Source organism: Planococcus salinarum, assembly GCF_007004625.1.
Lineage (GTDB): Bacteria > Bacillota > Bacilli > Bacillales_A > Planococcaceae > Planococcus > Planococcus salinarum.
Window position 1 is genome coordinate 97688 of record NZ_ML660049.1, and the last position, 57671, is coordinate 155358.

Genomic DNA, 57671 nt, shown 5'->3' on the forward strand with positions numbered 1-57671 from the left:
TGGATGCCGCCGGCACTCATTCTGACATTAACTATCCTGTCCATAAACTTTATCGGGGAAGGTTTGAAAGACGCATTGAACCCTAAATCGCTTAGATAGAAAAAAGTTCCGCACAAATTTTGTGCGGAACTTTTTTATGTTTGCTGAGAAAGAAACATGTAAAACGCTAGCTTCGGGACATGAAAGGGCGTTGCGCCGCTGCGCTGCTTCGTCGCTTCGTCGCAAAGACTTGCCCTCGCAGGCTTCGGTCAACTCTTCATTGTCGCTTTTCGATGTCCAGACTCCAGCGGCCCAGCTCTTCGGGTCATAAGCCGGCTCAGCTGCGTGGCCAAAACCGCCACTTCGCTGATCCGTCTTATGCCTGTCAGAGCTTAACGGACGCGGTCGCTTTTCTAGCTTTTCTGCCAAGGCCCATGCCGTTTTCCATTTTTTTGAGTGTTTTGTTTGCAATGCGGGCAGCTTTTTCCGCGCCTTCATCCAGTATTCGGTCCAGCTCATCCGAATCGACCAGTTTGGCGTACCGTTCCTGGATAGGAGCGAGATGGTCTGTCACAGCTTTTGCCACAGAGGCTTTAAAGTCACCATAACCGGCGCCGTCGTACTTGGCAGTAAGTTCCTCGATTGAAGCACCAGTCAGCGCAGCTTCGATTGTCAGCAGGTTGGAAACGCCGGGCTTATTGATTGGATCATAAAGGACGATGCCTTCTGAATCCGTCACGGCACTTTTGATTTTCTTCTCGATGGTCTTTAAATCGTCAAGAAGGGTGATGATGGCCTTTTTATTGGCATCCGACTTGCTCATCTTCTTGGTGGGATCCTGCAGTGACATAATGCGTGCGCCATGTTTCGGAATCCGTATTTCCGGAATAGTGAGAACATCGTTATATTTTTTGTTGAAGCGTTCTGCAAGGTCCCGTGTCAACTCGATGTGCTGCTTCTGGTCATCGCCCACAGGGACAATATTCGTCTGATACAGCAGGATATCCGCCGCCATCAAAGGAGGGTAAGTCAGAAGCCCGGCAGAGACCGACACGTTTTTCAAAGATTTGTCTTTGTATTGGGTCATCCGCTCAAGTTCGCCGATAGTCGCGATGCATTGCAGCATCCAGCCGGCCTGGGCGTGCGCAGGAACTTCCGATTGGATAAAGAGCGTTACTTTTTCGGGGTTGATTCCGACAGCCAGATAGAGGGCTGCCAATGCTTTAATATTTTTACGCAGCTCGAGCCTGTCCTGTGGCATCGTGATGGCGTGCTGGTCTACGATACAAAAAATGCAATCGTACTCTTCCTGGAGCTCTGTGAATTGTTTGAAGGCTCCGATATAATTGCCCAGTGTTACGGTTCCTGTCGGCTGAACGCCTGAAAAAATTCGGTTCATCTGCAAATTCCTCCTTAAAATAAGAAAAGAATAAGTGCCCATGTAAATTCGAATGGACTAACTTTAGCTTTCCTTTTCGTTCAATTAAAAAAAACACAGCAAGCATCCCTGCAAAGGGACGAAGCTGTGTTTCCGTGGTACCACCCTAGTTGCCGTTTCCGGCCACTCTTCTTCATAACGTGAAGATCACGGAGCGGCCTACTGTTGAAGTTCACCCGCTCAGCTCGAAAGTCCATTCAATGCATGCCTCCATCTGTTCTCACCGGCCACAGACTCTCTATTATAGAAGGAAATGCATTTACTCCTCTTTCTCGACGCCATATATATTGTTTTTATTATAGTACAACAAAGAAAGACTTTGCAATATTATAATTCGTATATCAGCAAGGAAATGACCATTAAAAGAATGGTTATTATGCCAATGATCAGCAGGGGAGCACCAGAAAATGGAATGACCTCGGATGGCAACCGCATCTCGTCATCTTCCAACGTGCTTTTCCGGCGATAAAATTTCCGCATGCTCATCGAAAATATATCGAAAGCGCCGGTCTGAACTACAAAGATCCAGGCGCCGAAGAAAACAAGAATGCCTCCGTAAACAAATGATGTATCAATGTAGGCCAAAAGTGATAAGTCTTCTGGACGAATAAAGATGGTCAGAAAAATAAGGACCTGAACGAGTAAAATCCACACGATTATTTTTTTCAATATTGCACGCTCCTCTAGATGATTGTAAAAGGAAACGGGAAAAAAATCAAAAAAAAATAAAAATATTATCTTGAAATTACTCTATTGAAAACGCTTACAAATCCCACAATCGCGCGATATATCCTGTAATAATTGTCACACTGTTATTATAATCCACTTTAAAATATGAAAAAAACTCTGTACAAGGTAAAAAGAATATGTATAATTAACATTGTACCAATTTTTCAGAAAATTTAAGGGGGTCACCTAAGTGAAGAACAGCAAGCTATTTTGGCTACTTGGCCTAGTTCTTGTTCTTAGCATCTTCCTAGCTGCATGTGGCGGCGGAGACGATACTACGGACGGAACTGAAGAAGAAACACCAGAAGAAACACCAGAAGAAACTCCTGAAGACGGAGAATCTGAAGAAGCTGCATCAGGCGAGCCTGACGCAGACCAAGTTTTAAACCTAGTTGAAGGTGCAGAGATTCCAGGAATGGATTCAGCTACTGCTGAAGATGCTGTCGCATTCAATCTTTTGAATAACGTTAATGAAGGTTTATTCCGTTTAAACCAGGACAACGTTGCTGAACCTGCACTAGCTGAAAGCGAGCCTGAAGTTTCTGAAGACGGCTTGACTTATACATTCACGTTACGTGATGCTAACTGGTCGGATGGTACACCGATTACAGCACAGGATTTCGAATTTGCATGGAAACGCGCGCTGGACCCTGAAGTAGGATCTCCTTATGGTCCATACATGATGGCTGGCACGATCAAAGGCGCTACTGAAGTATCAGAAGGCGCTGACCCATCAGAACTTGGTGTTGTTGCAGAAGACGACAAAACTCTAGTGGTTACACTTGAGCGTCCAACTCCTTACTTCATGTCTTTGATGGCTTTCGGAACTTTCTATCCACAGAACGAAGAATTCGTTACTGAAGCTGGCGGCGATTACGCTTCCAACTCTGATAACTTGCTTTACAACGGTCCATTCATGCTTACAAACTGGGATGGCACTGGCTTGACTTGGACAATGGAGAAAAACCCTGAGTACTGGGATGCTGACACAGTTCAACTTGATACTATCAACGTTGACGTTGTTAAAGAAACATCTACAGCTCTAAACCTTTACCAATCTGGCGAGAAAGACCGCGCTGGACTTTCTGGTGAGTTCGCAATGCAATATGCTGACGATCCTGAAGTTGTAAGAGAACTTGAACCAGTATTGTTCTACTTGAAATTCAACCAAGAACGCAACGGTGAAGAAACACCACTTGCAAACGAAAACATCCGTAAAGCGATTTCTATGGCTTTCAACAAACAAGACCTTGTTGAAGTAGTATTGGCTAACGGTTCACTACCTGCAAACTACCTTGTACCAACTGAGTTCACTTTCAATGAAGACACAGAAGATTTCCGTGATATCAACGGCGACTTGACTGGCTTCGATGCTGAACAAGCACAAGAATTCTGGGCTACTGGTCTGGAAGAAATTGGCGAAACTGAAGTAACACTTGAACTACTTGGCGGCGACAGCGAATTGGCTGGTAAAATGGACGCTTACTTGAAAGAGCAAATGGAAACTAACCTTGAAGGTTTGACTGTAAACCTGAAAGCTGTACCATTTGGTGTTCGTCTTGAACTTGACGAAGCACAGGACTATGACATGCAAAACTCTGGTTGGGGCCCTGATTACCAGGATCCAATGACTTTCATTGATTTGTTCGTAACAGGAGCTTCACACAACTTGATGTCTTATTCTAACGAAGAATTCGACAGCTTGGTTGAACAGGCTAAAGGCGAATTGGCTCAAGATCCTGCAGCTCGCTGGGAAGCTATGGCTGAAGCTGAAAGAATCCTGATTGAAGACGATGCAGCTATCGCACCGATTTATCAGCGTGCTACAATGACTCTTCAAAAACCATATGTATATGATATTGTCGCTCACCCATTCGGTGGAGATTTCAGTTACAAATGGGCTTACATTTCAGGCAAAGAATAATTTAATCTGAAGCCACGGTTTTAAAACCAAATAGATGGAGAGTATATCGCTACTTTAGCTTGATATACTCTCTTTTCTAATGTAGGAAAGTTCACCGAAAATTAACTCTTTTCTGCTAAAATTGAAAAAAATAAGTTTTTGTTTTCATAATGAAACGGAACTTATATAATAGAGGTATTCTATTTTGGAGGTGCAACATGGCAAGATATATTGGCAAACGTATAATTTACATGGTGATTACATTGGCGTTGATTGCCACATTCACTTTTTTCTTGATGAAGATACTACCAGGTTCCCCTATCGCTTCCGCAGATAAATTATCTCCAGAACAAAGGGCAGTCGTAGAAGCAAGGTACGGTCTGGACCGTCCCCTTCCAGTTCAATATTTCGAATATATGTTCGGCCTAGTACAAGGTGACCTAGGAATTTCGATTAACCAGTTTAAAGGTGCGGAAGTGACAGATGTTATCCTTAGCCGGATGGGTCCGTCAGCACAAATCGGTTTCCAGGGCATGCTTTTAGGTACTGCAATAGGTATTCTGCTGGGAATGATTGCGGCTTTAAGGCAAAACACATGGGTTGATTATTCCAGCACAATTGTTGCGATTATCGGGATTTCAATACCGTCCTTCGTATTTGCATCCATGCTCCAATATTCACTCGGGTTGAAACTTGGGTGGTTCCCGGTTGCACTGTGGAAAGACGGCTTCATGTCCAGTGTCCTTCCCTCCATCGCATTGGCAATGTTCCCGTTGGCTACTGCAGCCCGCTTTATCAGAACAGAAATGATCGAAGTTTTAGGCTCCGATTATATTACACTTGCCAAAGCAAAAGGTGCGAGCGGCTCTGAAATCGCTTTCAAACACGCTTTCAGAAATGCATTGATTCCATTGATCACGGTTCTTGGGCCAATGGCTGTCGCAATTTTGACTGGATCATTGGTGGTTGAGCAAATTTTCGCGATTCCAGGAATTGGTGAACAATTTGTTAAGTCGATCATGGTAAGTGATTTCTCTATTATCATGGGTACTACAATCTTCTTCTCAGTATTTTTGATCCTAGTAATTCTAATTGTGGATATAATGTACGGGATAATTGATCCTCGTATCCGTCTTTCAGGAGGTAAGAGTTAATGACTCAAAACTATGAAAATCTGCCTCAAGGATCTTTTGACAGAATACCAAGAGATACCGAACAGGCAGAACGTATTTCAAAGCCGAGTGTCAGCTTTTGGCAGGACGCTTGGCGCAGACTCAAAAAGAACAAAGGCGCAATTTTCAGTCTGATCCTTTTCGGACTGATTGTTATTATGGCATTGCTCGGACCGGTTATCAGCCCGTATGAACCCAACGACCAGACGATTACACACGCCAATCTTCCACCGAAAATCCCTGTAATTGAGAACTTGGGAATTTTCAACGGAGTTGGTACATTGGGTGGTAAAGAGATCGATTTGTATGAAATGAAAAATGTCGAACAAAATTACTGGTTCGGCACCGACGGCCTGGGCCGCGATATGTTCTCGCGTGTCTGGAAAGGTACACAAGTATCACTGTTCATCGCTTTTGCAGCAGCTGCAATTGATATGCTGATCGGTGTAATCTACGGAGGTATTTCAGGATACTTCGGCGGACGCGTTGATGATGTCATGCAGCGTATTGTGGAAATTTTGACAGGTATACCAAACCTGGTAGTTGTTATTCTTTTCATCATGATCATGGATCCGGGGATTCTGGCCATAATCATCGCACTGACCATAACCGGTTGGACCGGTATGTCACGGGTTGTCCGTGGACAGGTACTTAAATATAAATCTCAGGAATTCGTTTTGGCTGCCCGTACACTTGGAGCATCCGACGGCCGAATCATCTGGAAGCATTTAATGCCAAACGTATTGGGTGTAATCATCATCAATACGATGTTCACTATTCCCGGTGCTATATTCTTTGAAGCTTTCCTAAGCTTTATCGGACTGGGGCTGCAGGCACCAGATGCTTCTCTTGGTACACTCATTAATGATGGTTATAAATTGATTCAGTATCAGCCGCATATCTTGGCGATTCCGGCATTTGTATTGAGTTTGATCATGATTGCGTTCAACTTGATCGGTGATGGACTGCGCGATGCCCTCGATCCTAAGATGAAAGATTAAGGAGGAAAGCCGAAGATGGAGAAAATTCTACAAGTAAAAGACCTCGAACTTTCCTTTAATACTTTTGGCGGGGAAGTAAAAGCTATACGAGGTGTCAATTTTGATTTATATAAAGGTGAGACACTGGCAATTGTTGGAGAATCGGGTTCAGGTAAATCCGTTACGACAAAATCCATCATGCGCTTATTGCCCGAAAGCTCCGCAGAATTCAAAAGCGGGGAAATTCTGTTTGATGGAAGAGACCTGACAAAGCTGTCTGATAAAGAAATGCAGAAAATCCGCGGAAAAGACATTTCGATGATTTTCCAGGATCCAATGACATCGTTGAATCCAACGATGCCAATCGGCCGTCAAATCACAGAACCTTTGCTCAAACACCAAAAAATCAGCAAGTCTGAAGCCCGTAAAGTGGCCATCGATTTATTGCGTCTGGTGGGTATGCCGAAACCGGAATTGCGGATGAAACAATATCCTCACCAATTCTCGGGAGGCCAGCGCCAGCGCATTGTTATCGCGATTTCCCTTGCGTGCAACCCGCAGATCCTGATTGCAGATGAGCCAACAACGGCTTTGGATGTTACAATCCAGGCACAGATTTTGGAATTGATGAAAGACCTTCAGAAAAAAATCGATACTTCGATCATTTTCATCACGCATGACCTCGGGGTTGTTGCCAATGTCGCTGACCGCGTTGCGGTTATGTACGGCGGCAAGATTGTTGAAATTGGCACTGTCGATGAAATTTTCTACAACCCGCAGCACCCGTATACGTGGGGCTTGTTAAGTTCAATGCCTTCATTGGATTCGGAAGATGCGAAATTATATGCTATTCCAGGAACACCGCCGGACCTTCTTGAACCTCCTAAAGGGGATGCATTCGCTCTTCGCAGTGAATACGCAATGAAGATTGATATGGAAATGGATCCGCCGTTCTTTGAAATCAGTGACACGCATAAAGCAGCTACTTGGTTGCTTCATCCGGACGCGCCGCAGGTTGAGCCGCCGGTAAGTGTTATTGAGAGAATGAAAAAGTTCCCGGGAAGCCGTTATTATGAAGGGAGCGCAAATTGATGGCTGAGAAATTACTTGAAATCAAAAATTTAAAGCAGCATTTCAATGTCGGCAAAGCGAATGAAGTAAAAGCTGTCGACGGTATCTCTTTTGACATTTACAAAGGAGAAACATTGGGCCTTGTAGGAGAGTCGGGATGTGGTAAATCCACTACCGGCCGTTCTATCATCCGTTTATATGACGCCACTGACGGTGAAGTGTTATATGAAGGTGAAAGTGTTCATGGCAAAAAATCGAAACCCGAACTGAAAAAATTCAACCGCAAAATGCAGATGATTTTTCAGGATCCCTATGCTTCATTGAACCAACGAATGAAAGTCATGGACATCATTGCGGAAGGAATTGATATTCACGGGCTTGCGAAAAATGCCAAAGAACGTGAGAAAATGGTATTCGACCTGCTGGAAACAGTCGGCTTGAACAAAGAACACGCCAACCGCTACCCGCATGAATTTTCAGGCGGTCAGCGCCAGCGTTTGGGGATTGCCCGTGCACTTGCTGTAGACCCGGATTTCATCATTGCCGATGAACCGATTTCCGCATTGGATGTTTCCATCCAGGCACAGGTAGTCAACTTGCTTAAAGAACTGCAGGAAGAAAAAGGACTGACTTATTTATTCATCGCTCATGACCTTTCGATGGTTAAATATATTTCAGATCGTATCGCGGTTATGTATTTCGGGAAAATGGTGGAACTTGCGCCTTCTGAAGCTCTTTACAATAACCCGATGCATCCATATACACAATCACTGCTTTCGGCAATTCCGCTTCCGGATCCGAATTACGAGCGCAACCGCGTGCGTAAATCATATGATCCAACTTCGCATAACTATGCGGAAGGGGAAGATGTCCGCATGAGAGAAGTTACACCGGGACATTTCGTGGATTGTTCAGAACGTGAATATGAAGCGTTGAAAGCCGGCTCTTTAAAGGTTTAAAAATAATAGCAATGCCACTTTGTGGTATTGCTATTTTTTTGTTTCAATTTGTCAAAATGATGATAAAATGGAATAAGAAACATAACTGAGAGGATGTATGGATGAAGATGAAGAAACTTAAATTAGCAGCGGCAACTGCTTTATTTTTCAGTGGAATGGCAGCAATTCCGGCGATGGCGGCAGAAGACAAAGTAGAGGATTTTACTACACGTACATATAATGCGGTTGAAATAGATTCAGAGGTTCTGGCGAGCTCTACCTTATTCAGATATGACTCAGGCTTAACATTCGAATACCCCGATGCTGTTCGCGGCATTTTCGTCACGGGACATTCAGCTGGCGGAGCCCGTTTCGATAGCCTGATCGACCTGCTCGGTACGACAGATTTGAATGCTATGGTAATTGACGTGAAAGAAGATTTCGGTTACCTGACATATGTCCCGGAAGAAGGTTCAACGTTGGCTGAATACGAAATCGGTCAACCCTATATTAAAGATCCACGAGCAATGCTTGAAAGGCTGGAACAGGAAGAAATCTATCCGATTGCGCGCGTAGTGGTCTTCAAAGACTCTGCACTGGCAGAACGGAAGCCGGAATGGTCATTCATGGAAGGCAATGCAGTATGGAAGAATCGTCGCGGTGAATCCTTCGTTAACCCGTACATGAAAGAAGTATGGGACTATAACGTGGAAATTGCGATTGAAGCTGCAAAGCTTGGCTTTAAAGAGATACAATTCGACTATGTCCGCTTCCCGGAAGGGTTTGAAAATCGGGCAGATACTTTGGAGTATTCCAAAGGTGAGTATGGGGGCGATGAATACGATGGCGTGCAGAGCCGGGTTGCCGCAGTCACAGATTTTGTTGCGTACGCACGCGAGCAGCTGAAGCCGTATGACGTTGAAGTTTCGGTCGATATATTTGGATATTCTGCTACGTTACCGGAAGCACCGGGGATCGGGCAAAACTTCTCGAAAATTTCGGAAAACGTTGATGTCATTTCATCCATGATTTATCCAAGCCACTGGACATCGTATTTCGGCATCGCAAAACCGGATTTGGAGCCTTATAATTTGGTAGCCGAATATGCAAAAGTGGAGAATGCGAAGTTGGGCGAACTTGAGGATCCACCTGTATCAAGACCGTGGCTGCAGGACTTTACAGCGTCGTATCTTGGAGCAGGCAACTACCTGAGATATGGCAAAGCGGAAGTGGAAGCGCAGATAAAGGCTTTGAACGATAACGGGATTGACGAGTATCTGTTATGGAATGCAGGCAATACCTATTCCCCGGGCGTGGATTATACACCTTTAGATTAATATGCGAGAAAGAGCCTGATGAAGATCAGGCTCTTTTTTATGAAACCTTTTCTATTCTGAATCGTACTATATAGTGTAAGAAGTATTTTCAAAAAGAAAATTCTAATTGAGAATAAAAAAAGTTTCACATTGGGTTTAAATGCTAAAAAAAACGGGTAAATTTATTATATATAACTTAAAGAAGCGCTTAAATATAGCGATTGTGTGACAAAAAATATGCATTTTCTATATTTATATGCGATTTCTATATTCATTTCAATGCAGTTATTGTATAATGAATGTACAGCTTCTAAATTGTATTCATTCTAATTTAGTTTAGATAGAAATGGAATTCCCGAATCCGAAAGGAAGTGTTCAATTATGATGGTAACGCTATTTACTTCCCCAAGCTGTACATCTTGCCGTAAAGCAAAAGCGTGGTTGGAAGAGCATGATATTCCATATACAGAACGCAATATTTTTTCAGAACCTCTTACTATTAGTGAAATCAAGGAAATCCTGCGCATGACAGAGGATGGAACGGATGAAATCATTTCTACCCGGTCTAAAATTTTCCAGAAGTTGAATGTTGATGTCGAAAGCCTTCCGCTTCAGCGACTGTATGAGTTGATCCAGGAACATCCCGGGCTGTTGCGCCGGCCGATCATCATGGATGAAAAAAGACTTCAAGTCGGTTATAACGAAGATGAGATCCGCCGGTTCCTACCTCGTAAAGTGAGAGCGTATCAGTTGCTTGAAGCTCAACGAATGGTGAACTGAAAATAAGCTAAAAGCTGTCCGGCCTTTATGTCAATTCATAAATGGATCTTTGGGCAGCTTTTCTGTATTTATTGCAGCTTATGTCTTGCATTTTGACTGGAGTTGCAATAAACTCTATACTAATTATCTTGCAGCTGCGTACAGGCATTAACTTTCTCATAATGTTCCAAACGCGATATAATGAAAGAAGCAACACCGCACGGCTTGTGAGGAAGATCCTCTTGGTCCAATTCGAAAGGAGAGGTGTAAAATGGAAATCGAACGCATTAATGATAACACAGTCAAATTTTACATTTCCTATCTCGACGTCGAAGAACGTGGGTTTAGCCGTGACGAAATATGGTTCAACAGAGATAAGAGCGAAGAGTTATTCTGGGAAATGATGGATGAAGTCAATGAAGAAGCGGACTTCGTGATGGAAGGTCCCTTATGGATTCAGGTCCAGGCTATGGACAAAGGGCTTGAAGTTACAGTCACCCGCGCACAACTGACAAAAGACGGACAAAAACTTGATATGCCCGATGATATAGAAGAACGCAGAAGAATGTTTTCAAATGAGGATGCAGCTTCTGCTGACACTGAATTTGATGAGTTCGAACCTGTATTTAACGAACCGGATAAAAAAAATCTGGAATATAGTTTTGTCTTCTCTGAAATCGAAGAATTGCTTCCGTTGTCACGCCGGTTGCAATATGTACCGCTTGAAACGGCTCTATACCATTTCGAAGGAAAGTATTTCCTTCATGTCAGTTTTGACGAAATCCTGCATTCAGATGACGATATCAAAGACCATGTGAGTGTATTCACAGAATATCTTCAAATTTCTCCTGTTACGATCCATCGTCTGGAAGAATACGGCAACGAAATTTTCAAAGAAGATGCATTATCAAATGTACTTCATTATTTTGGATAATGCTTAGTTAGATAAGTTTGGTGGTAGAAGCCTGAGTAGAAGGAAGCGATGCTTCCATCTGCACAGGCTTTTTTTTTGACTTTTGAGCGCGTTGTTCAAAAGTCTGATAATTCTGTATTGTTTAAGGGAGGGAGTATTATATAATAGAAGGAAAGGAGTGTGGTAGACATATTAACCGCAAAGAATGAAGACGGACTATTAATCTATTTGACGGGGAGCTACAGCCGCCAGGAGATACTCGCGATGCGAGGGAGCCATAAATTCACTTGTCCTGACTGTGGCCAATCCCTGCTTTTGAAAGTCGGCGATATCAAAGTTCCCCATTTCGCCCATAAATCCCATTCTGACTGTGCTTCCTCCGGGGAGGCGGAATCTTCTTTGCATTTGCAGGGGAAGATTCTGCTGCATGAATTCTTCACAAGTAAAAACTTCCCTGTGGAACTCGAAAAGTATTTGCCGGAAATACGGCAGCGTGCCGACTTGCTCGTGGGCGGGCAAACAGCCATTGAGTTCCAATGCAGCCCCATTTCAGCAAAAGATGTAGTGAGAAGGTCGGCTGCATACGCTGGAATGGGAGTGAAACCTACATGGATTTTCGGTAGCAGGGAAGAACCGGTTAACAGTATACAAGTCATTCGTCTGATGGAATTTCAGAAGGAAATGCTGATTCACCAGAAATGGACAAAATATTTGCTGCTGCTTAATCCGGAAGCCCGCCAATTCAGTTATTATTCGAATTTATTTCATATCAGCGGCAATCGCTGGGTCGGAAAGGTCAGGGGATTGGCAGCAGCGAAACAGACGTTTCCATTTGCAGCTCCGAAGAATCTTAATCGCAGAGAGTTTGAAGCGGTTTGTATAATATTTGCACAAGCAAGGTCCAGATTTATTCGTTCCCAAATGTTTGCAAAAAAAAGATACCAAAACCCTTTCTGGCTACTGTGCTATAAACTCGGTCTGGATGTGAAGAATCTTCCTGCTTCTATCGGTGTGCCGCTGCTCGGTTCCGAATGTATAGCTGAGCATGCTGTCGTCTGGCAACTGGAAGTGATTCAGGGAGTCAAAGAAGGGATGCGCATGTCAGACTTGCTGTCTTCAGGCAGGATAAAGATGAAAAAAAGGAGTAATGCAGAGGAGGCTGCAGCAGTATTGGAAGACTATGCGTGCTTCATCAATGCAATTGAAACCCCAAATGCTTCCACTGACAAGCAAACGGAGTTATTGTATGATATCTATTGCAAAAGCGTACGAAAATTGAGAAAATAAGAAGAAGTTCGACTCCCGAAAGAGTGGGACAAAGGAGGAAATGAATTTGGCGAATAAATTATTGAAACGCGATGAGGTTCCTGTTGAATTGACCTGGAAACTCGAAGATATATTTCCGACGGATGATGCGTGGGAAAGTGAATTCAAGGAAGTAGCGACTTTGTCCGAAAAAGCCGGATCGTATGAAGGGAAATTGAAAGAAGGAGCAAACGCCCTTTTGGAAGTTTTGATTTATAAAGACGAATTGTCGGAGCGCTTGAGAAGGTTGTATACATATGCCCATATGCGCTACGATCAGGACACAACCAATTCGAAGTACCAGGCAATGGACAGTCGGATCAAGGCTCTGCATGCCAAAATTTCTGCTGGTTTATCATTTTTGGTTCCAGAAATATTGGAGCTGGATGAAGAAGTTCTGAATGGTTATGTCGAAAGCCATGAAGGATTGAAAATTTACAAGCATGCCCTGGACGAATTGAATACCATGCGGCCGCATGTCCTGCCGGCTGAGCAGGAGTCACTGCTTGCCCAGTTATCGGAAGTTGTAAGCGCATCTTCCGAAACTTTTGGCATGTTGAATAATGCGGATCTGGAATTTCCTGAGATCAAAGATGAAGATGGAGAAACCGTTCAAATCACGCACGGCAATTACATCCGCTTTCTGGAAAGCAAAGACCGCCAGGTGCGGGAGGATGCTTTCAAAGCCGTTTATGCGACTTACGGGAAATTTCTCAATACCTTTGCTTCGACATTAGCCGGTACCGTAAAACAGGACAACGTCAATGCGCGCGTGCGCAAATATGATTCAGCAAGGCATGCTGCCCTGTCGGATGATCATATTCCGGAAAACGTTTATGACAATCTTGTTGAAACAGTTAACAACAACCTGCATTTACTGCATCGTTATGCGGCACTCCGCAAAGAAGTGCTGGGAATCGATAAAGTTCATATGTGGGATATGCACACGCCGCTTGTCAAAGAAGTGAAGATGGAAATTCCGTATGACAAAGCGACAGGGATCATGCTGAAAGGATTGTCCGCGCTTGGTGAGGAATACACCGGGATCGTGGAACAGGGCATTCAGAGCCGTTGGGTGGACGTTCAGGAGAACAAAGGTAAACGGAGCGGCGCATATTCTTCAGGCGCCTATGGTACAAATCCATATATCCTGATGAACTGGCAGGATAATGTCGATAACCTTTTCACACTGGCACATGAATTCGGTCACAGCGTCCACAGCTATTACACACGAGCTTCCCAGCCTTATGTATACGGGGATTATTCGATTTTCGTCGCTGAAGTGGCTTCTACTACAAACGAAGCCTTGCTGAACGAGTATATGGTGAATTCTACGGAAGATGACCAGGAACGCATCTACCTGTTGAATCACTGGCTTGACGGTTTCCGTGGTACGGTATTCCGCCAGACAATGTTTGCGGAGTTTGAACATGCAATCCATAAAATGGACCAGGAAGGCGAAGCATTGACGGCTGAACGCCTGACCGAAGTCTATTACCAGCTGAACAAAAAATACTTTGGTGAAGATGTCGCGGTGGATGAGGAGATTGGAATGGAATGGGCGAGGATCCCCCATTTCTACTATAATTACTATGTGTTCCAATACGCAACCGGCTTCAGTGCTGCGACAGCATTGAGCAAAGGTATTCTGGAGGAAGGGCAGCCGGCAGTCGATCGTTTCGTCAATGAATTCCTGAAAGCGGGCAGTTCAGACTATCCGATTGAAGTCCTGAAAAAAGCGGGCGTCGATATGACTTCCCCTGCTCCAGTTGAAGAAGCCTGCAAAGTATTCGAACAGAAATTGGCCGAACTGGAAAAATTATTGCTCAAAAAATAATTCATACACGGAAAGACTCTTAAATTAAGAGTCTTTCTTTTTATTTCGTTATTCTAATATATCTTTAGTTCATGATTACATGCTTGCTAATATGACGAATTTGTGAATTCGCTTGTGAAATATTGCATAAAAAATTATTCCGTGATAAAGTTAGGTTGTGAAATAAATCACATACAAACATACACCCCTTTGTTTGAGCGTGAACATTTCTCCCATCCCCTTTGTGTAATGAAAAAACGCCTGCCGAATGTGGCAGGCGTTTTTTCTTTTGTATAAAATAAGCACGGCGCCGGTTGGCGCCGTGCTTATTTTACTTTCCACAAGGTTTCCTCGGGAAGGCAGATGCGTTCAACTTTCTGCTGCAGCATCTGTTTTTTCATTTCGCGTTCTGCAGTTTCCTGCGAGATATTGTAAATGGATGCAATTTCCTTTGTCGCAATGGTAGTGAATTTCGTGAACAGTTCTTCGAGCGGTGGAGGGGCTTGTCTATTTAAAGTATCAATGCCCAGCATTTCCTGAAGAATGGTCAGATAGGTATCATATGAATGCAGTCCGGAAATTTTAACGCCCTCGTCTTCGATGCACTCATTGAAGAAGACGATACTGGGCACTTCCGTTATTTCCATTTCCCTCGTAATTTGCAAATCGCATTGGAATGCTTTTGCCGTATGGACGGAATGGAAATCCTTTTTGAATTCTTCCTGGTCCAGGTTGGCTTCTTCCGCGATTTCCAATAAAATTTTATAAGAAGAAACATCTTTTGTCTGCAGGAAAAGCTGCTCCTGCAGTTTGTGCAGAAATTGACTTCCTGCACGCTTGCCCTGCAATTCCGCTGCTTTGACCGCAACTGAAGCCAAAACCGGGTGGGCCAGGTTGTCGGTGGCAATTGTGGATGTTTTTTTCTGGCTGTTTAAGTTGAATAACTTCGTGCTGAGCACGACACGCATGGAAAAATAATGGCCATATTCGATCTGAAGCTTTCTCATGACGGATTGGAGTTCCCAGCATTCCGTATTGAGGGGATCCAGGAAAACATACAATTCCATGGGCTTCACCGGGTTCGGGGTATCATAAATTTGTTTTGCCAGGTCCAAGGTGCTCAAAGCATTTCCTCCTCACTGTCCGGTGCATTGACCATGTGATGAGCAGTCATTACAAGCCGCTGATAGAAGGTTTCACGGAATTTTCCACTCAAACCGATTTCATCCATTGCTTCGCTCATGCATTCCAGCCAGGCCTGCGCCCGCTCGGGTGTAATCGGAAAGGGGTTATGTCTTGCTTTAAGTCTGGGATGTCCGTGTTCTTCTGAATATATATTGGGCCCGCCGAGGTATTGGGTCATAAACTGCTTCTGTTTTCTGGCGGTCTCTGATAAGTCGTCAGGAAAAATAGGCTTAAGCTTTGGATGCATAGCGACGCGGGCATAAAATGCGTCCACTAAGAGGGACAGGCGTTCCGCACCAATTTCTTCATACGGAATAATAGGTTTTCCAGGCATCAATATGTCTCCTTTGCTGTAGCTGTAAATTCATTCTAACAACGGTAAGGAAATATCTCAAATAAAGCGAACGTTGAAATGGGATATTATGGTTGTGTAAAGTTTTTATTAGATAATTTTTTTGGTTTCTTAACGGTTTTTTGCTGAATCCATGAATCGGGCAATTTTCTTATCGGTATTGCGCACAGGGATTTCGTGCTCGTTCAGGAACGCTTGAAACCGTTGTTTCCCTTCTTCAAAATCAGTTACTTCATATTCGATTTCGAAGTCTTCTTTGCCGAGATATTCTGAATGGTCAAGTACAAGAAGACCGGATTGATAAGGGAATTCGATCCGGTGTGTAGCCAGACTGCCCAAGGGCTCAAGCAGATCAGCTTTCATCCCTAACTCCTGCAGGGCTTCCTCCACTTCCGGAGCCGGGAAGCTGCGGTTTTTCAAGATTTCTTCCGCCTGGTGCGCCTCGAGTGCATCGGTGATTTCATAGTAGCCATTTTCAGCCGGTGTTTTCAATGTACATTCAAACATTTCCCCTTTTTGGCGGATCCGAAGTGCAGAGCGCTGATTCCGCAGCCGGAAATCTGCTGTATCAAAATAATGATTGATCTGTGTATGGGCGTCTTCGGGTCTGTAGCCGAAAACGGATAATAACTTCATATACTCTTCTTGTGTCAATAAATTTTTAAATTCAATTTCAAGCTCTTTCGTCATCCCAAGCACCTCGCTTCATTTTATTATGTGATAATTTCAGTCAAACTGCAACGAATGACAGCGCTGTGTTAAAATATGACTATAATAATGAAGTTGGAAGCAAACAGCGGCTGCCTGTGTGACGAATTTGTAGAGAATCATAATCCTGGCTCGGCTGAGTGCACCGGAGCGGTATGGTACAACTGATTCATTTTGCTGATTTTATATGAGCAAATGATAAAAGAGAGCATCGAGACGGAAGCGGAGGGACCGGTTATGGGACAATGGGATCGATTTTTGGCGCCTTATAAACAGGCTGTGGATGAACTGAAAATCAAATTCAAAGGGATGCGCAGACAGTACGAAACTGATAATATCAACTCACCGATTGAATTTGTTACGGGCAGGGTTAAACCGATTGCGAGCATCTACGACAAAACACTCGAAAAAGGAATACTGTTTGAGCCCTCCGAAGAACTTGCAACGGAATTACAGGATATAGCCGGGGTCCGGATGATGTGCCAGTTTGTAGGTGATATTGAAACAGTGGTAGCGCTGCTCCGGAAACGCAAAGATCTGCGCATTGTGGAAGAAAAGGATTATATTTCACGGGAAAAGCAGAGCGGCTATCGTTCCTATCATGTGATTGTTGAATATCCTGTGCAGACCATCAGCGGTGAACAGCTCATATTGGCTGAAATACAAATTCGTACTTTGGCGATGAACTTTTGGGCCTCCATCGAACATTCACTCAATTATAAATACAAAGGCGTCTTTCCGGAGGAGATAAAAATTCGGCTGCAACGGGCAGCGGAGGCGGCATTCCAGTTGGATGAAGAAATGTCGCAGATCCGTGATGAAATCCAGGAGGCACAGGCTTATTTCACCGAATTTAAGGATGGACCAGGCACTCATTTTCCGAGAAATGAAGATGGAGGGAGAAAAGAGAGATGAAATTTTTTATAATTTCCAGAAGCGATGATTTATCGAATGATTTAATGGACAAAGCGCGTGCATACCTGGAAGACTTCGGGATGGAATGGGATGAGGAGCAGCCGGATATCGTCCTGTCAATCGGGGGCGACGGTACGATGCTGCACGCATTCCACAAATACAGCGGCCAATTGGCGTCTGTGGCTTTTGTCGGGATACATACCGGGCATCTGGGTTTTTACGCTGACTGGAAGCCGATTGAAATCGAAAAGCTGGTCCTGTCGATTGCGAAAAAGCAATACGAAGTCATTGAGTATCCATTGCTCGAAACAAGCATCCATTACCGCAATAAAGAAGAACCGGCGGTGTATTTGGCCATGAATGAATCGACCGTAAAATCACCGGATGTCACACTCGTTATGGACGTATTTCTGAATGAAAGCCATTTCGAACGGTTTCGCGGCGACGGCCTCTGCATGTCCACACCGTCGGGAAGCACAGCCTATAACAAAGCTCTTGGCGGTGCAATCATCCATCCTTCACTCGAAGCGATGCAATTGACCGAAATGGCGTCGATCAATAATCGGGTTTTCCGGACAGTCGGATCACCACTGGTCCTTCCATCCCACCATCTCTGTGCACTGCGGCCGGTGAAAGCGCCGGATTTCATGGTGACAGTCGACCATCTTCAATTGCTTCATAAAGATGTGAGGTCGATTGAATACCGGGTTGCTGAAGAAAAGGTCCGATTCGCGCGTTTCCGCCCTTTCCCGTTTTGGAGAAGAGTTCACGATTCATTTATCGACAGCGAGGAATACAGATGAAACCGTTCCAACTGAACTATATTGCCGATGCCAACGGACTGTTGCGTGAAGCCTTGCAGGCATGGGGCATCTCCAAGAGAACACTTGCTTCGGTAAAGTACGGCGGCGGTCAAATACTGGTCAACGGCAATGAAGTGACGGTCAGGCATCCACTTGTAATCGGGGATGCAGTGACCGTTGTTTTTCCGTTGGAGGAATTGGGAAAAGGCCTGCAGGCGGAAGCCGGGGAGTTGGAGATTGTGTATGAAGACGAAGCATTGCTGATTGTCGATAAACCGCCAATGCAAAACACCATCCCTTCCCGCGAACATCCATCCGGCAGTCTCGCCAATTTTGTGGCAGCCCATTTTGAACAACAGCGGATACCGGCCACTCTGCATATCGTGACACGGCTGGACCGGGATACGAGTGGACTGGTCTGCATCGCCAAAAATCGGCACATCCACCACCTCCTTTCCGTTCAGCAGCAGGAAAAGAAAATGTCGAGGCGCTATGAAGCGTTTCTCCATGGCCAACTGCAACAGGGGGAATTTACAATTACAGCGCCAATCGGGAGGAAGAATTTCAGCATCATTGAAAGAGAAGTCCGCGATGATGGCCAGTTTGCGGAAACGGAAGTCAGTTTATTGAAGGTATATTCTGAGTTCTGCCATGCCATGTTAACGTTGAATACTGGGCGTACGCACCAGATTCGGGTCCATCTTGCACATATCGGACATCCTCTTGTCGGAGATGATTTATATGGTGGAACGCGAGAAATGATCGGCCGCCAGGCACTTCACTGCCGTCGCCTTGAACTGCTCCATCCGGTATCCGGAAAAGCGCTCGCCTTCGAATCCCGGATTCGAGCTGATATGGCAGCGCTGATCAGGTGAATCGGTGGAAACGCTCTGGCTGGTAGGGTTGTTTTGACGGGATGGAAACCAATTCTTTCTCAGGAAAGCGGAATGCGGTCAAAGCCCCTCCGAATACGCAGCCGGTATCAATATTCACAGTCCGGTTTATGAGGTAGGGCGTCTCGGTGGGCGTGTGTCCATAGACCACCCAGGGGGCGCCGTGATAGGATTTCGCCCAATCCCTTCGCACTGGCCGCCCATCTGCATGGAAGTTTCCTGTAATATCTCCGTAGAGCGTAAACACAGCAATCTTGCGAGAGATGGATGCGCCGATCATGTCCTGTTTCAACCCCGCATGCGCTACGATCAAATCATCGCGCAGTACCAGGTAATAGGGCAGTTCTTCGTAAAATCGGATGTACCGCCTGCGGAATTCCTGCTGTTCTTTTTTGGGCAGGGCCTGCCACTCTGCGACTGTAATTTCCAGTCCATGCAGAAGCTGCACGGAATTGCCTTTCATGAACCGATAAAGTTTATCGCAATGGTTGCCGGGGGAATAGAACAGGACGCCCCGGTCCTGGCGGGCAAACAATAGATTCAGGACCGCCAGTGAAGCGGGCCCTCTGTCCATGGCATCGCCGACAAATGCCGGCTGCCTGCCATCAGGATGGATGTGGATGCCGTTGTCAAAACGGTAACCGAGTTTTTCGAGTAATTCCATCAGCTCATCATAACAGCCGTGGATATCACCGATTATGTCATATTTCATCGAAAGCACCTCTTTGGTAATATTGTTACTATACATACTATAAGTGTAACGTATAGACTACTAAAGCGGAGTACCGCAAATTCGAAAGGGGGGAGCCATTATGCTGGAAGAAAAAACAACATTGCGCGATGAAGAATTGAACGAAGAAATACTGCTGCAACTGATGGAGCGGGGGGAAGTCGAAGAATTCAGGGAATACTTCCTGTCGCACCATCCTTATGACCAGGCCGGGTTTTACGAAAAAGCAGAAACCGAAACCCGCCAGCGACTCTATGAATATCTCTCTCCCAAAGAAATGGCGGATATTTTCGAAGCAATCGATCTTGACGATGATGAATACGAAGATTTCTTTAAAGAGATGAATGCCATGTACGCTGCGGATCTCCTGTCCTTTATGTACCGGGATGACGCGGTTGACGTATTGAACAACCTTACAAAAGACCAGGTAGCAAGCTATCTGACCATTATGCCGAAAGAGTCGGCCAGGGAAATCAAGGATCTTCTCCATTATGAAGAGTATACAGCGGGTTCGATCATGACGACAGAATTCGTGGCGATTCCGAAAAACTCCACGGTCCGTTCCGCTATGAATATCCTCAGGAATGCCGCCCCGGATGCAGAGACCATCTATTATGTCTTTGTCATCGATGAAGAAAAACGGCTTGCAGGCATTGTTACACTGCGCGATCTGATCATTGCCGAAGAAGATACGTTGATCGAAACGATCATGAACGACCGGGTGGTCAGCGTGTCAGTTGGGGAAGATCAGGAAGAAGTGGCACGCATGATCAAAGATTACGATTTCCTTGCCATACCGGTTGTCGATTTTCAGGATCACTTACTGGGCATCATCACAGTCGATGATATCATCGATGTCCTGGATGAAGAAGCTTCGGATGATTATTCCAAACTGGCTGCTGTGTCAGACATGGACAATTTCGATAAAGGCCCTTTCAGTGCAGCCAAAAAAAGATTGCCGTGGCTGATTTTGCTGACCTTCCTCGGTATGCTTACTGCGAATTTGATGGGAATGTTCGAATCCACATTGGATCAGGTTGCGTTGCTCGCAGTTTTCATCCCATTGATTGCCGGAATGGCAGGGAACAGCGGGACCCAGGCTTTGGCAGTTGCAGTTCGCGGTATCGCGACAGGGGACATCGAAGAGCAAAGCAAGATGAAACTTCTGTACCGGGAAGCTGGAACGGGGCTGATAACAGGTCTCGTGTGTGGCTTTGTGGTTGTCGGGCTGGTTTATTTCTGGAAAGGTGAATTGCTGATCGGGATTCTGGTCGGAACGGCCGTCGCGGGCTCCATTTTTGTTTCGACACTTGCGGGATCATTCATACCATTACTGATTCATCGTCTGAAAATTGACCCAGCGGTTGCATCAGGTCCCTTTATCACGACATTGAATGATATTATTTCCATTTTAATCTATTTGGGACTGGCAACTACATTCCTGAGCAGCCTCTAGAGGAGTGCAAATTGCACTTTTCTTTTTTATGATGTAATATTAGTACCAGGTAATAATCAGATTTTCAGGAGGAATGACAATGTCGATATCAATGAAAGGCAAGACATTCGTAGTTATGGGAGTGGCCAATAAACGCAGCATCGCCTGGGGGATTGCACGGGCGTTGGACCAGTCGGGGGCAAACCTGATTTTTACATACGCAGGGGAACGTTTTGAGAAATCAGTGCGCGACCTTGTGGCAACACTCGATGGAAACCATGAAACGATTCTGCCGTGTGACGTAACAAGTGATGAAGATGTGGAAAAATGTTTTGCAGCCATCAAGGAGCAAGTCGGCAAAATCGACGGCCTGGCCCATTGCATCGCATTTGCCAAGACGGAAGAACTTGCCGGGGATTTTTCGGAGACTTCACGTGAAGGCTATTTATTGGCACAAAATATCAGTTCCTACTCATTGACGGTCATTTCAAAACACGCCAAACCCTTGATGTCGGAAGGCGGAAGCATTGTCGCTTTGACGTATATCGGCGGGGAGCGGGTAATGCCGAATTACAATGTCATGGGTGTTGCAAAAGCCGCACTTGAAATGTCGGTCCGTTATCTTGCAGCGGATCTCGGCAAATATGGCATCCGTGTCAACTCAATCTCTTCAGGGCCAATCCGGACGCTGTCTTCCAAAGGAGTCAGCGACTTCAATTCGATTCTTCGTGAAATCGAAGAGAAAGCACCGCTTCACCGCAACACGACACCGGAAGAAGTCGGTGACACAGCGGTCTTCCTGTTCAGCGACATGTCCCGCGGAATCACCGGCGAAACGATTCATGTAGACAGCGGCTACCACGTACTTTAAAAGTAGTATAAGTGAACTTAAGAACTATAGTAACCGATATTCCGCAAAACAGCTTCGCTTGCCTGGGGGCTCGCGCTGAGCTAACTCGGACTCGTTTCACTTCGCCCGAGTGGATCTCAGCACTTCGCTTGGTCCCCTGGGCGTCTTCGCTGTTTTGCTCCATATCTCAAAATGTTTTATGTTAAAAGAATTTTTCTATTTATAAATTGAACCGGAATGAAGCGTCAGACGGTGAAGGGCAAAGATGTGCTCCTGCATCGCTTCGCTGCTTCGTCGCAAAGAATTGTCCTCGCAAGCTTCGGCCAATGTCTTTCCTGCGGGAACTAGAGCGAGTCCTGAGACCCGGAGGGAGTAACGCGACTGAGGGGGCTTAGGCCGCCCCGCGGAAAGCGTCCGTCTATAGCGTAATGATTATAGAAGGTAACTTAAACTCGATAATTAAAAAATCCAGCCCTCCGAGAGGGCTGGATTTTTTATGCGTGAAGATTCTTTTCCATTGTTCGGTGCGGGATGCCTGCATCGAGGAATTCAGGAGAAGTCACAGTGTAATTCAGTTTTTCATAAAATGGGATAGCGTATGATTGGGAGTTCAACTTCAGGCTCGCCATTCCTGCGGAACGTGCATATGACTCCATCGCTTCCATCATCAGAGCACCGACGTGCTGTCCGCGAAATTCGGGCAGAACTGAAACGCGCTCGACTTTGCCGATGCCGCTTTCGATTTCACGGATGCGTCCGGCAGCGATGGGCTGTTGCAGATGGTACCCCACGAAATGAGTGGCTGTGCTGTCGTATTCGTCCATTTCAATGTGAACAGGCACATGCTGCTCGTCTACAAAAACTTTTCTCCGAATGTCAAAGGCCTGTTCTTTTTCGAGTTCGCTTTCAGCTATTTTGACTTTCTGCAATTATTGTTCATCTCCAGTCAGACGGAATGTATCGTAAACTGTCCATGAACCATCTTCAAGCTTATAAAGAAGGTGGATCCGGTCAATCGTTTCTTCATGATCGATACCCGCCATTTTCAATTGGCCGAAAATATCCGAATGTTCGGAGTCAGACAACTTTTGGGCAATCGTGATATGCGGAACGAAGGAATAATCCGGCATGCCGCCAAAGAAATCGGAATGGAGATCTTCATGCAAGGAAAGAATTTCTTCTGTCGGTTCCACTTTGAAATAAAGGGTATTGGTGACAGGTGAAAATGAACTTACGCGTGTTGCGTGAAGTTTAAAAGGCTTTTGGCGTTTCGCGATTTTCGCCATTTCTTCCACGATATCTTTTATCTCTGCGCCGTTCGCTTCGAATTCATCCTTTAATGTTATATGAGGAGTAATCAGCTCATAATGAGGATCATAACGTTTGCGGTAGGAATTGGCGATGTCCTGTAATTTTTTTGACGGAAATGCTGCAACACCATATTTCATAAATATGCCTCCTCGTAAAATATAAATCTTTTCTTATTACAGTATAACAAAAGAAAGCTTCAAATTGCGAATACGATTTAAACGCCAAAGTTTTGGATTAATGCCCGTTTCAAATCAGGCTGCCAATACGTCCAGGTATGGTCACCGTCGAATTCCTCGTAAAACATGGGGAAGGATTTTTCTTTCAGCAATTGGTGGAGCTCGCGATTGGGCTGCAAGAAATCAGCCGTCTTTCCCGATGTCAATTTCACGTCAGTTTCCCCGGACCCAATTACATGATAAACAGTGAAGGCGTTCGCCGAATTGAATTTGGAAACGGCCTCCATCATTTCCGGCCCCACTTTGGGAGACTGCAGGATCACGCGCCCAAAAATATTCGGATATTTCAACGCAGCCATCATGCTGACCGTTGCGGCGAGTGAATCTCCGATTAGCGTGCGTCCCATCCCCACCTGGTAAGTAGGATACTTTTCATCCAGGAAAGGAACAAGCTCATGTGCAAGAAATCTTAAATAGGCTGCGTGCTGTTGACCTGAAGGTTCGTACTTGTTATTTCTGTCGTCCACACTTTTATAGGGTACGCCAACAAAAATGATATTTTCAATTTCACGGTTTTCCAATAATTCGTCCACTACGCGCGGCACTCTGCCCAATTGGATATAATCTTTTCCGTCTGACGCAATGACTAAACTGTATTTGTATAAAGGTGAATAATTATAAGGCAGATAAACAAGCAATTGCATGTCTTCCTGCAATTCCTCGCTGTAGATAGTTATGTCTTCCACGTTTCCTCTGTTCATGTTGAAGCCTCCTCGGTGGGTTTTGTACAAAAATTGTATCATATTCGAACCGCAAGGTATAATGGGGGAACACGTTATGATTACAGAGAGAGGGGTTTTTGATATGGCAGGAAAGAAAGATGGAAAGTTCCAGGTGCATTCGGATGAAGTGACGAAAGCTGCGCATAATGCGTTGGAAAGGCGCGGAGTCTCGGTTGAAGCAATAGCTGAAATCGTATTCGAAATGCAGGAGCCGTTCAACGAAGGTCTGCAAATAGCACACTGCATCGAATCGGTGGAAAGTGTTTTGCAGAAAAGGGAGATGCAGCATGCTCTTCTTGTGGGAGTGGAACTCGATGAATTGGCGGAACAGGGGAAGCTGTCGCGCCCGCTGCAGCAGATTGTCGATACAGATGAAGGACTTTTCGGTGTGGATGAAATGATCGGGCTCGGAGCGGTGCTGACTTACGGAAGCATTGCCGTAACAACTTTCGGCCATCTTGATCGCAATAAAGTAGGAGTTATCCACGAACTCGATACGAAAGCCGGCAAACATGTGCATACTTTTCTGGATGATCTCGTCTCAAGCATCGCAGCATGTGCCAGCGCAAGAATTGCGCATCGTCAAAGGGATCTCGAGGAAAAAGGGCAGGGCTTCAAAGATATCAAACCGGAGGAGACCGCTCCTGAAATCCATGTGGAAGGAACCGATACCTGAGGGCAATCCCATACCTTGCATGGAAACGGTTACGAAATCGTCTTTTGATTGACACTTGAATATAAAGTCATGGTATTATTATGTAGGAAACATGTAAAAAACTTTAACAAGGGGAGGTCAAATTATGTTGAATAAGAAATTTGGTTTATTTGCGGGAGTTGCACTGGCTGGTTCAGTATTTCTTGCAGGGTGCGGTGATGATACTGCAGACACAGGAGAAAACGGGGAAAGCGGCGGCTCTGAAGACCCAGAATTCATCAGTATTTTGACGGGCGGTACGACAGGGACTTATTATCCGCTCGGCGGGGCTATGGCCAATATCATAGAAACTGAAACTGGCGTGGATACGACAGCTGAAGTTTCACAGGCGTCAGCCGCGAATATGACATCACTTGCTGACGGTACAGGGGAAATTGCATTCGTTCAGACGGATACAGCTTTCTATGCGTCAGAAGGAACAAACATGTTTGATGGAGAAGTGATCGATACAGTTTCTGCCATCGGTGCTTTGTATCCGGAAACAGTTCAATTGGTAACGACTTCTGGATCAGGCATCACTTCTTTTGATGACCTTGAAGGAAAATCGATTTCAGTTGGTGCGCCTGGATCAGGTACGTATATCAATGCCGAGCAACTGCTTGAAATCCATGGCATGACGATGGATGATATCGATGCACAGAACCTGGATTTCGGTGAATCACAGGAAAGTCTTCAATCCGGACAGATTGATGCTGCTTTCATCACAGCAGGAACGCCTACAGGCGCAGTTGAAAGCTTGGGCGCAACTTCTGATGTAGTAATTGTACCGGTTGAGCAGGACAAAGCAGATGAATTGATTGAGAAATATCCTTATTACGCTCATGATACTGTCCCATCAGGCATCTATGGCCTGACGGAAGAAGTTCCGACTGTTTCCGTATTGGCTATGCTTGTTGTACAGAACGATCTTTCAGAAGATCTGGTTTATGACATTACCAAAGCCATCTACGAAAACACGGATCAGATTCAACACGCAAAAGCTGAGTTCATCAAAGCTGAAACTGCCCTTGACGGTATTGGAATCGATATCCACCCGGGTGCACAGAAATATTTTGATGAAGTAAACTGATAAAATACTGCAAAATAACTGGCGATAAAGCGTATGCTTTATCGTCGTTATTTGTTTATGAACAACGGAGGAGAAATACCAATGCGAATAAAATTCATGCAGCGTTTTCTTCTGATCCTGATTGCCTCCATCTTAATGATCTCCGCATTTACTTTTATCCCACTTCACCGCAGTATCGTATTTATCGACAGCGGCACAGAAAGGCTTGCAGCATATTCGCTATTGACTCAGCCCTATTTTAAGATAAAATATACACATTCCATACATTTGTCCGATGTTATCGAAAGCTTTGAAGTCCTGCCTGACAATACTTTGAAAATGGTCGAGCTGGAATACGAGGATTTCAATATTGGCATGCCCTCGAATGCAGGAGAAGGGGAAATCTTTGTCGAAGAGGACGGTACGTATTTCATCAAGAACATGGATAGGCGCGTACCGGAATTTCGCATATTGATCGGCGATGTCGACGCCGGTCTTTCATTGATGAAAAATGGCAATGAATATGATTTGAAAAAGACACTCGTCAGAGGAAAAACGTATACGTTTCGTGTTCAGCGGCTGTCATTTTTCCAGCAACTAAAAGGAGTGAATATTGATGAGCAGTAAATTACCGCCGGAAGAAAGAGAAGAGAAAAAATTGCCGCCGGAAGATGATACATACATTTCAGAAGAAAAGCAAAAGGAAGTTCTCCAAAGATATGATCCGGAATCCAATACCCGCGATTTATCCGGAATGATGAAACATGTCGTATTTTACGGTTTGCTTGCGTTTGCACTATTCCAGCTGTATACAGCAATTTTCGGACAGTACACTGCTTACATCCAGCGCTCCATCCACTTGGGCTTTGCGCTGTCATTAATTTTCATCCTGTTTCCCGCACGGAAACGAAAAGGGGAACGCCATAAAGTTGCCTGGTATGATTTTATCCTTGCATTATTGTCCATCGGTGTCGGTTCCTACTGGCCGATCATGTACGAGGACCTTGTCTTCCGTATCGGAAGGGTTACAGAACTTGATCTGGCCGTTGGTATTATAGCCGTGCTGTTGACTTTGGAAGCCACAAGAAGAGCAGTCGGCATGCCAATCACAATAATAGGAGCACTGTTCCTGACATACGCATTTTTCGGGCCTTATTTCCCGGGATTCCTGCGACACAGGGGGCAGGACCTGGATTCCTTGATCCAGTTAATGTTTTTCACTACTGATGGCGTTCTCGGAACACCGATTGGGGTTTCCGCGACTTTCATCTTTACATTCCTGCTCTTCGGTTCCTTCCTTGTGAAAACCGGAGTCGGACAGTATTTCAATGACCTGGCCGTATCGCTGGCCGGCAACTTGACTGGTGGACCTGCAAAAGTGGCCATCTTCTCAAGTGCCCTGCAGGGAACCATTTCCGGAAGTTCGGTTGCAAACGTTGTAACTTCCGGTTCCTATACAATCCCGATGATGAAAAAACTGGGATACAAAAAGGAATTTGCCGGTGGCGTTGAAGCAGCTGCCTCGACAGGCGGGCAATTGATGCCGCCGATCATGGGGGCCGCGGCCTTCCTGATGGTCGAGTTTATCGGGGGCGTAACTTACTGGGAAATCGCCAAAGCGGCAGCGATTCCTGCACTTCTTTACTTCACCGGTGTTTGGATCATGACACATTTTGAAGCGAAACGGATTGGCTTGAAAGGGCTTTCTCCAGAAGAAATGCCTGACCGCAAGGAAGTTTTGAAAAAAATCTATTTGCTGACGCCTATTTTCGCAATCATCGTTTTCCTGTTGATCGGTATCCCTACGATGCAGGCTGCATTATGGGGGATTGTCCTGACGATTGTCGTAAGCTCATTCAATAAGGAAACCCGACTGAATTTCAAGGACATGATCCATGCGTTGGTTGATGGTGCCCGCACAGCGCTGGCGGTGGCAGCTGCCACCGCTGCAGCAGGTATAATCGTCGGTGTGGTTGTTAAGACCGGCTTGGGATTGAGTCTTGCAAACGGGCTGGTATCGGCTTCAGGCGGAAACGTGCTATTGACCCTGTTCTTTACGATGTTGGCTGCAATTGTTCTTGGTATGGGTTCGCCGACAACGGCAAACTATGTCATCACATCTACAATTGCCGCTCCCGCAATCATCACTTTGCTGATGCTGGAATATCCTGAAGGGGCTGCAACACCACTCGTAGTGGCATTGTCGGCGCATCTATTCGTATTCTATTTCGGCATTATTGCCGATATAACGCCGCCGGTTGCACTCGCTGCATTTGCCGCTTCCGGTATTTCTGGAGGAGAACCCATTCGTACAGGATTTGTAGCCGCGAAACTGGCCATTGCTGCGTTCATCATCCCTTACATGTTCGTACTTTCGCCTTCGCTGTTGATGATTGATACGACCTGGCCGGAACTGATATGGGTGCTGATTACCGCCATTACCGGAATGATTGCAATCGGTGCCGGCCTGATCGGCTATTGGTACCGCAAGCTTTACTGGTTTGAACGAATCATCATTTTCTTTACAGGTCTTGCACTGATCTATCCGGAAGGGTTATCGGATATAATCGGAGCAGCAGTCTTTGTGGCAATGTTTGTGATCCAATGGATTGCACGCGATAAAAAAGAACCAGAAACTACTGAAGCATAAAGTGAACCCCCCGAAAGCGCTGGTACAGAGCTTTCGGGGGGTTTTTAGGTTTGGAAATCAACATGAAAAAAGCCGTCACCCGAAGGTGACGGCTTTTTCTCAGCAGATTTTGTTCCGAAAATCTGCTGTGGGTTTGGCACCCAATGATTCCTACTGGGCTCGAACCAGCGACCTCTACCCTGTCAAGGTAGGGGGGAACTCCCCCTTCATATTCTGTGGTTTCCTCAGGTCCTAAAAACCTCAATATTTATTAAAGAAAATTCACTTTTGTGTCCCGTTGTTTCCTTGGATTATTGCTAGTGGGTGACCATTAAGTGACCGGTATTCCTTTTCACAAGTATGGATAAGAAGTAGAAATTTTAATGATGAATAATTAAATATGTTCCTTCGTATATGAATAAACTTTTTGATGTAGAGTTGCATAATAAGCGTACTCAGAATCTTTTATGCTTATCAAAGGCTTTTGATAATTAATTTCTTTGATTATATTTTCATAAGGATTAAAATGCTTTAAACCCTTGTAAATAATTGTATTAATCTGAGATTCTATACTTTGGGTGTTGTCATGGAAATGCTCGATATCGTTACTTTTTTCTAATATCTTAAGTTTTATTAGTTCTTTAATATAGAAAGAGAGAATTTCAATTAGCTTATCCAAGGTTTCCCAGATATTTAAATCAACAAACCATTCTGCATCTTCTGCTTTACTTATTAAATAGTGCTTACACCCAAAACTTTTAGAATAACTAATTGCTGTTAAATAAAAAGGGTTGTTTAATAACTTTGAGGAATTAACTTCTAGATTTTTAGAAGTAATAAAATTATAACTATTTTCTGGAATCTCCTTATCAATGTATGTATCCAGATACTGATTGAAATTTTCTTGAAAGTAAAAATGATCCTCCCAATATCTTTTAACCAAAAAATATAAATCAACATTATGAGTAAGTTTATTATATGTATAAATAGATAAAGAGGGATTAATACCCAAACTTGTATATTTATATTCATCAAGTTCCAGGTCTTTTACAACAGTCAAAAAATTATTGAAGTTAAGTTGATTTATAAAAAGGGCCTTTTGAGTATCGATAGTTGCTAGAGTAGAGTCAGTTAATACTTTTAATGTCATTTTATCTTCTTTAATTAAAGTAATTTTTTTTGAACTATAAGAATTAATTTTAATGTTACTGAGTTTACTTGCATATTCCAATAAAGGGAAATTTACTATGGGCATACTGTAACGCACTTTATCTTCGTTTTTTATAAGAGTGTAATTACTTTCAAAATCATTTTCATGAAATTGCTTATAATCAAAACCCATGCTATATATTTCATCTTTAATATTGTAAAAATATTCTTTCCAGCTTTGATTTAGCATTAACCTTACTTGATAAAACTTTTCTGCTTCAAAGAAGAAATCGTCTTTAATTACTTTCAGTTCCTTAGAGTTCTGTTTTAATGAACTAAAATATGAAACAGAATCATCTAACAACTTCATCTTTAAGTCATTTAGAAATATGTCAGCAAAATTAAGGATTTCATTGTTCTCAGCGAGTATAAGTTTACAATTTAACATACCATAGCTATCTTTAGTACTTTGATTTTCTTTTACTGTGGGGATAATTGCTGCCTTTGAAGCTAATAAAATTATAAAATTCTTTATCAATTCACCAGTAATAATTTGAGAAATTGAATAATCTATTTGATTTATATCAAACTGGGGAATATCGATACCAAATACATTAGAAATTTTATCTAAGTCAGGTTCTTCGTTATCATGGAAAACTTCTTTACTCAATTTCTTGATTTGATCCATAGAATTTCGTAAATGTTCGTAGTAACTTGCCACTAATATCCCTCCCAATATTTACTAATGTGCAACGTGTTCCCCCTTTTATCAAGAAGATATTTTATATATTTTACTAAGTTCACTATTATTTTATCTATTTCTTCATAAAAGTTAAAGAAGAATATGGAACAGGGGGAACACTTACTCTTCTTTGGAAAAGATATAAAATCATACCGTAATGATGATTAAATGTAAATAGCAAAATGAGAGAATTTTATTCGAAGTAATCTCTAAAAAAATCGCCTCCATAATTTCACACTCAAGATATATGTTTATTGAGCAAGTAAAAAAATATATCAGGAGGCGGAAAAAATGAATAACAATGAAAAGGTAATGGAGTTAATTCAAGAAGTGCACGAAAATAAAAATTCAGGTTTTATATTGAATGCATCTGGATTAGAAACGCAATTATATTTTAGAGGGGATCTTCCAATTACCCCTGTATCTGGATTGATAATTTGGAAAAAGAAAAACAAGCTTTTAATTAATGGTAAATATGAAAATGAGGCCCTAAATCCTAAAATAACTGATGAGGAAGAATCTCTGAATAAATATTTAATCGGAGTTGATGTTAAGAAAAAACAACCAAAGTTATATATCGAATTAAATTCTGAAACACACATTTTCAATTCCAAGACAGTCCCTGAAGCTGGGGAAACTATCTTAGTTTTTTGGGAGACAAACAACACATCTTGCTTGGTAATTAGTGGAGGGGATTTAGGGGCCAACTTTAATCATGTGACTTTGATAATGTCTACTGATAATTCAATGCGTAAATCCATAAAGTCGATTATTAGTCCTTACTTATATATGGGAGTCGAACCTATAATTTCTGAAAAACCACATGTATGGAAGGGGTTTGGGAATGGGGAAGAACAGTAGAAAAAATAAAAAATCCGGTTTCATATCTGAATTCCCTTCATTTTCCCTTGCTGAAGAAATTGATAATAATCATAATTTTGATGAATCTTTTAATAATCTTGATGACTATGACAAAACTGATTTCATTAATCATTTAAATATTCATAAAACTGTGTCGAAAAATAATACTGAAATGAGTCCTGCAGAAAAGGTGAATGTGAGCAATGAAGTAAAAGACAGGATCCCAATCATTAAAAACAACAACGAAAAGAAGCTCTCCCTTTATGAACTTGCAAAGATGTTTAGTACTCAATATAACTTTGCGATAATGGATAATTGTCTTTTTCATGGGAATGACGGTGTGGGCTATTACTCACTATTAAGTGATTTCGAAGCAGAAAAAATGATTCGAAAAAATACACCACATCATTACAAGTCTATGATTAACAGAGGTAGTATTAAGGAGATTATAGGTTGGTTGAATTCATTTGAGGATCTTCAAGTCAGTGATGAAGAACTAAGTCGGAATAAGTATCACATTAACTTTTCGAATGGAGTATTAGATGTTATTGAAAATCAATTCCTACCCCATTCACTTAAGTATTATTTTACTAGTTATATCAAAGCTGAATATCCCAAAGATTCATTGATACAAGGTAATAATTTTGAAAAGTTTATGGTTAATGTTGTTAATGGTGATGTAAATTTATATATGCGGATTCAAGAAGTTTTTGGATACATCATATCCGAAATTCGGGATATTAAACAGATTGTATATTTTGTAGGAAAGAAAGATAGTGGAAAGTCTATCATGCTTAATTTGTTAGAACAGCTTATCGGAAAAGATGGATGTTCCCACGTTAGCCTTAGTGATTTTTCAAGTCCGTTCAGTCTTAGCCGACTTCATAATAAAAAGTTAAATACTTGTGGCGAAACGGCCGAACTTACTTTGACAAGGTTGGATTTAATTAAGTCTGCTACAGGTAATGACCCTTTAACTGGAGAGCAGAAGTATCAAAATCAGTTTGAATTTACAAATCAAGCCGCCATGGTATTTGCAGGAAATGATTTGCCGAATACTAAGGGTGTGGATAAAATGAATGCTTTTATTGAAAGACTTTTGATTATACCTTTTGATAACCAAATTTCGAAAGAAAAACAAGACATCAATCTTCTGGAAAAATTGAAATCTGAGAAATCGTATATATCTATGTGGGCGGTAGAAGGGTTACAAAGATTGATTAGTAATAACTTCATTTTTACTGAAAGTGAAAAAGCTAATCTGTATCTGGCTGAATATCTTCAAGAAGAAAACAGCTTCGAAGAGTTTGTAAATATTTATTGTAATATTAAACCTAATAAGCGTATTCATTCTTATGTATTAAGGGAGGAATATGAAAATTATTGTATGGCAATTAATGTTACACCGGTTTCAGAAAAAGTTTTTCACAAAAAGCTCCAAGAAATTAAGGGCGTAAAGCGTGATAGGTTTAGAATAAATGGCGACAATCGTAAAGGTTACTCTGGGATAGAATTAAATGAACTTATAACCATGGGAATGGGGGAAGGGCATTGAATTATTCGAAATATCCTCTTGTAATGGATGTATACCATATACAGGAGGTACTAGGTATAGGAAGACGGCAAGCGTACGAATTAGTCAATTCAGAACAATTTCATATAGTTCGTATAGGAAAAAGAATAAAAGTGTCAAAGTCAGTTTTCTTTAGCTGGCTAGAAGGGGAAAATGGATAATCCATTTTCCTTTTTAATTTCTGGAAATGGGGGAGAAGAACTTGCAATATTCTGGATCGGTTAGAAAAGAAGGTAGAAAATGGTATTATACAATTGAGCTAGGGAAAGACAATTCAGGTAAAAGAAAACAAAAGAAAAAGAGGGGATTCAAGACTAAAAAAGAGGCTCAGATAGCCCTTTCCCATGCACTTTCTCAAATGAATTCGGGTATATATGTCGAACCTTCAAATCAATTGAGCGAAGTATATTTGAGGCAGTGGCTAGAATTTAAAAAGTCTGTTATCGCCAGTAGTACCTATAACACATATAAAATTAATTTAGAAAAGCATATCATTCCTGCAATAGGAACTTTTCCGATATCAAAAATTACCCCCTCTCAAATTCAAAAATTTTATCAACTTTTGATAAATGAAAAGCAAATGAACCATAATACAATAAGAAAAATCCATAGTATTTTAGTTAATTCTTTTGACAGAGCCGTAAAGTATGAGTTGATAGCAAAAAATCCAGCAAAACTTGTTGAAGCTCCTCGTGAAATGAAGAATGAAGTTACTGTGTGGGATTTAGACGAAGTATGGAAGTTTTTAAATGTAGCAAAAGATTCGCCATACTATATGGTCTATTTAATAGCATTAAATACGGGGATGCGCCAAGGTGAAATTCTGGGTTTATCATGGAATGAAGTTGATTTTGAATCGAAACAAATTAAAGTTACTCAGACTTTAAGAAATGATGGCAAAGTTATTAATCCTACTACAAAAACTGCTGCAGGTAGAAGGAGTATAGCTGTTCCAGAAGAACTAACAATAGCTTTAAAAAGATTTAAAACGCTTGAAAATACTGAAGAAAACGAGTATATCAATAAAGAAAACTTAGTATTGCCGTCTGAAGCGGGCTCTCCGATTAATCCTAGTAATTTAAGGCGGAATTTTATGTCATTGATAAACAGGGCGGGTGTCAAGAAAATACGTTTTCATGATCTCCGTCATACTCATGCGACTTTACTGTTGATGCAAGGAGTGCATCCAAAGATTGTTTCAGAAAGGTTAGGCCATGCTGATACTCGCATGACACTAGATCGATACAGTCATCTACTACCAAGTATGCAAAAAGAAACAGCACAGAAGTTTGGCGAACTGTTATATGGTGTTCATAAAAAAGTAGAAGATGAAAAAATGATAGACAAACGCCTATTGTATTAGAATCTCTGGAAAGAAAATAGTTAAGAAATGTATCGTATTAGAAGTGGCAGTTTTAATCAGATAAAAAAAGTATCAATCCTTAGCAGATAAGTAATACGTTGTGGATTAAGTTGAAATAAAATGGGGAAAAGGGAAGATGAACCGACCTTATGCTGGGCAGTACAAGTGGTATAATGAGAAAAACGCGAAGTGAATATTCACTTCGCGTTTTTCTATTTTTAATTAATATAGCCAAAGGGAATGGGGAGTTTTAGCTTTTTTAAACTATACTCTTTTGCACTCAGTTGTTAGGTAGTGCTATAAAATCGTTATCTTTGGACCTAATTTATTCAAATGGCTCTACTTCATTTTAGCTTCTTCTATAAAATTGACAATTTTGCCGATAACTTGCTCCAGATTTTTTGTCTCATGCTCCCATATTCTTAGGATATTCCATCCATTCTTGTTGTAATAGTTGTTAACTTCGATATCTCTTTCCATATTTCTAGTCAGTTTTTTCCTCCAAAATTCTTCATTGGTACGTGGGAAATGTCCATGGTCTGGACAATGGTGCCAAAAGCAAGAATCTATAAAAATAACTATTTTGTACTTTTTAATCGCAATATCGGGTTTGCCAACTAGATTTTTCACGTTTTTTCTATAACGATAACCTTTATGCCAAAGTAATTTCGAAATTTTGTTTTCAAGCTTAGATTCCGATTTAATGGATTTCATAATGTTCTTTCTGCCTTCTGAAGAAATAATTCCGGCCATATAAATCATCCTTTAGATAAAATTCAATCTCTTAAATTCCTATAAATAAATAATTCCCCTTATTAATAATTTAAAACAAGGCTTACTATGTACTAACCTTTTTAAATAAACAATATAGTTTAACAGTACTTAATATTGAGAATTCATAGAATTTTTTGAAGTTTTTTGGTGAAATTTATGTTATTATATAGGAAAAAAGATATAAAAAAGGTGGAGTGATTTTGATGTTAACAATGTGGACCGAACGTGCAGATGAAATAGATCAATATATTGATAATGGTGGAGACTTGGTCATTAATACTCGGGAGATTTTATTGTTTATGGGACAAGCGCAGGTAATGCCGGTATATAAATTGCCAATAAAATTTCTTAATTTTAATGTAGACAATGGACGCTTTGCGGCCGAAAAGAAATTAAAAGAACAACAGCTAGGATTTGAACTCGATAATCGAAACCCCGAACATGAGAAACATTTCATTGAATTATTGATTCCGGATAATCCCAAAACTCAGAGGCTTATAACAGACATTGAGCGAAACGGACAATTAAAACCGGGTGTCATAACACATGATGGTTTTTTAGTTGATGCTAATCGCCGCCTTGCTTGCATGAAGAGTTTAGATAAAAAATATCCCAATTCAAAATACCAGTATCTTTTAGTTCATAGATTACCTGCAAACGTGCCTGCAAAAGAAATTTATAAATTAGAGGTACAGTTTCAAATTAAACAAGATTTGAAGGAAGAATATAACCCTATTAATGATTTATTAAAAATTAGGGAAGGTTTAGAGTACATGAGCGAACAAGAACTACAGGAAACTTTAGATTGGACATCCAAAAAGATAAAAGATTATCAAAATCGCTTAGATTTGGTTGATGGCTTTTTAAATTATATCGAACAACCAGAAAATTATACTCTTTTAATTAATTTAAATGAGCATTTTGTGGAAATCCAAAAAGAAATTAATGCAATGAAGACGAGAGGTTTAAATGCTTTTAAAATTCAAGAAGCCATTGATGTGATGTATAGAATGCTTGAAATTAATCTAGATCCAGACTTCACTAAGTCTGTCACTCAACGTGATCATATTCGATATATTCGTGAAGCTTTTGTTAACGATAAAATTTTTCGTAGACTTACAAATACTATGTTTAATAAAGAAAATGCCACATCTCAAGAAATATTTGATGACGTAACTGCAGCGGCAGAGCTTTCAAGAATGCAGAGAAATAATATTCGTCCAGTTGAACAGCTGAAAAAAGCTATCTCATCTCTAGAACAAATACAAGATGAAAAGGAAGCGTTTAATACAAGCGATTTTAAAAATACGTTTATGGAATTAAACGAATTAATTGAATCAATTCGAATTCAAATGGAGGAATAGCTTTTATGGTGCAGATAACATATGAGGAAAACCTATTGATAGTAGATGTAACAAATCATCCAGAACTTTTCTCAGGTCACTTTTCTCTTATGTTTCGAGAACAAGGTTTTTTGAAGAGTGAAATTGCTCAAATATACATTATGGATGATTCTATAAAAATAAGAAGTACAATCGATGATTTACAGCGCTTCTTTAAGCGTAAACGCATACCGGTAAAATTGAGTGAAAACTTCAGCCGTTTAACTGAAGAAATTAATCTTGAAAAACAAAACTTTGAGTATGCTATGGAGCTTGGACTGGAGACAAAAGACAACCCACAACTAATTTTTGAAGCAGATTTATCTGGGTTCAAGAGAAAACTAAAACCTTATCAAGAAAAAGCGGTTCAACACATGCTAGAAGTAAAAAATACTGCTAATTTTTCTGTGCCCGGTAGCGGCAAAACGACTATGTTATATGCTGGATATTCAGTTTGGTTGAATGCTGGCGAAGTTGAAAAGGTAGTTGTAATCGGCCCGCCCAGTTGTTTTATGGCGTGGGAAGAAGAATTTAAAGAGTGTTTTGGACGCCCTGCAAAAAGCCATCGTCTTATTGGTCCGGATCGGGAATGGAAGTATACAAACTCAAAAGACGCTGATTTGTTTTTAACAAGTTTTCAGACCGCATCAATTGACGTTGAAAGATTAATTGCATTAATGCAGTTGCATAAAGTGTTTCTTATTATAGACGAATCTCACTATATAAAAAGATTTGAAAATGGTACTTGGGCAAATGCAATCTTAAAGCTAGCACCTTATGCTGCCAGAAGAGCGATCAGCACTGGCACACCCATGCCAAATGGAATCACTGATCTTTATTCACAAATGACATTCTTATGGCCGGGTAAATTTTTATTTGGGGAGCAAAATTACTTTAAGGCTCAAGTAAAGCAGAACTCTGACGAGATTACTTGGATACAAAATTTAATGCGCCCATTTTTCTATCGAATTACTAAAGACGACTTAAATCTTCCTGCAGTTGAGGTGCACAGAATACCAGTATCCATGTCCGCACATCAACAAAAAATTTATGATGCAATTGCTGCTCGGACAATAGAAGAACTTGATCAATTTTCTACTCGCGAAATTTCGGAAATCGCTAGGTTTAAAAGAGCCAAAATAATTAGGTTGATGCAGGTTGCATCTAATCCCGGTTTACTTTCGGACTTCTCCCAAGAGTTTCAAATTCCACCATTTGTTTATGATGGGGCAGATATAGTCGATTTGATTGATAACTATCCTCAATATGAGAAACCGCAAAAATTAATAAAAGCAGTTGAAATAGCAAAATCTTTAGTAGAGAACGGACAAAAGGTACTGTTATGGAGCACTTTTGTAAATAATATATTTGAATTGCGTAAAGAGTTTATTGAGCTGGGAATTCCAACATATATTATTTATGGCGGAGTACCTAAGAGCGATGAAGAGGATGAAGAGTTCAATAGAGAACAACAAATAAGGATGTTTAAAAATTCTAAGACCCCTTGTATTCTGATAGCGAATCCTGCTGCTTGTGCGGAATCCATATCACTGCATAAAGATTGTCATCATGCCATCTATTTAGATCGCAGCTTTAATTGCGGACATTACCTACAATCCCTTGATAGAATCCATAGAATTGGACTGCCTGAAGAACAAGCGACTACTTACTATATTATTGAAAGCGAAAAAAGTATTGATGAAGTAATTCATCAAAGGTTAGAAGAAAAAGCGTGGATGATGAGGCAGGTTATAGATTTGGATTTACCGATTGGAAGTCCTGAGTTGGATGAGGATAATTTGGGACAAGAACAAGAACTACAGATGGATTTTAATGTAGTTGCTAATCATATCAGAGGAACTTTGAGATGAAAAAATTCTGTGATTTATTGTGGACGGTGCGAACTATAGATGAATTTGAAAACAAATACCAGTGTAACGTTACCCGTAGTCACATTTTAAGAATACTTAATGATTCATTTTTAGGAGGCAGAAGAACAAAGCAACCTTCCGCTATCTTAGAGCTTTTGATTGAAATGGATTTATTAAAAGTAACCATTCACAATATGATATTTATGACAGATAGAGGAAAGAAATTAATTAGTCTAGATAATAATAACGGCTACGAATTGAGTGAAGCGCAAAAAAAGCACTTAATTTCATGGTACATTCCACTGAATCTGAATATGAATAAAGACTGGATAAGAAATTTTAAAGTGAATTTATCTGGGGAGCATCAAGCTTTAAGAACCAATATCCCTTATTCCCTTCAACAATGGACAGAAGAGATGTTATATCTGGGAGTAGTAGTCAAAACGAGCGACATCTTAACACTAAAAAAAGAATACTTATGGTTAGGTGGAAATCTAGTTTCAACAGCTCCTATGACATTAGATGAGTTACAAGCAAAATTAAAAAAGCAGTCAGATGCTGGGAAAGCTGCGGAAGATCATGCGGTAACATATGAAAAAAAACGATTGAGATCCCTTGGGTTCTTTGCAGAGGCTGAAAAAGTAGAATGTATTTCGGAATCAATAGTCAATGCCGGATACGATATACTTTCATATTCCTCCCAATCACTAGAGCCGGATAGGTTTATTGAGGTGAAAAGCTTTAATTCAGGTCATACTTTTTATTGGTCTCGAAATGAGTTAGAAGTAGCAAAATTTCTAGGAGATTCGTATTTTCTCTATTTGGTAACCCATAGCGAATCGAAACAAGTAGAAATTCGAGTCATTCAAAATCCGTATTCGTTTATATTGGCAAATGCAAACATTGAGCCGGTTCAATATGAAATCAATTTATAAAAATGGGATAGATAGGTGAAAATAATGGATCTTACACCTGCATTGAAGAATCATAAGAAAATTGATATAAAAAATTTTTTCGAAGGATTTAATAGAATTTTCAAGGAGTCTTTTCATGAAGATGACTTACTTTATTGGTCTGATATAACAGGTGTTAAATTTGAAGAAGCCAAATCAAATTTAAGTGCTTTAAATTGGATAGAGCTTAGTCAGGGAGTATATGTAAATCACCAAATTGAAACTCTAGATAATTTAAAAAGGCTATGTGAATTATACAATATTTCAAAGAGCGAAATCCTGCAAAAAGTAACCCTTCTTCTCAAATTGCATAATGGCAATTTAACTCTAATATCTACAAAAATTCCATTGACAATCAACTTGTTGAATCTTCTGCTTAGTTTACAAAATGAAATGATTCTACTTGGAAGTCATTGGGTACCTGTAAAAAATGTGCCTGAAGCGATTTTAAAGTTTTCCAAGATCAACTACTGTAAAAAATTAGGGTGGAAAGACTTTATTGTTTCCACTTTTATAGTTGAGAATAAACCTTTGAAAATTGAGGAGTTAATCTATAGAAGTTTTGGTATGCTTTTTGTATCAGGAGAAATAAAAGCGTTACTTATTTTTATGCTAAATATACTTAATGTTACTAAAGTGAGAGATACGGAATTCTGGATTTTAAAAGAGTGGGAATGTAAAATTGATTCAAATTTAATATCTAGTATAAATTCTTTTTTAAATGAGAAAGGTATATCAACAGTTTCAGATATTATTTATTGCCTTAAAGATTATAACGAAACTGAAATTAGAGAGAGTTTATCCTTTTGGCCAGAATTTAAAGAATGTGACAATGATAGTTATAAGTTAAACTTTAGTCAGTTAAATGAGGAAATAGTAAAAGAAATAATTCCTTTCATACAAGAAAAGCTCTCAAGTAATGAAAATGGCATTACAATAGCAGATCTTTTTAGTTATACAATAAAGATTTTGGAACCACTTGGAATAAACATTAACCTCTTTGATTTTAAGTTATTTTTAAAGGGCTGGGGAGAAGTGGCGATTATTGGGAATCGTGTATATGATATTACTGTTGCACCCTATAATCAAATGCGTTTAGGCGATGTAGCATATTTAATTCTTAAAGAATATGGCTCCCCAGTCCCGTATACTGAACTTGAAGCTGAAATAAGAAGTGCAAGGAATTATTCCGCTTCCATTTCTTCTGTACTTTTAACTGAGCCCAAGTTGTCACGCCCAAGTAGAGGGTATTGGGCATTGAAAGAATGGGGCTTGTCAGAGTATGATCCGCACCTTCATTTAAGAATTGGTTACGAATTAGTATCTATTATTGAGAAAATGGATAGACCGGTCCATAAAGCCGAATTGCATCAGCAATTGAGAAAAAAAGGGATGAATATGAATGCCACTACTTTATACTTAGACTTAAATGAAAATGAAGAAATTGTTCATGTGGCCCGTGGAGTGTATTCCTTAAAAAAATGGAACTTATCGTTTAGAGACCTGTTTCGCTTTAAATTTCCGTTTAAATTAGCATTACCGGACAATAACCCAACAATTTATGAAATAGAAGACGGTGTAATGGTTGAATACTTTATTTCTAAACAATGCTTAGATTATAAACGAATATTAATTAATCGTTATCTTCTTGAGTATTTTAACCAAGTTGAACAATATGCAAGATACCAAATAACAGATTTTGAAGGGTCAATATATGACGGATGGATAGACTGTTTGAGTGATGGCCGGTACCAAATTTTAGGACTAGAGCGCTGGTACCATTTTTATAAACCGAAATATGGCGAAAGTATTTATATTTTTATACCAAGTGAGCCAAAGAAATCGATGTCATTATTCTCTGAGGATCAAGCAAATATAAAATTATTTGGATAATAAACAAGACAACTCTAATGCAGAGTTGTCTTGTTTATTTCAGTAAAAATACTATTAAAAATAACTCCGTTTGAAATTTAAAAAACAAAAGCAATAATATAGGGAAATGCACCTGAAATTTTTAAGCTTTTGTGATACATTAAAATACGCGAGGTGGAGAAAAATGCATGTAGTAGACTTATTTTGTGGAGCTGGAGGATTTAGTGAAGGTATTCTTCAAGCAGGATTCCATATTGTTTTCTCAAGTGACAGAAGTGCACATGTCAAAGAGACTTACGAAAACCGTCATAGACAACTTGGTTTAGTACAAGGTGATAATACACATTTTGAATTAGCCGATATTAGGGATTTGACAGGAGAAATTATATTTTCACGTATCAATAACTTAAACTTCTTTAGGGAGAATCACTTGACTGAAATAGATGCTATTTTTGGGGGACCGCCATGCCAAGGGTTTAGTATAGCTGGCAGAAGAGATCGTGACGACCCAAGAAATACATTATTTCGGGAATACTTAAGAATTATCAGTGAAGTTAACCCGAAATATGTTGTGATAGAAAATGTTGAAGGCCTTATGAGTATGGAGTTAAATGATGGATTTGAAAGTGTTAGTGGAGTAGTTTATCCGGATCGTACTCGAGTTGCAGAAGTTTTAGAATCCGAGTTAACCCATTTCGGTTATCATATTGAACAGCCTAGAATACTTAATGCATCTCATTATGGCGTTCCACAAAGAAGAACAAGAGCTATTTTTATTGCTTCCCGTCATGATGTAGTGCCAGCAAGATATCCGGAACCCACGACTCCTGAACTCGATGAAAGGGTCACTGTTTTCGAAGCTCTAGGGGATTTAGGGACTAATATGGAGCCTTCGGCATATGCGGAAAGTTTAAGGAATGGAAGAACTCCCCATTTTATTACGAGAACCCCTGTGGCAAATTTGAATCGTATTTTGAACAATGAGAAATCGAGTCATAGCAGTGTAATTTCGGAGCGTTTTTCTCTATTCAGAGAAGGTGAATCCGCGAAGAATTTAGAGACAAGAATCGCTCTTAACGGTTTAAATCTGATCGATTATCCAAATTTACTGAATGAGTGTCTGTTCGTAGCAAACAAAGAAAGTAATCGAGAAACGCTAAGAGTATTATTAGAAAATATAGCGCCAGAATTCCTTGGTGAAAACGAAGTGGACCAGAAGAGATTTAATAAATTATATAGGGTCCTTTGGAAGCTATACTTATCTGAGGAAGAAAACTTTACAAAACTGGCTAATAAAACTGCTAAGGAATTTGGTATATCTGCAGAGGATTTAAATGTTATTTTGGAAGATTGTGTAAATAGTTGGAATACTCACATGACGAGGGAACAAATGCTAGATTTCTTCCTTAATAACCAAGCGGTTACAAGTAACCCTCTTTTAATGGAAGCCTTACTAACAAAGAAAAATACCCGCAGTAGATTGGATAGTCAGGGAGTAGCGCCCACTATGTTGACTTTGCCTGACGACTTTATTCATCCTTTTGAGGATCGGATTTTAACTGTAAGGGAAATGGCAAGGATTCAAAGTTTCGATGATAGTTTTGAATTTATTGGCAAGAGAACTACTGGTGGGGATCGTCGAAGAGATGAGGTTCCCCAGTATACACAAGTTGGTAATGCCGTGCCTCCACTCTTAGCTTTTGCAATTGCCACTGAAATCAGGCGAGCTCTTGAAGAAACAAATGCTTTGACAGGATCAGGAACTGAGCAAAATCAACTTATTTAATATTTAAATAGCCCCCGACATTGTTTAACTGTCGGGGGCTATTTTTATGGATTTTACTCTAGGAGAGGTTTTTAAGAAAATCAGTATCTGTTTCAGTGAATAAAACATTTCTAAATTTGGGTTTGATTCTAAAACAATGCCCCTTATCCTTGTAACCAGTGCCATCGCTTCTTACTCGGCCACGCCAATCGTATGTGATTATACCTTGCGATATCAGCATCAAGAAAGAGCTGAAAATAGGAGAGTGAGTATAAACAGCATCATTGTAGTGGAAATGATAACCTGCTTCAGTTAGCGTTTGCTCTGCTAAAACCCATACTGTTTCAGGATGCTTCTCAAGAAGTCGCTTTTCAATGTCTTCCAACTTCCATAGACAAGTGATTTCTTTTTTTCCTGCTGAGTCTTCGTGAATTTGATATAAGAGCCCTTTCTCTTCATCGACTTCGAGATAAAGACCTTGATTATTTTTTTTGTGATTTACTGTCACAAATAAATCCATAAAGCCGGGATGCCTTGATGAAATATAACCGTATTTTCGAATCATTTCATTTGAAGAACGAATCTGGCTATTATCCCAATTTGGCACCATTGAGAATAGGGTGTCACTTGTTGTAGATCCTTTTCGTTTCGCCTTCAGTTCGATTTTAGACCTGAAATCAGCGACTTTGCTGGAATTCGGAATAATACCCAGAGCTTTTTCGAATGTATCGCCTACAGCTCGTGGATAATTTTTATGGCCTGCCACACTTACAATAGGCCCTCGATTGGACAATTCGTAAATCAATTCTGCCAAATCAGCTTTATCGACATTGATCTCGGGTTCTCCGAAGATTTCTTTTAAAATCTCCTTGTTCACGATGCCGGGTAATAACGGTATTATAACTAACTGCTGATTATGAATAGTCAACATAATCATATCACCGCTTTTAACTCTTTTTTTCAAACCATAAACCCAAAGTCGGGGGTCGCCACCTTTACTTAGTGGGCGATAATAAGAAGTTTGGGCAGGGTGGACTTTGTGCCCGACAATTATACCTTGTCTAGTCTCTTTACCGTCAGTCCCCTGAGGGATTGTATCGTAATTCACACCTAATCCTTTCTTAAGCATAGGTCGGATAAGGGCTGAGGCGTCTATGATTGATTTTTTCAACATTGTTTCAGTCAACCTGACAACAGCATAATCTTTTGGATGGAAATCCAACACATTTTTAATTAAAGTCAATTCTTCTTCATTAGGAATAAATTCCATAAGACCGCTCCTTTTTGTGGGTACGATTATTTTTATCCTTATGGGTAAAAATCTTGGGTGTATTTATACAATACGCCCATATAATAACAATGTCAACCGATTATACATATTTGTTGCGGGGCGAGATATAAGTTGTCTGGAGGGCGGTAAATAGAAGAAGGATTATAGATAGATAAATTATGTTAATTAAGTCCGTCCGCATAACGTTAGTTTACAAATATATATTATCTACTTGAATAGATCTTGGTTCTATCTAGTTTAGAACAAGGCAAATTTAATAGAGGGGGCGTTTAATATGTATAAAGAAGAAAATGTGGTTAATAAGAAAAAGAATTTGGAAAAAAGAGTTCAAAGCGCAGCAAAGCGAATTAATATTGTCTCTGTAAAAATGGTAAAAGAATCTTCTTTGCTTTATAAAGAAAGGTCAGTGAAATCGCCAGAAGACAGTTATAATTTATTAAAGTTCTTTTTGGAAAATCGGGATCGCGAGCATTTTATAGTAATATCCCTAGATATAAAAAATCAGCCGGTTTCAATAAATGTCTGCCACGTTGGAAGTTTAAATGCAAGCATTGTCCATCCTCGAGAAGTTATGAAGTCGGCAATTTTGAGTAATGCTGCTTCAATAATTGTTGGCCACAATCATCCGTCAGGTAATTGCACTCCTTCACCAGAAGATCATCAAGTAACTAAAAGATTAAAAGAGGCAGGGGAAATCATAGGAATTGAACTATTAGACCATTTGATACTTGGAGATGATTCGTATTTATCTTTTAAACAAGAAGGGTATTTGTGAAAAGTGCATATTTTATGTAAATAAGAATTTGAAAATAGCCTTAAATAACTAGTCTATTTGATGTATAGTTAAAGAACACAGGGGTTACTAAGGAGTGATAGTTATTGAGTGATATAAAAAAAGGGGAAGAGGAAGTTAATTTCTTGCCGCTATCCAAGGGTAGGAAATTCCTCGCCTATTTAACAGCCTTGGTAATTCTAATAATATTTTTAAATACATTACTACCCGTAATTGCCGAGTATTTGACTATTGGGTCTAAAAAACTCAATCTCATAGAAAATAATGAAGAAATTGAGAAATGGGATATTTATAGCATTATTGGAATGCTTTATTTAACATTTAGGATTATAAAATTACTAACTATAATATGGAGAAAAAATAAGAGAATCGAAATCGGTACTGGTGTAACATCTTTTCCTAATCCTTTTTTTGATCCCACTTACGAAAAAGATCAGGGCGATTTGCAAAGGAAATATAACGAGTTAGTGGTAGATTTTAATCATAAATTTAAGCTGTTAAAAGAATCTGATGAAGTTCAAAGAGAATTACAAGAAAGTGTAAGTGAACTTTATAATAGAATACGAATCATGATGAGACATGCAAACAATAGTAACAGGGTTATCAGATCTATAAACTATGCGCTTTATAAAAAGAATAAACATACTAAAGAAGAATGTTTAAAAATCGTTCTAGAAGAATGTATAACAATACTTGAAAAAGATCAAAGTGATAAAAGTATTACATTATTTAAAGTGCGAGGAGACGAGTTGATCGTTGCTTCCAGCGTTCGAATTAATTTTGAATCAGTAGATAAAAGAAGATTTAAAAAAGGAGAAGGATTTGCCGGAGACATTTGGGCGAAAAATGAACCTGAAATAGTAAATGATATTAATCCATCAGATAATAGATTTGCTGGTGGTGGTATACCTGTTACAAAGATTGGATCAATTATGGGTTTTCCTTTAAATGTAGATGAAGAAACACTCGGTGTCTTTTGTCTTCAATCAGAAGCTGAGGATGGATTTATTAATGAAGATTTATTAACTGTAGAGTTCTATGCAAGAATATGTACACTTATTTTATTATATGATAAAATGAACTTAGATAAGTCAGAGGGGTGATTTTATGCCGACTTTAGAAAAGTATAGACCCACTGGTTCGAAGGAAGTAGATAAGATTTTAGAAGATGCTTTCGGAAAAATCCAAGCAAGTAACGATGTTAGGAATAAAATTAAAAATGAAATTAATAACCTTAATAAAAAGAAAAGCATAGTTTCTTACGTCATTGAGCAAATTTTTAAATGATTAGTAAGAAAGATAGTATACAACTTAAGGTAGTAAACCCTTAAATTTAGAGTTTGCTTAAGCAGCTAAACGACTGTTATGAGCTCAGTACGATACTGGGCTTGTAACAGTCGTTTTTTTGATTAATGCGCTAGTGGTTATAGTAGTGGACATATCATTTAATTTTTTCTTTCATTTTCCATAATATTATACCTTCTATTCTAACCGGCCGAAGAAATGTTTCGTGTTCGTATTTAGTACAAGTCGCTTTTTGAGACATATTGAACAACGAATGCTTTTTTATATCTATGCCGGAAAACTTTATAGTAATTGCAGCCATGGCTGGAATAAAGGGGCGTTCAGTAGTTACTTGAATTTTATTGATAAACAGTGCTTAGTGTATGGACGTTTATAAAATTCATGGTTCTAAAAGTAATATTTTTCTCAAAAGGAATTGCCTTGTATTTATTAAGTATTTCCATTTTTAAAGTTTAGGTGACCATATTGTGACCAATAGACAGAAATAAAGAACCATCTCTGATCAGAGATGGTTCTTTATTTAGAAAACCCTAGTTCTCTAAGGGTTTCTCATATAAAATTATATGATTCCTACTGGGCTCGAACCAGCGACCTCTACCCTGTCAAGGTAGCGCTCTCCCAGCTGAGCTAAGGAATCGCAATTTCAAGGACATTTCTAATTATAGCGCGCTCTTGAAAAATGTCAATACTCCTGGAAAGAAATCTCATTGCAAATTGTCTCACGGAGCTTGTTTATTGGGCAGCGCTGCGGAAGCCGTGATCACGGGCTTCCTGTTCAGAGCAGAACCACTCTTCCGGATTTGTCTGTTCGTACGAATGGCTGTCCGGCAAGTGATAGATTTTATCTCCATTGCGGGTAATGTTTCCTTTGATGTCGCAATCGCCAGTTTCCGTTTCTTCTATTCCATCGCTGTCGAAGCCGCGGTCCGTGGCGTAATTTTCAAACTCCCAAATACCCAGGCGCTGTTCTTTGGCCTGCCGTTCCGCATTTTCAAACTCCTCAAGATAACGAGTATTGGGAGGGAAGATGTATGCAACACGCGCATGGCCAGCTTCAAGCAGCTGTTCCTGTATACTTTCCCCGTCGACATACAGATACGCCAGCAGGCGGCCGTAATCATCAACGCGTTCACCGACGTCAAATTCGATTGTTACATCACCGGATTTGATCAGCTGCCGATTTGCCTCTGTGGCTTCAGGGCCAAGTGGCTGTTCACCGAAGCGGGGATGGCTGTTCACCGAAGCGGGGATGGTTGGTCTCCGGAGTATCGATTAAAAGGTACCTGACGGTGGTTTTCTCGCCATCGTAAAGAATCCTGATGGTATCGCCGTCTATGACGGAAAGCACCTCCACTGGCACCTGGTTGCTGTTTCCGCCCGTATCTATGGAATCGGCAAGGCCGCATCCGGCTGTCAGGAGTGCAAGGAGAAAAACTGTTGCTAGTTTCAAAGAAATCGCCTCTTTCGTGTTCTCATTATATTTTGATGGGACGCGGCTTGCAATCGAAAACACGTTCGGGTAATTTGAAGTGAGGGGTGATCATATGCGTTTGACCTTATCCTTTGAATACGATTTCGACAGCGCTCTCGTGCGCATGTCGAAGGATCCGCTGAATGCAATCAATCTGGCCGGGAAAAGTGTGCAGGTCCCAATGGCAGCCGGAAATCTTGTGACTGTAAGAGCCCTTGGCACGAAAAAAGAACCGGTTTTTGAGATAAGCGGTGCAGAAGAGGAACAGCACCAGGCCATCATGGAAATCTTTCATTTCCATCAATCATTGGACCCCGTTCACGAACATTTTGAGGGTACGTCATTAGCGGATCTGTTTGAGAAACACCGGGGCACTCCGATTGTCCGGGAATTTTCTTTGTACGCAGCTTTGATGAAAAGCATCATCCATCAGCAATTGAATATGGCATTTGCCCATACATTGACGAGCCGTTTCGTTAAAACCTACGGCCATGAAAAGTCAGGAGTGTGGTTTTATCCCTCTCCGGAAAATATAGCTTAAAGGGATCCGCAGGAATTTCGGGAAATGCAGTTCAGTACCCGCAAAGCTGAGTATATTATCGGCCTGTCGCAGGCGATCGCTAAGGGCAGGCTCGATCTGGAAGGCATGCGGTTTAAAGAGGATGACGAAATCAGGGCGGAGCTTGTGGCGTACCGTGGAATCGGAACATGGACTGCTGAAAATTTTCTGCTGTTCGGTCTTGGCCGCCCGAATTTGTTTCCAATAGCGGATATCGGGCTGCAGAATGCTTTGAAAATACAGTGGGCTATGGACTTGAAACCGAAAGTTGAAGAAATCCTTCCACATCTCCCCGGTTGGTCCCCCTATCTGTCCTATGTTTCTTTATATCTCTGGAGAAGCATCGAACAATAAAGGGACAACAAAACGCCTTTCTCAATAGTTGCATTGAAAAAGGCGTTTTTATGTAAGCATAGGACAGGAAACGATTACGCTTTTCACTTACAGCGATGACTCCACTTCCTGGATGTGATGGTCATAATAGAGGAAGGCTTCCTCTTCAACATCTTCGAGCTTTTCTTTATTCAAACCGATTTCCAGTTGTCCGGTAAATACTGGTTCCCACCAATTTGTATTTTCTTTCATAAATTATGCCCCTCCTTTAAATTCTTCCTGATGTAATTGTTTGACTATTCTATACCCTTGAGGGTTACACTTATAAACAACAGATACGAAAATAAGCCTTTTGGCCTTAAAGGGAGAGATGGTTCGTGATTTCAATTGGAATTATAGGTGCTGGAATTGTAGGAGAGCGTATTATCAAACAAATCCAAGAGGAGGATGGCGTTGAAATAGTGGCGGTATTTGATGAAAATTCAAAGCGCCTGCAGGATTTGCAGAATGATTATGGCGTGCCGGCTGCTGCCACACTTGATGAAATCCTCTATTCAAAAGCTGATTGGGTATATATTGGCACTCCGCCTGCTTCGCATGCGGAAATTGCCAGCTTGGCTGCAGACGCAGGGATCAACATTTTGAGTGAAAAGCCACTTGCACATAATGCGGAAGCCGGGGAAAGAATGGTCAAAGCAGTAACGGAAAACCGGGTTCGTTCGGCGATGCACTTTCCGCTGATGTACAGCGCGGCGGTGCATGAAATGGCCAAGCTTGCAAAAACGGGCAGTATCGGCGATATCGCCAGAGTCGAATTGCAAACAGTTTTCCCCACCTGGCCGCGTCCCTGGCAACAGACCCCATGGATCGGTTCCAGGCTTGAAGGAGGCTTTATCCGAGAAGTTTTTCCGCATTACCTTCAATTGATCGAGCGGATTTTCGGAGGGATATCAATAGCAGCGCATCAGGTCACATACCCCGAACAACCGGATTTGTGTGAAACGGGCTTACTGGCCCACGGGATGGTAAATGAAACGATTCCTTTGCTGTTAACCGGACTCAGTGGAGTCGGCCAGAAAGAGTTGCTTCAATTTAAGATTATTGGAAGCAAAGGGGTTTTGACTTTGGAGAATTGGTCGCAGTTGTTTATCACCAAGGAGCAGGGGGAAAGAATACAGTTAACGGATTTTTCCGAGGTGCCAAGTCTATTTGAGGAAATGAAAGCGATGTCGACCGCACTTGTCCCGTTTGAAGAGGGGTTGAGCATCCAGCGGCTTATCGATCAGTTGATAACAGAATAAACCAATATTACAGGAGGCTACTATATGAATTTTACTGCCAATGACGTTGAACGCATGATCCAGGAACAACGGAATTTCTATTTTACTGGTGCAACGCGCTCTTCAGAATTCCGAAAAGCGCAACTTGAAAACCTGAAACAATCCATCGTGGCCAATGAAGAAATCATTATTGACGCACTAGAGCGCGATTTGGGCAAAAGTGAATTTGAAGCCTATGGAACGGAAGTCGGTTTTGTACTCGACAGCATCGGACACATGCAAAAAAACCTTGATGAATGGATGGAACCGGAAAAGGTTAAAACACCTTTGCATCTGCAGCCATCGAAAAGTTTTGTTATCCGTGAGCCATATGGTTCGGTTTTGGTCATCGGCCCATTCAACTACCCATTCCAGCTGGTAATGGAACCTTTAATCGGCGCTATTATAGGAGGCAATTGCTCGATCGTCAAACCTTCGGAAACAACTCCGCATGTGGCACGGGCCATACGGATTATTTTGGAAGAAGCATTCCCCACATACTATGTGCGGGTTGTGGAGGGTGAGCGCGAAGAAGTGACCGCGTTGATCCATGCGTCATTTGACTATATTTTCTTCACAGGCAGCGTAAAAGTCGGGAAAGTCGTTATGAAAGCGGCTTCGGAAAGGCTGACACCGATCACGTTGGAACTGGGAGGCAAAAGCCCTGCCATTGTCGATCAGACAGCGGATATCGACCTGGCCGTCAAACGGATTGCCTGGGGCAAGCTGATGAATACGGGCCAGACTTGCGTTGCGCCTGATTATGTCTGCGTCCACGAATCGGTCAAAGAAGAATTCATCAAAAAATTGAAAAAGACTATCAATAGTTTTTATGGAAAAAATGCCCAGGCAAGTCCCGATTATGGGCGGATTGTTTCCACTTCCCATTTTGACCGCCTGGCGGAAATTATTGATTCAGAATCCGGCAACATTATCTACGGTGGAAATACCGACCGTTCGAATCTTTATATCGAGCCGACGGTGCTGGATAACATCAACTGGAACAGCCCTTCGATGGAAGATGAAATTTTTGGGCCGATTTTGCCGATCATTACGTACCAGGATCTGCCACTTCTTCTGCGCCAGATTCGCCAGCTTCCAAAACCATTGTCAGCATATATTTTCTCGGAAAATGAACGTGCAATTGACTTTTTCCTTGAAGAACTGCCGTTTGGCGGAGGCTGCATAAATGATACCGTATCTCATGTTGGCAGCGCCTACCTGCCGTTTGGTGGAGTAGGTCCATCCGGCATGAATTCCTATCATGGCAAGTCGAGTTTCGAAACCTTCACCCATGCTAAATCGATTCTGAAAAAATCGACGAAAATTTCAACAAACGTTCTGTTTCCTCCGTATAAGAACAAAGTGAAATACGTCAGGGGATTATTGAAATAATCAGTGCATCACAGATTGAGGAAAGATGAATTTTCCAAATTAAAAAGGGGCCAGCCGGCCCCTTTTTATATTTTTGGCAGCAAAACTTCTGCCGTCGTCCCTTTGCCGGCTTTGCTTGACAATTTTATGGATCCACCGTGATCCTGAATGATTTTCTGTGAAATAAGAAGACCCAGCCCGGTTCCGTTTTCTTTGGTTGTGTAAAACGGTTCGAAAATCCTGCTCAGACTTTCCGGGGACATGCCGATGCCGCTGTCGGAAATTTTTATGGAGACCGTTTTACAGTCCGCAGTGGAGATTGCCAGGCTGATAGTTCCTTGGGAATGAATCGCTTCGGCCGAATTCTTAAAGAGATTGATGAAAACCTGTTTTAAGGAATGTTCTTCCCCCGAAAGAGTATAATCCTCTTCACCGGTCCACTCTTCTTTGAAAACGATTCCTTTCAAATTGAATTCGGAACTGAACAGCAACGTTAAATTGCCGATCAGCTTTCTCAAACTGAAGTTCCTAACAACTGGTGCCTGTGGTTTGGCGAGCACAAGAAATTCACTGATGATCAAATTGATCCGTTCAAGTTCCGAGTGGATAAGCTGGGTATATTGCGGATATGGATGTTCGGGATCCTGTTGCATGATCTGCATAAATCCGGATATGACCGTCATGGGATTCCTGATTTCATGTGCAACTCCGGCTGCTATTTCTCCGGCAAGCTTCAACTTTTCACTTTGCAGCAGCAATTGCTCAGATTCTTTCTGGTAGCTGATGTCCCGCGAAATGACCGAAGTGGCGATGACTTCTTGATTCCGGTCCAAAATAGGGGATAGCGTAATCTGTGCGTGAAATTTTGTGCCGTCTTTTTTCATATCGACCGTATCAAGTAAAGTGAAGCTTTTGCCTTTCAACAATTCAAGGGCCTGCAGTTCGGCCACTTCCTCTTTTTCTTTCGGGTAAGGTTTTATTTTAGTGCCGAATGAATCTTCGGCCGACCAGCCATACAGTTTCTCGAATGCCGGGTTGATTGTAATCACCCGATTTTCTTTATCAAACACTGCCATCGCGTCCTTGGCGGTTTCAAAAAATAATTGAAGATAACCTTCCCGGGAAATGAGCGCTTCTTCCATCGACTTGTTCCTTTCCTGCAATTGCTGCCATAGTCTGCTGAAATAGAAGGTGTGGGAAAAAGTGAACAGCAAGACGATGATCAGGAATGTGAAAATGGACAGATGATTATATTGCTGGGACGGCATGCGTTCCAATTGGCCGAAAAAGAAAACCAAAATAAGCACTTCCAGCAATGTGGCAATACTTAACATTGCCATTGGGCGAAATTCGCTGAGAAGGGCCGCGGTAAGCAACGGCAACGAGAAGTAGACCAATGTCACCGCCGACAATGATTCAATATTCAAGATGAACATATAAATGTTCATCGCATACAATAGTAGAAAGCGAAGGGCCGTAACCCCAAAGCGCCGTTTCAGCAGCCATAGCGTCACATAAACAAAAAGTCCAAAGACTGGTGCATAGACTGCGGCATTGAAAGTGAAAATGGTATTCAGGGCAATATGCAAAAGACTGGAAAATCCGAAAATTTGTAGGAATAACGTGTTTTTCTGGCTGTTTGCATTCGAATGTTTCATCATACACCTCTGGCTTTTCATGGATTCATTAATAATACTACAGTCAGGACTGTGCGAAAACGCCTGATTTTGATATGATTAACCTATTAAGGGGGCATCATGTATGACATATCAGTGGAATTCTAAAGAAACGATTGGACTTTTGGGTGAATTGGCAGCAATCCCGAGCCCTTCCGGTTATACAATGGAAATTATGGACACGATAAAAAAAATGATGACCAGTTGGAATATCGATCATATTACAACGAATAAAGGCGGAGTCATCGCAACCATTCGAGGTGAGAACGATGAACGGCATCGTTTATTGACAGCACATGTGGATACACTCGGTGCAATGGTCAAAGAAATCAAACCATCCGGACGGCTGAAACTGTCTCTGGTGGGCGGTTTTAAATTCAACGCTATTGAAGGTGAAAATTGCCTTATACATACGTCTTCCGGAAAGATCCTGTCCGGCACCATCCTGCTTCATCAAACAACGGTGCATGTATACAAGGATGCCGGAACAGCTGAGCGCAATGCGGATAATGTTGAAGTCAGAATTGATGAAAAAGCGTTTTCAGAGGATGCGGTTAGGGAACTTGGTATTGAGGTGGGCGATTTTATATCATTCGATCCAAGGTTTACGACCACAAAATCCGGGTTTGTGAAATCCCGGCATTTGGATGATAAGGCCAGCACGGCTCTGTTGCTCGAATTGATGAAACATCTCAGCGGCTCTTCAGAAAAACTGCCATACACAACACATTTCTATATTTCCAATAATGAAGAAATCGGCTATGGCGGCAATTCCAATATTCCGGCGCAGACGGAAGAATATATCGCAGTGGATATGGGAGCGATCGGAGACGGCCAGACTTCCGATGAATACACGGTTTCCATATGTGCCAAAGATTCGAGTGGCCCTTATCATTACGGTTTGACGCGCCACTTGATTGATTTGGCCAAGAACAATAAAATTGAACATAAAGTGGATATATATCCATATTACGGGTCGGACGCATCGGCAGCGATGAGTGCAGGCTATGACGTGAAACATGCATTATTTGGTCCCGGGATAGAAGCATCACATTCCTACGAACGGACTCATACAGATTCATTGAAAGCCTCGGCAGCATTGCTTTATGCTTATGTAATGTCACCGTTGGTTTCCTGATTAGGAGGATTTTCATGAATAGCAGGGAGTTACTCGAAAATATTCCTTATAAATTGGTTTCAGGCGAACTGCCTGAACAAATAGAACACATCACGATGGATTCGAGGGATGCCGTACCGGGCTCATTGTTTGTTTGCATAGAAGGCTATACGGTAGACGGCCATGATTTTGCCGAACAGGCAACGAAATGTGGCGCGACACTGATTCTTTCTGAAAAGCCGGTGGATGTCGAAGGACCGGCGGTGTTGATTGTGGAAGACACGGTCCGTGCATTAGGGCTGTTGGCGTCCAAATTTTACAGCTATCCGTCAAAGGATATTCAGATGATTGGCGTTACCGGGACCAACGGCAAGACAAGCGTTGCCGGAATGCTTCATTCCATGCTTATGCAATTGGGCGAAAAATCGGCTTTGACGGGTACCATCGGCTTTAATCTGAATGGGGAGATGCATCCTTCCGCAAATACGACGAGCGATGCATTAACGACCCAAAAAATGATATCACGTGCGAAAGAAGCGGCGTGCTCCCATATGACGATGGAAGTTTCATCGCATGGGCTTGTTCTCGGCCGCCTGGCGGGGGTTGAGTTCAATACGGCCATTTTTACGAACCTGACCCATGACCATCTCGATTTTCACGGAACGATGGAAGAGTATGGCCATGCCAAGGGCCTGCTGTTTGCGCAGCTCGGCCAGGATCTTCATGAGAAGAAACGCGCTGTCCTGAATGCGGATGATCCGTGGTCTGAACAGTTCGCCAAAATGACTTCCCACCCAATCTTCACTTATGGCATCGAAAAACCGGCTCAATTCAAAGCGGATGAAATCGCGATGGATCAATCGGGCACTTCATTCCGGTTGGTATGCCCTGAAGGGGAGTTTCGCGTTTCCATGAAATTGCTGGGCCACTTCAATGTGTCCAATGCATTGGCGGCAATCACAGCCTTGTACGCAGAGGGATTTAGTCTGAAAGCGGTCCTTACTGCATTGGCTGCAATTGAACCTGTGCAGGGGCGCATGCAGAAAGTGGCGATAGAGGCTCCTGTAACTGTCTTCATCGATTATGCCCATACTCCGGACGCCATTGAAAAAGCTTTGGCTGCAGTAGCCGGATTCAAAAAGAATAAGATTATCTTCCTTGTCGGCACCGGCGGCAACAGAGATAAATCGAAACGGCCGAACATGGCAAGGAAGGCGTCGGTTGCCGACTACGTGGTTCTGACAACGGATGATCCGAGAGACGAACCGTATGAGAGCATCCTGAAAGATTTGGAGGCCGGAATTGCCCATGCAAACTATGCCTGTATCGGCGATCGCGAAGAAGCTGTTAAACATGCGGTCCAGCAGTCTGAACCAGGAGATATTATTATTCTGGCCGGAAAAGGGCATGAAGATTATCAAATTATCGGGAACACCAAATACCCGCACAGCGACCAGGAAATTGCGAAGCAGGAAGTGTTGAAAAAGTATAGTTAAAAGAGGCCGTGAGCGGCTTCTTTTTTATGATTTCAGATTTCAGGAAGACTTATTTTCGCAAGTCCTTCTCTTTGTACAGTCTCCAGCCCCTCGAGTCGCTGCGGTTTTGACCTTCATGGCAGAGGACGCCATGGCGGCCAAACCCTCCAGCGCTTGTCGCGGCTAAATGGGCGCTTGCGCATTTCTTGATTGTCCAGACTCCAGCGCCCAGCCCCTCGAGTCGCTTCGGTTTTGACCTTCATGGCAGAGGACGCCATGAAGGCCAAACCCTCCAGCGCTTGTCGCGGCTAGACGGGCGCTTGCGCATTTCTTAGATAAAATTTCTTGTTTTTTCACATTTCCTTCTCTAATATGAAGAGAGTAGATTAAAGGAGCGTAAAACATGTCAGTCGAAATTAAAAATGAAATTGAAAATAGAAGAACTTTTGCAATCATTTCCCACCCTGATGCCGGTAAAACCACTTTGACAGAGAAACTGCTGCTGTTCGGTGGAGCCATCCGGGATGCCGGGACTGTCAAAGGGAAAAAGAGCGGAAAGTTTGCGACATCCGATTGGATGGAAATCGAAAAACAACGGGGAATCTCAGTCACTTCATCCGTCATGCAATTTGATTACGATGGCCACCGTGTCAACATCCTCGACACACCTGGACACCAGGATTTCAGTGAAGATACTTACCGCACCTTAATGGCCGTGGACAGCGCGGTCATGATTATTGATGTTGCAAAAGGGATAGAAGCACAAACTGTCAAATTGTTTAAAGTTTGTAAAATGCGCGGCATTCCGATTTTTACATTCATCAACAAAATGGACCGCCAGGGGAAAGAGCCGCTGGAATTGATGGAAGAACTTGAAGAAGTCCTTGGAATCCAGTCATACGCCATGAACTGGCCGATCGGCATGGGAAAAGAATTCCTCGGCATTTATGATCGTTTCAACAAGCGGGTCGAACCTTTCCGCAGTGAAGGCGACCGGTTCCTGCCAATAGATGAAGACGGTGAACTGGCTGTAGACCATGACATGAAGAAGTCTTCCTATTACACGCAGGCAATGGAAGATATTCAATTGTTGAATGAAGCAGGCAATGACTTTTCGATCGACCGTATAAAAAGAGGGGAATTGACTCCGGTATTCTTCGGCAGCGCACTGGCCAACTTCGGAGTCCAGACTTTCCTGGAAACGTACCTGCAATTTGCACCGTCACCGCAACCGAGAATGACGCAGGAAGAAGACATCGTCGATCCCGTGGAAACACCATTCTCAGGCTTTGTCTTTAAAATCCAGGCCAATATGAATCCTGCCCATCGTGACCGCATTGCATTCGTCCGGATTGTGTCAGGCAAATTCGAAAAAGGGATGAATGTCACTCTTTCGCGTACCGGAAAGTCATTCCGGCTTTCCCAAACGACCCAATTCCTGGCGGATGACCGTGAAATGGTGGCAGAAGCAGTAGCCGGTGATATTATCGGATTGCATGATGTCGGTAACTACCAAATCGGGGATACGATTACGAGTGGTAAAAAATTCCAATTCGAAAACCTGCCGCAGTTCACCCCTGAATTGTTTATGAAAGTTACAGCCAAAAACGTAATGAAGCAAAAGCACTTCCATAAAGGAATTCTTCAGCTCGTGCAGGAAGGCGCCATCCAGTATTACAAAACGCTTCATATGGAAGAAGTAATTCTTGGAGCGGTTGGGCAATTGCAGTTCGAAGTTTTCGAGCACCGGATGAAGAACGAATACAATGTGGATGTCCGGATGGAGCCGATCGGTTCCAAAA

The 57671-nt window shown here is 41.7% G+C and carries 53 protein-coding genes, 1 tRNA gene, 1 pseudogene and 1 other annotated feature (2 of these 56 running past the window's edge); of the genes and pseudogenes, 38 read left to right on the forward strand and 17 right to left on the reverse strand.

Annotation, left to right across the window (positions count from 1 at the left end; genetic code table 11):
* On the forward strand, positions 1–99 hold the final stretch of the coding sequence (gene opp4C / locus DIJ65_RS00455; protein ID WP_230321278.1) for an oligopeptide ABC transporter permease. 819 nt of this gene lie to the left of the window's left edge; 99 of the gene's 918 nt are visible here — the last part of the coding sequence; the start codon falls outside the window, past its left edge; it ends in the stop codon at positions 97–99.
* A 265-nt stretch (positions 100–364) separates the two neighbouring features.
* Here opp4C and trpS read toward each other — a convergent pair whose 3' ends face one another.
* Both trpS and DIJ65_RS00465 read right to left on the reverse strand, forming a co-directional pair.
* A complete protein-coding gene (gene trpS, locus DIJ65_RS00460; protein ID WP_117299738.1) occupies positions 365–1378 on the reverse strand; it encodes a tryptophan--tRNA ligase in 1014 nt (337 codons plus the stop codon).
* 111 nt (positions 1379–1489) lie between these two features.
* Positions 1490–1702 (reverse strand) — a binding site (T-box leader).
* A gap of 42 nt (positions 1703–1744) precedes the next feature.
* Entirely contained in the window at positions 1745–2086 is a 342-nt protein-coding gene (locus tag DIJ65_RS00465) for a DUF3899 domain-containing protein (protein ID WP_117299737.1), read from the reverse strand.
* 250 nt (positions 2087–2336) lie between these two features.
* Here DIJ65_RS00465 and DIJ65_RS00470 point away from each other — a divergent pair, with 250 nt between their 5' ends.
* From DIJ65_RS00470 to pepF, 10 genes are all read left to right on the forward strand, one after another.
* Positions 2337–4070, forward strand: coding sequence for a peptide ABC transporter substrate-binding protein (locus DIJ65_RS00470; protein WP_117299735.1), 1734 nt, complete (start codon positions 2337–2339; stop codon positions 4068–4070).
* 197 nt (positions 4071–4267) lie between these two features.
* Positions 4268–5203, forward strand: coding sequence for an oligopeptide ABC transporter permease (gene opp3b, locus DIJ65_RS00475; protein WP_117299733.1), 936 nt, complete (start codon positions 4268–4270; stop codon positions 5201–5203).
* Complete coding sequence (gene opp3C / locus DIJ65_RS00480) at positions 5203–6222, forward strand: oligopeptide ABC transporter permease (protein ID WP_117299731.1); 1020 nt, start codon at positions 5203–5205, stop codon at positions 6220–6222. Before opp3b ends, opp3C begins: the two co-directional genes overlap by 1 nt.
* A gap of 15 nt (positions 6223–6237) precedes the next feature.
* The gene (locus tag DIJ65_RS00485) at positions 6238–7293 is read left to right on the forward strand and encodes an ABC transporter ATP-binding protein (protein WP_117299729.1); all 1056 of its coding nucleotides are present in this window, start codon (positions 6238–6240) and stop codon (positions 7291–7293) included.
* On the forward strand, positions 7293–8231 hold the full coding sequence (locus DIJ65_RS00490; protein WP_117299728.1) for an ABC transporter ATP-binding protein: 939 nt from the start codon (positions 7293–7295) through the stop codon (positions 8229–8231). Before DIJ65_RS00485 ends, DIJ65_RS00490 begins: the two co-directional genes overlap by 1 nt.
* A gap of 107 nt (positions 8232–8338) precedes the next feature.
* A complete protein-coding gene (locus DIJ65_RS00495; RefSeq protein ID WP_391527589.1) occupies positions 8339–9547 on the forward strand; it encodes a putative glycoside hydrolase in 1209 nt (402 codons plus the stop codon).
* A 363-nt stretch (positions 9548–9910) separates the two neighbouring features.
* On the forward strand, positions 9911–10306 hold the full coding sequence (gene spxA / locus DIJ65_RS00500; protein ID WP_008429739.1) for a transcriptional regulator SpxA: 396 nt from the start codon (positions 9911–9913) through the stop codon (positions 10304–10306).
* A 250-nt stretch (positions 10307–10556) separates the two neighbouring features.
* Positions 10557–11219 (forward strand): adaptor protein MecA, encoded by a 663-nt coding sequence (gene mecA, locus DIJ65_RS00505; RefSeq protein ID WP_071152333.1) that lies wholly within the window; start codon positions 10557–10559, stop codon positions 11217–11219.
* A 159-nt stretch (positions 11220–11378) separates the two neighbouring features.
* Positions 11379–12485, forward strand: a complete 1107-nt coding sequence (locus DIJ65_RS00510; RefSeq protein WP_117299725.1) for a competence protein CoiA — start codon at positions 11379–11381, stop codon at positions 12483–12485.
* Positions 12486–12525: 40 nt separating this feature from the next.
* Positions 12526–14340: an oligoendopeptidase F gene (gene pepF, locus DIJ65_RS00515; protein WP_185959456.1), complete on the forward strand. Its 1815-nt coding sequence runs from the start codon at positions 12526–12528 to the stop codon at positions 14338–14340.
* 305 nt (positions 14341–14645) lie between these two features.
* Here the strand turns inward: pepF and DIJ65_RS00520 are convergent, their stop codons facing one another.
* The 3 genes from DIJ65_RS00520 to DIJ65_RS00530 all read right to left on the reverse strand — a co-directional run bounded on the left by DIJ65_RS00520 (position 14646) and on the right by DIJ65_RS00530 (position 16546).
* Positions 14646–15443 carry a ClpXP adapter SpxH family protein gene (locus DIJ65_RS00520; RefSeq protein WP_071152331.1) on the reverse strand — a complete coding sequence of 266 codons (798 nt, stop codon included), beginning with the start codon at positions 15441–15443 and terminating at the stop codon, positions 14646–14648.
* A complete protein-coding gene (locus DIJ65_RS00525) occupies positions 15440–15838 on the reverse strand; it encodes a globin domain-containing protein (RefSeq protein ID WP_071152330.1) in 399 nt (132 codons plus the stop codon). Before DIJ65_RS00525 ends, DIJ65_RS00520 begins: the two co-directional genes overlap by 4 nt.
* A 129-nt stretch (positions 15839–15967) precedes the next feature.
* On the reverse strand, positions 15968–16546 hold the full coding sequence (locus DIJ65_RS00530; protein WP_117299721.1) for a CYTH domain-containing protein: 579 nt from the start codon (positions 16544–16546) through the stop codon (positions 15968–15970).
* A 255-nt stretch (positions 16547–16801) separates the two neighbouring features.
* Between DIJ65_RS00530 and DIJ65_RS00535 the strand changes: the two genes are divergently transcribed.
* The 3 genes from DIJ65_RS00535 to DIJ65_RS00545 are packed head-to-tail and all read left to right on the forward strand — an operon-like array spanning position 16802 to position 19157.
* On the forward strand, positions 16802–17479 hold the full coding sequence (locus DIJ65_RS00535; RefSeq protein WP_117299720.1) for a GTP diphosphokinase: 678 nt from the start codon (positions 16802–16804) through the stop codon (positions 17477–17479).
* Complete coding sequence (locus DIJ65_RS00540; protein WP_117299718.1) at positions 17476–18282, forward strand: NAD kinase; 807 nt, start codon at positions 17476–17478, stop codon at positions 18280–18282. The genes DIJ65_RS00535 and DIJ65_RS00540 overlap by 4 nt, the downstream gene beginning before the upstream one ends.
* Positions 18279–19157, forward strand: a complete 879-nt coding sequence (locus DIJ65_RS00545; RefSeq protein ID WP_117299716.1) for an RluA family pseudouridine synthase — start codon at positions 18279–18281, stop codon at positions 19155–19157. Before DIJ65_RS00540 ends, DIJ65_RS00545 begins: the two co-directional genes overlap by 4 nt.
* Here DIJ65_RS00545 and prpE read toward each other — a convergent pair.
* Positions 19150–19887, reverse strand: a complete 738-nt coding sequence (gene prpE / locus DIJ65_RS00550; RefSeq protein ID WP_117299714.1) for a bis(5'-nucleosyl)-tetraphosphatase PrpE — start codon at positions 19885–19887, stop codon at positions 19150–19152. The two genes, DIJ65_RS00545 and prpE, sit on opposite strands and share 8 nt — an antisense overlap.
* Before the next feature lie 100 nt (positions 19888–19987).
* On the opposite strand from prpE, the gene mgtE reads away from it, so the two are divergent.
* Both mgtE and fabI read left to right on the forward strand, forming a co-directional pair.
* On the forward strand, positions 19988–21361 hold the full coding sequence (gene mgtE / locus DIJ65_RS00555; protein ID WP_117299712.1) for a magnesium transporter: 1374 nt from the start codon (positions 19988–19990) through the stop codon (positions 21359–21361).
* Positions 21362–21440: 79 nt separating this feature from the next.
* Entirely contained in the window at positions 21441–22211 is a 771-nt protein-coding gene (gene fabI, locus DIJ65_RS00560) for an enoyl-ACP reductase FabI (protein WP_117299710.1), read from the forward strand.
* Between the two features lie 473 nt (positions 22212–22684).
* Here fabI and DIJ65_RS00565 read toward each other — a convergent pair whose 3' ends face one another.
* The 3 genes from DIJ65_RS00565 to DIJ65_RS00575 all read right to left on the reverse strand — a co-directional run bounded on the left by DIJ65_RS00565 (position 22685) and on the right by DIJ65_RS00575 (position 24438).
* Positions 22685–23119: a GNAT family N-acetyltransferase gene (locus tag DIJ65_RS00565; protein WP_117299708.1), complete on the reverse strand. Its 435-nt coding sequence runs from the start codon at positions 23117–23119 to the stop codon at positions 22685–22687.
* Complete coding sequence (locus tag DIJ65_RS00570) at positions 23120–23638, reverse strand: YjcG family protein (protein ID WP_117299707.1); 519 nt, start codon at positions 23636–23638, stop codon at positions 23120–23122. It lies immediately after the preceding gene.
* A 77-nt stretch (positions 23639–23715) separates the two neighbouring features.
* The gene (locus DIJ65_RS00575) at positions 23716–24438 is read right to left on the reverse strand and encodes an alpha/beta hydrolase (protein ID WP_117299705.1); all 723 of its coding nucleotides are present in this window, start codon (positions 24436–24438) and stop codon (positions 23716–23718) included.
* Between the two features lie 76 nt (positions 24439–24514).
* On the opposite strand from DIJ65_RS00575, the gene DIJ65_RS00580 reads away from it, so the two are divergent.
* The 4 genes from DIJ65_RS00580 (at position 24515) to DIJ65_RS00595 (ending at position 28872) form a co-directional block, all read left to right on the forward strand.
* A complete protein-coding gene (locus DIJ65_RS00580; RefSeq protein WP_185959457.1) occupies positions 24515–25135 on the forward strand; it encodes a phosphatidylglycerophosphatase A family protein in 621 nt (206 codons plus the stop codon).
* A 124-nt stretch (positions 25136–25259) separates the two neighbouring features.
* Positions 25260–26243 (forward strand): TAXI family TRAP transporter solute-binding subunit, encoded by a 984-nt coding sequence (locus DIJ65_RS00585; RefSeq protein WP_117299704.1) that lies wholly within the window; start codon positions 25260–25262, stop codon positions 26241–26243.
* 81 nt (positions 26244–26324) lie between these two features.
* On the forward strand, positions 26325–26849 hold the full coding sequence (locus DIJ65_RS00590; RefSeq protein ID WP_117299702.1) for a DUF1850 domain-containing protein: 525 nt from the start codon (positions 26325–26327) through the stop codon (positions 26847–26849).
* Complete coding sequence (locus tag DIJ65_RS00595) at positions 26839–28872, forward strand: TRAP transporter permease (RefSeq protein WP_117299700.1); 2034 nt, start codon at positions 26839–26841, stop codon at positions 28870–28872. Before DIJ65_RS00590 ends, DIJ65_RS00595 begins: the two co-directional genes overlap by 11 nt.
* 373 nt (positions 28873–29245) lie before the next feature.
* Here the strand turns inward: DIJ65_RS00595 and DIJ65_RS00600 are convergent, their stop codons facing one another.
* Positions 29246–30721, reverse strand: coding sequence for a hypothetical protein (locus tag DIJ65_RS00600; protein ID WP_117299698.1), 1476 nt, complete (start codon positions 30719–30721; stop codon positions 29246–29248).
* A 312-nt stretch (positions 30722–31033) separates the two neighbouring features.
* Between DIJ65_RS00600 and DIJ65_RS00605 the strand changes: the two genes are divergently transcribed.
* The 4 genes from DIJ65_RS00605 to DIJ65_RS00620 are packed head-to-tail and all read left to right on the forward strand — an operon-like array spanning position 31034 to position 34539.
* Positions 31034–31603 carry a hypothetical protein gene (locus DIJ65_RS00605; RefSeq protein WP_117299696.1) on the forward strand — a complete coding sequence of 190 codons (570 nt, stop codon included), beginning with the start codon at positions 31034–31036 and terminating at the stop codon, positions 31601–31603.
* Complete coding sequence (locus DIJ65_RS00610) at positions 31587–33158, forward strand: DNA primase family protein (protein ID WP_185959458.1); 1572 nt, start codon at positions 31587–31589, stop codon at positions 33156–33158. Before DIJ65_RS00605 ends, DIJ65_RS00610 begins: the two co-directional genes overlap by 17 nt.
* Positions 33159–33181: 23 nt before the next feature.
* Complete coding sequence (locus DIJ65_RS00615; protein ID WP_117299866.1) at positions 33182–33337, forward strand: helix-turn-helix domain-containing protein; 156 nt, start codon at positions 33182–33184, stop codon at positions 33335–33337.
* Between the two features lie 41 nt (positions 33338–33378).
* On the forward strand, positions 33379–34539 hold the full coding sequence (locus DIJ65_RS00620; protein WP_230321277.1) for a tyrosine-type recombinase/integrase: 1161 nt from the start codon (positions 33379–33381) through the stop codon (positions 34537–34539).
* A 339-nt stretch (positions 34540–34878) separates the two neighbouring features.
* On the opposite strand, the gene DIJ65_RS00625 is transcribed toward DIJ65_RS00620, so the two are convergent.
* Positions 34879–35292, reverse strand: coding sequence for a very short patch repair endonuclease (locus DIJ65_RS00625; protein ID WP_117299691.1), 414 nt, complete (start codon positions 35290–35292; stop codon positions 34879–34881).
* Positions 35293–35513: 221 nt separating this feature from the next.
* Between DIJ65_RS00625 and DIJ65_RS00630 the strand changes: the two genes are divergently transcribed.
* The 5 genes from DIJ65_RS00630 to DIJ65_RS00650 all read left to right on the forward strand — a co-directional run bounded on the left by DIJ65_RS00630 (position 35514) and on the right by DIJ65_RS00650 (position 43177).
* Complete coding sequence (locus DIJ65_RS00630; protein ID WP_142836452.1) at positions 35514–36677, forward strand: hypothetical protein; 1164 nt, start codon at positions 35514–35516, stop codon at positions 36675–36677.
* Positions 36678–36682: 5 nt separating this feature from the next.
* Positions 36683–38566, forward strand: a complete 1884-nt coding sequence (locus DIJ65_RS00635; protein WP_117299688.1) for a DEAD/DEAH box helicase — start codon at positions 36683–36685, stop codon at positions 38564–38566.
* Positions 38563–39501, forward strand: coding sequence for a protein NO VEIN domain-containing protein (locus DIJ65_RS00640; RefSeq protein ID WP_117299687.1), 939 nt, complete (start codon positions 38563–38565; stop codon positions 39499–39501). The genes DIJ65_RS00635 and DIJ65_RS00640 overlap by 4 nt, the downstream gene beginning before the upstream one ends.
* A gap of 15 nt (positions 39502–39516) precedes the next feature.
* Complete coding sequence (locus tag DIJ65_RS00645; protein WP_142836453.1) at positions 39517–41412, forward strand: hypothetical protein; 1896 nt, start codon at positions 39517–39519, stop codon at positions 41410–41412.
* Positions 41413–41575: 163 nt separating this feature from the next.
* Entirely contained in the window at positions 41576–43177 is a 1602-nt protein-coding gene (locus DIJ65_RS00650; protein WP_117299683.1) for a DNA cytosine methyltransferase, read from the forward strand.
* A 58-nt stretch (positions 43178–43235) separates the two neighbouring features.
* Here the strand turns inward: DIJ65_RS00650 and DIJ65_RS00655 are convergent, their stop codons facing one another.
* On the reverse strand, positions 43236–44426 hold the full coding sequence (locus DIJ65_RS00655) for an MvaI/BcnI family restriction endonuclease (RefSeq protein ID WP_117299682.1): 1191 nt from the start codon (positions 44424–44426) through the stop codon (positions 43236–43238).
* 295 nt (positions 44427–44721) lie between these two features.
* Between DIJ65_RS00655 and radC the strand changes: the two genes are divergently transcribed.
* The 3 genes from radC (at position 44722) to DIJ65_RS00670 (ending at position 46527) form a co-directional block, all read left to right on the forward strand.
* Positions 44722–45222, forward strand: coding sequence for a RadC family protein (gene radC, locus DIJ65_RS00660; RefSeq protein ID WP_117299680.1), 501 nt, complete (start codon positions 44722–44724; stop codon positions 45220–45222).
* 104 nt (positions 45223–45326) lie between these two features.
* Complete coding sequence (locus DIJ65_RS00665; protein ID WP_117299678.1) at positions 45327–46343, forward strand: GAF domain-containing protein; 1017 nt, start codon at positions 45327–45329, stop codon at positions 46341–46343.
* 4 nt (positions 46344–46347) lie between these two features.
* A complete protein-coding gene (locus DIJ65_RS00670) occupies positions 46348–46527 on the forward strand; it encodes a hypothetical protein (RefSeq protein ID WP_117299676.1) in 180 nt (59 codons plus the stop codon).
* A gap of 582 nt (positions 46528–47109) precedes the next feature.
* Here DIJ65_RS00670 and DIJ65_RS00675 read toward each other — a convergent pair.
* From DIJ65_RS00675 to DIJ65_RS16450, 3 genes are all read right to left on the reverse strand, one after another.
* Positions 47110–47182, reverse strand: a tRNA-Val gene (locus tag DIJ65_RS00675).
* 95 nt (positions 47183–47277) lie between these two features.
* Positions 47278–47784, reverse strand: a complete 507-nt coding sequence (locus tag DIJ65_RS00680; RefSeq protein WP_230321276.1) for a thermonuclease family protein — start codon at positions 47782–47784, stop codon at positions 47278–47280.
* Positions 47759–47995 (reverse strand): thermonuclease family protein, encoded by a 237-nt coding sequence (locus tag DIJ65_RS16450; RefSeq protein ID WP_230321275.1) that lies wholly within the window; start codon positions 47993–47995, stop codon positions 47759–47761. Before DIJ65_RS16450 ends, DIJ65_RS00680 begins: the two co-directional genes overlap by 26 nt.
* Before the next feature lie 94 nt (positions 47996–48089).
* Here DIJ65_RS16450 and DIJ65_RS00685 point away from each other — a divergent pair.
* Positions 48090–48929, forward strand: a pseudogene (locus DIJ65_RS00685) (DNA-3-methyladenine glycosylase family protein).
* An 87-nt stretch (positions 48930–49016) separates the two neighbouring features.
* On the opposite strand, the gene DIJ65_RS16175 reads toward DIJ65_RS00685, so the two are convergent.
* Positions 49017–49160, reverse strand: coding sequence for a hypothetical protein (locus DIJ65_RS16175; RefSeq protein ID WP_185959459.1), 144 nt, complete (start codon positions 49158–49160; stop codon positions 49017–49019).
* Positions 49161–49285: 125 nt separating this feature from the next.
* On the opposite strand from DIJ65_RS16175, the gene DIJ65_RS00690 reads away from it, so the two are divergent.
* Both DIJ65_RS00690 and DIJ65_RS00695 read left to right on the forward strand, forming a co-directional pair.
* A complete protein-coding gene (locus DIJ65_RS00690) occupies positions 49286–50209 on the forward strand; it encodes a Gfo/Idh/MocA family protein (protein ID WP_117299674.1) in 924 nt (307 codons plus the stop codon).
* Positions 50210–50233: 24 nt separating this feature from the next.
* A complete protein-coding gene (locus DIJ65_RS00695) occupies positions 50234–51622 on the forward strand; it encodes an aldehyde dehydrogenase (protein WP_117299673.1) in 1389 nt (462 codons plus the stop codon).
* A gap of 65 nt (positions 51623–51687) precedes the next feature.
* Here DIJ65_RS00695 and DIJ65_RS00700 read toward each other — a convergent pair whose 3' ends face one another.
* Entirely contained in the window at positions 51688–53259 is a 1572-nt protein-coding gene (locus tag DIJ65_RS00700; protein ID WP_117299671.1) for an ATP-binding protein, read from the reverse strand.
* Positions 53260–53362: 103 nt separating this feature from the next.
* Here DIJ65_RS00700 and DIJ65_RS00705 point away from each other — a divergent pair, with 103 nt between their 5' ends.
* The 3 genes from DIJ65_RS00705 to DIJ65_RS00715 form a co-directional block, all read left to right on the forward strand.
* Positions 53363–54415 (forward strand): M42 family metallopeptidase, encoded by a 1053-nt coding sequence (locus tag DIJ65_RS00705; RefSeq protein WP_117299669.1) that lies wholly within the window; start codon positions 53363–53365, stop codon positions 54413–54415.
* A 14-nt stretch (positions 54416–54429) separates the two neighbouring features.
* Complete coding sequence (locus DIJ65_RS00710; RefSeq protein WP_117299667.1) at positions 54430–55890, forward strand: UDP-N-acetylmuramoyl-L-alanyl-D-glutamate--2,6-diaminopimelate ligase; 1461 nt, start codon at positions 54430–54432, stop codon at positions 55888–55890.
* 382 nt (positions 55891–56272) lie between these two features.
* On the forward strand, positions 56273–57671 hold the 5' portion of the coding sequence (locus DIJ65_RS00715) for a peptide chain release factor 3 (RefSeq protein WP_117299666.1). The gene runs 170 nt beyond the window's last position; only the first 1399 of its 1569 coding nucleotides appear in the window; it begins with the start codon at positions 56273–56275; its stop codon lies beyond the right edge, outside the window.

Coding starts and splice junctions, on each gene's coding strand:
- trpS (WP_117299738.1), bottom strand. CDS start 1,378: ATGAACCGAATTTTTTCAGGCGTTCAGCCGACAGGAACCGTAACACTG.
- opp3b (WP_117299733.1), top strand. CDS start 4,268: ATGGCAAGATATATTGGCAAACGTATAATTTACATGGTGATTACATTG.
- opp3C (WP_117299731.1), top strand. CDS start 5,203: ATGACTCAAAACTATGAAAATCTGCCTCAAGGATCTTTTGACAGAATA.
- DIJ65_RS00485 (WP_117299729.1), top strand. CDS start 6,238: ATGGAGAAAATTCTACAAGTAAAAGACCTCGAACTTTCCTTTAATACT.
- DIJ65_RS00490 (WP_117299728.1), top strand. CDS start 7,293: ATGGCTGAGAAATTACTTGAAATCAAAAATTTAAAGCAGCATTTCAAT.
- DIJ65_RS00495 (WP_391527589.1), top strand. CDS start 8,339: ATGAAGAAACTTAAATTAGCAGCGGCAACTGCTTTATTTTTCAGTGGA.
- spxA (WP_008429739.1), top strand. CDS start 9,911: ATGGTAACGCTATTTACTTCCCCAAGCTGTACATCTTGCCGTAAAGCA.
- mecA (WP_071152333.1), top strand. CDS start 10,557: ATGGAAATCGAACGCATTAATGATAACACAGTCAAATTTTACATTTCC.
- pepF (WP_185959456.1), top strand. CDS start 12,526: ATGAATTTGGCGAATAAATTATTGAAACGCGATGAGGTTCCTGTTGAA.
- DIJ65_RS00525 (WP_071152330.1), bottom strand. CDS start 15,838: ATGCCTGGAAAACCTATTATTCCGTATGAAGAAATTGGTGCGGAACGC.
- DIJ65_RS00530 (WP_117299721.1), bottom strand. CDS start 16,546: ATGACGAAAGAGCTTGAAATTGAATTTAAAAATTTATTGACACAAGAA.
- DIJ65_RS00535 (WP_117299720.1), top strand. CDS start 16,802: ATGGGACAATGGGATCGATTTTTGGCGCCTTATAAACAGGCTGTGGAT.
- DIJ65_RS00540 (WP_117299718.1), top strand. CDS start 17,476: ATGAAATTTTTTATAATTTCCAGAAGCGATGATTTATCGAATGATTTA.
- DIJ65_RS00545 (WP_117299716.1), top strand. CDS start 18,279: ATGAAACCGTTCCAACTGAACTATATTGCCGATGCCAACGGACTGTTG.
- prpE (WP_117299714.1), bottom strand. CDS start 19,887: ATGAAATATGACATAATCGGTGATATCCACGGCTGTTATGATGAGCTG.
- mgtE (WP_117299712.1), top strand. CDS start 19,988: ATGCTGGAAGAAAAAACAACATTGCGCGATGAAGAATTGAACGAAGAA.
- fabI (WP_117299710.1), top strand. CDS start 21,441: ATGTCGATATCAATGAAAGGCAAGACATTCGTAGTTATGGGAGTGGCC.
- DIJ65_RS00570 (WP_117299707.1), bottom strand. CDS start 23,638: ATGAAATATGGTGTTGCAGCATTTCCGTCAAAAAAATTACAGGACATC.
- DIJ65_RS00575 (WP_117299705.1), bottom strand. CDS start 24,438: ATGAACAGAGGAAACGTGGAAGACATAACTATCTACAGCGAGGAATTG.
- DIJ65_RS00580 (WP_185959457.1), top strand. CDS start 24,515: ATGATTACAGAGAGAGGGGTTTTTGATATGGCAGGAAAGAAAGATGGA.
- DIJ65_RS00585 (WP_117299704.1), top strand. CDS start 25,260: ATGTTGAATAAGAAATTTGGTTTATTTGCGGGAGTTGCACTGGCTGGT.
- DIJ65_RS00590 (WP_117299702.1), top strand. CDS start 26,325: ATGCGAATAAAATTCATGCAGCGTTTTCTTCTGATCCTGATTGCCTCC.
- DIJ65_RS00595 (WP_117299700.1), top strand. CDS start 26,839: ATGAGCAGTAAATTACCGCCGGAAGAAAGAGAAGAGAAAAAATTGCCG.
- DIJ65_RS00605 (WP_117299696.1), top strand. CDS start 31,034: ATGAATAACAATGAAAAGGTAATGGAGTTAATTCAAGAAGTGCACGAA.
- DIJ65_RS00610 (WP_185959458.1), top strand. CDS start 31,587: ATGGGGAAGAACAGTAGAAAAAATAAAAAATCCGGTTTCATATCTGAA.
- DIJ65_RS00615 (WP_117299866.1), top strand. CDS start 33,182: ATGGATGTATACCATATACAGGAGGTACTAGGTATAGGAAGACGGCAA.
- DIJ65_RS00625 (WP_117299691.1), bottom strand. CDS start 35,292: ATGGCCGGAATTATTTCTTCAGAAGGCAGAAAGAACATTATGAAATCC.
- DIJ65_RS00635 (WP_117299688.1), top strand. CDS start 36,683: ATGGTGCAGATAACATATGAGGAAAACCTATTGATAGTAGATGTAACA.
- DIJ65_RS00640 (WP_117299687.1), top strand. CDS start 38,563: ATGAAAAAATTCTGTGATTTATTGTGGACGGTGCGAACTATAGATGAA.
- DIJ65_RS00650 (WP_117299683.1), top strand. CDS start 41,576: ATGCATGTAGTAGACTTATTTTGTGGAGCTGGAGGATTTAGTGAAGGT.
- DIJ65_RS00655 (WP_117299682.1), bottom strand. CDS start 44,426: ATGGAATTTATTCCTAATGAAGAAGAATTGACTTTAATTAAAAATGTG.
- radC (WP_117299680.1), top strand. CDS start 44,722: ATGTATAAAGAAGAAAATGTGGTTAATAAGAAAAAGAATTTGGAAAAA.
- DIJ65_RS00670 (WP_117299676.1), top strand. CDS start 46,348: ATGCCGACTTTAGAAAAGTATAGACCCACTGGTTCGAAGGAAGTAGAT.
- DIJ65_RS16175 (WP_185959459.1), bottom strand. CDS start 49,160: ATGAAAGAAAATACAAATTGGTGGGAACCAGTATTTACCGGACAACTG.
- DIJ65_RS00695 (WP_117299673.1), top strand. CDS start 50,234: ATGAATTTTACTGCCAATGACGTTGAACGCATGATCCAGGAACAACGG.
- DIJ65_RS00700 (WP_117299671.1), bottom strand. CDS start 53,259: ATGAAACATTCGAATGCAAACAGCCAGAAAAACACGTTATTCCTACAA.
- DIJ65_RS00705 (WP_117299669.1), top strand. CDS start 53,363: ATGACATATCAGTGGAATTCTAAAGAAACGATTGGACTTTTGGGTGAA.
- DIJ65_RS00710 (WP_117299667.1), top strand. CDS start 54,430: ATGAATAGCAGGGAGTTACTCGAAAATATTCCTTATAAATTGGTTTCA.